General features: G+C 49.9%; 43 protein-coding genes, 2 tRNA genes and 1 pseudogene. 33 read left to right on the forward strand and 13 right to left on the reverse strand.

The genetic code is table 11. The features are described 5' to 3' along the window. The first annotated feature begins 78 nt into the window (after positions 1 to 78). Positions 79 to 155: transfer RNA gene (locus BN1044_RS03985), tRNA-Asp, on the forward strand. 254 nt (positions 156 to 409) lie between these two features. Then, positions 410 to 1,195, forward strand: coding sequence for an endonuclease/exonuclease/phosphatase family protein (locus BN1044_RS03990; protein WP_071889959.1), 786 nt, complete (start codon positions 410 to 412; stop codon positions 1,193 to 1,195). Between the two features lie 77 nt (positions 1,196 to 1,272). On the opposite strand, the gene mltD is transcribed toward BN1044_RS03990, so the two are convergent. Next, positions 1,273 to 2,676, reverse strand: a complete 1,404-nt coding sequence (mltD, locus tag BN1044_RS03995; RefSeq protein WP_072307650.1) for a murein transglycosylase D — start codon at positions 2,674 to 2,676, stop codon at positions 1,273 to 1,275. 70 nt (positions 2,677 to 2,746) lie between these two features. Then, positions 2,747 to 3,502 carry a hydroxyacylglutathione hydrolase gene (gloB, locus tag BN1044_RS04000; protein WP_072307651.1) on the reverse strand — a complete coding sequence of 252 codons (756 nt, stop codon included), beginning with the start codon at positions 3,500 to 3,502 and terminating at the stop codon, positions 2,747 to 2,749. A gap of 46 nt (positions 3,503 to 3,548) precedes the next feature. Between gloB and BN1044_RS04005 the strand changes: the two genes are divergently transcribed. Continuing rightward, positions 3,549 to 4,271, forward strand: a complete 723-nt coding sequence (locus BN1044_RS04005) for a class I SAM-dependent methyltransferase (protein WP_072307652.1) — start codon at positions 3,549 to 3,551, stop codon at positions 4,269 to 4,271. Between the two features lie 20 nt (positions 4,272 to 4,291). Here BN1044_RS04005 and rnhA read toward each other — a convergent pair whose 3' ends face one another. Next, a complete protein-coding gene (rnhA, locus tag BN1044_RS04010; protein WP_072307653.1) occupies positions 4,292 to 4,762 on the reverse strand; it encodes a ribonuclease HI in 471 nt (156 codons plus the stop codon). A gap of 53 nt (positions 4,763 to 4,815) precedes the next feature. On the opposite strand from rnhA, the gene dnaQ reads away from it, so the two are divergent. From dnaQ to BN1044_RS04070, 11 genes are all read left to right on the forward strand, one after another. Continuing rightward, positions 4,816 to 5,556, forward strand: coding sequence for a DNA polymerase III subunit epsilon (gene dnaQ / locus BN1044_RS04015; RefSeq protein ID WP_072307654.1), 741 nt, complete (start codon positions 4,816 to 4,818; stop codon positions 5,554 to 5,556). A 134-nt stretch (positions 5,557 to 5,690) separates the two neighbouring features. Continuing rightward, positions 5,691 to 5,767: transfer RNA gene (locus BN1044_RS04020), tRNA-Asp, on the forward strand. Between the two features lie 211 nt (positions 5,768 to 5,978). After that, entirely contained in the window at positions 5,979 to 6,884 is a 906-nt protein-coding gene (locus BN1044_RS04025) for a LysR substrate-binding domain-containing protein (RefSeq protein WP_063585805.1), read from the forward strand. 173 nt (positions 6,885 to 7,057) lie between these two features. Further along, a complete protein-coding gene (locus BN1044_RS04030; protein WP_072307655.1) occupies positions 7,058 to 8,515 on the forward strand; it encodes a gamma-aminobutyraldehyde dehydrogenase in 1,458 nt (485 codons plus the stop codon). Positions 8,516 to 8,597: 82 nt separating this feature from the next. Next, a complete protein-coding gene (ydcS, locus tag BN1044_RS04035) occupies positions 8,598 to 9,761 on the forward strand; it encodes a putative ABC transporter substrate-binding protein YdcS (RefSeq protein WP_040047060.1) in 1,164 nt (387 codons plus the stop codon). Positions 9,762 to 9,938: 177 nt separating this feature from the next. Further along, on the forward strand, positions 9,939 to 10,964 hold the full coding sequence (locus BN1044_RS04040) for an ABC transporter ATP-binding protein (RefSeq protein WP_072307656.1): 1,026 nt from the start codon (positions 9,939 to 9,941) through the stop codon (positions 10,962 to 10,964). A gap of 13 nt (positions 10,965 to 10,977) precedes the next feature. Then, positions 10,978 to 11,910, forward strand: coding sequence for an ABC transporter permease (locus tag BN1044_RS04045; protein WP_369828313.1), 933 nt, complete (start codon positions 10,978 to 10,980; stop codon positions 11,908 to 11,910). Continuing rightward, entirely contained in the window at positions 11,900 to 12,712 is an 813-nt protein-coding gene (locus tag BN1044_RS04050; protein ID WP_072307657.1) for an ABC transporter permease, read from the forward strand. The genes BN1044_RS04045 and BN1044_RS04050 overlap by 11 nt, the downstream gene beginning before the upstream one ends. A gap of 423 nt (positions 12,713 to 13,135) precedes the next feature. Next, entirely contained in the window at positions 13,136 to 14,563 is a 1,428-nt protein-coding gene (gene patD / locus BN1044_RS04060) for an aminobutyraldehyde dehydrogenase (RefSeq protein WP_072307658.1), read from the forward strand. A gap of 223 nt (positions 14,564 to 14,786) precedes the next feature. Beyond that, positions 14,787 to 16,697, forward strand: a complete 1,911-nt coding sequence (locus BN1044_RS04065; RefSeq protein ID WP_072307659.1) for an NAD(P)/FAD-dependent oxidoreductase — start codon at positions 14,787 to 14,789, stop codon at positions 16,695 to 16,697. Then, complete coding sequence (locus BN1044_RS04070; RefSeq protein WP_072307660.1) at positions 16,694 to 17,878, forward strand: cytochrome c; 1,185 nt, start codon at positions 16,694 to 16,696, stop codon at positions 17,876 to 17,878. The genes BN1044_RS04065 and BN1044_RS04070 overlap by 4 nt, the downstream gene beginning before the upstream one ends. Positions 17,879 to 17,958: 80 nt before the next feature. Here the strand turns inward: BN1044_RS04070 and BN1044_RS04075 are convergent, their stop codons facing one another. After that, the gene (locus BN1044_RS04075; RefSeq protein ID WP_072307661.1) at positions 17,959 to 19,158 is read right to left on the reverse strand and encodes an ROK family protein; all 1,200 of its coding nucleotides are present in this window, start codon (positions 19,156 to 19,158) and stop codon (positions 17,959 to 17,961) included. A 116-nt stretch (positions 19,159 to 19,274) separates the two neighbouring features. On the opposite strand from BN1044_RS04075, the gene BN1044_RS04080 reads away from it, so the two are divergent. From BN1044_RS04080 to BN1044_RS04090, 3 genes are all read left to right on the forward strand, one after another. Continuing rightward, the gene (locus tag BN1044_RS04080) at positions 19,275 to 22,544 is read left to right on the forward strand and encodes a DUF5107 domain-containing protein (protein ID WP_072307662.1); all 3,270 of its coding nucleotides are present in this window, start codon (positions 19,275 to 19,277) and stop codon (positions 22,542 to 22,544) included. 81 nt (positions 22,545 to 22,625) lie between these two features. Further along, positions 22,626 to 24,056: a sugar porter family MFS transporter gene (locus tag BN1044_RS04085; RefSeq protein WP_072307663.1), complete on the forward strand. Its 1,431-nt coding sequence runs from the start codon at positions 22,626 to 22,628 to the stop codon at positions 24,054 to 24,056. Beyond that, complete coding sequence (locus BN1044_RS04090; protein WP_247650293.1) at positions 24,053 to 24,910, forward strand: aldose 1-epimerase; 858 nt, start codon at positions 24,053 to 24,055, stop codon at positions 24,908 to 24,910. Before BN1044_RS04085 ends, BN1044_RS04090 begins: the two co-directional genes overlap by 4 nt. A 554-nt stretch (positions 24,911 to 25,464) precedes the next feature. On the opposite strand, the gene hmpA is transcribed toward BN1044_RS04090, so the two are convergent. After that, the gene (gene hmpA, locus BN1044_RS04095; RefSeq protein ID WP_072307664.1) at positions 25,465 to 26,655 is read right to left on the reverse strand and encodes an NO-inducible flavohemoprotein; all 1,191 of its coding nucleotides are present in this window, start codon (positions 26,653 to 26,655) and stop codon (positions 25,465 to 25,467) included. A 370-nt stretch (positions 26,656 to 27,025) separates the two neighbouring features. Between hmpA and glyA the strand changes: the two genes are divergently transcribed. Beyond that, positions 27,026 to 28,279 carry a serine hydroxymethyltransferase gene (glyA, locus tag BN1044_RS04100; protein WP_063585795.1) on the forward strand — a complete coding sequence of 418 codons (1,254 nt, stop codon included), beginning with the start codon at positions 27,026 to 27,028 and terminating at the stop codon, positions 28,277 to 28,279. A gap of 61 nt (positions 28,280 to 28,340) precedes the next feature. Here the strand turns inward: glyA and BN1044_RS04105 are convergent, their stop codons facing one another. Continuing rightward, positions 28,341 to 29,351 carry a PRD domain-containing protein gene (locus BN1044_RS04105; RefSeq protein WP_072307665.1) on the reverse strand — a complete coding sequence of 337 codons (1,011 nt, stop codon included), beginning with the start codon at positions 29,349 to 29,351 and terminating at the stop codon, positions 28,341 to 28,343. 178 nt (positions 29,352 to 29,529) lie between these two features. Between BN1044_RS04105 and BN1044_RS04110 the strand changes: the two genes are divergently transcribed. Together BN1044_RS04110 and BN1044_RS04115 are read left to right on the forward strand one after the other, a co-directional pair. After that, a complete protein-coding gene (locus tag BN1044_RS04110; RefSeq protein WP_072307666.1) occupies positions 29,530 to 30,195 on the forward strand; it encodes a DUF1007 family protein in 666 nt (221 codons plus the stop codon). After that, positions 30,186 to 31,208: a nickel/cobalt transporter gene (locus tag BN1044_RS04115; RefSeq protein ID WP_072307667.1), complete on the forward strand. Its 1,023-nt coding sequence runs from the start codon at positions 30,186 to 30,188 to the stop codon at positions 31,206 to 31,208. Before BN1044_RS04110 ends, BN1044_RS04115 begins: the two co-directional genes overlap by 10 nt. A 599-nt stretch (positions 31,209 to 31,807) precedes the next feature. Here BN1044_RS04115 and suhB read toward each other — a convergent pair. Further along, positions 31,808 to 32,611: an inositol-1-monophosphatase gene (gene suhB / locus BN1044_RS04120; protein WP_072307668.1), complete on the reverse strand. Its 804-nt coding sequence runs from the start codon at positions 32,609 to 32,611 to the stop codon at positions 31,808 to 31,810. 252 nt (positions 32,612 to 32,863) lie between these two features. Between suhB and trmJ the strand changes: the two genes are divergently transcribed. The 13 genes from trmJ to pbpC all read left to right on the forward strand — a co-directional run bounded on the left by trmJ (position 32,864) and on the right by pbpC (position 49,621). Next, complete coding sequence (gene trmJ / locus BN1044_RS04125; RefSeq protein ID WP_025800415.1) at positions 32,864 to 33,595, forward strand: tRNA (cytosine(32)/uridine(32)-2'-O)-methyltransferase TrmJ; 732 nt, start codon at positions 32,864 to 32,866, stop codon at positions 33,593 to 33,595. Between the two features lie 232 nt (positions 33,596 to 33,827). Then, on the forward strand, positions 33,828 to 34,325 hold the full coding sequence (iscR, locus tag BN1044_RS04130; protein ID WP_004847474.1) for a Fe-S cluster assembly transcriptional regulator IscR: 498 nt from the start codon (positions 33,828 to 33,830) through the stop codon (positions 34,323 to 34,325). A 71-nt stretch (positions 34,326 to 34,396) separates the two neighbouring features. After that, complete coding sequence (locus BN1044_RS04135) at positions 34,397 to 35,611, forward strand: IscS subfamily cysteine desulfurase (RefSeq protein ID WP_025800416.1); 1,215 nt, start codon at positions 34,397 to 34,399, stop codon at positions 35,609 to 35,611. A gap of 30 nt (positions 35,612 to 35,641) precedes the next feature. Continuing rightward, positions 35,642 to 36,028 (forward strand): Fe-S cluster assembly scaffold IscU, encoded by a 387-nt coding sequence (iscU, locus tag BN1044_RS04140; RefSeq protein ID WP_025800417.1) that lies wholly within the window; start codon positions 35,642 to 35,644, stop codon positions 36,026 to 36,028. Between the two features lie 100 nt (positions 36,029 to 36,128). Next, positions 36,129 to 36,452, forward strand: coding sequence for an iron-sulfur cluster assembly protein IscA (iscA, locus tag BN1044_RS04145; protein WP_025800418.1), 324 nt, complete (start codon positions 36,129 to 36,131; stop codon positions 36,450 to 36,452). A gap of 196 nt (positions 36,453 to 36,648) precedes the next feature. After that, positions 36,649 to 37,167 carry a co-chaperone HscB gene (gene hscB, locus BN1044_RS04150; RefSeq protein WP_072307669.1) on the forward strand — a complete coding sequence of 173 codons (519 nt, stop codon included), beginning with the start codon at positions 36,649 to 36,651 and terminating at the stop codon, positions 37,165 to 37,167. 80 nt (positions 37,168 to 37,247) lie between these two features. Next, positions 37,248 to 39,098, forward strand: a complete 1,851-nt coding sequence (hscA, locus tag BN1044_RS04155; RefSeq protein WP_072307670.1) for a Fe-S protein assembly chaperone HscA — start codon at positions 37,248 to 37,250, stop codon at positions 39,096 to 39,098. A gap of 2 nt (positions 39,099 to 39,100) precedes the next feature. Continuing rightward, positions 39,101 to 39,436, forward strand: coding sequence for an ISC system 2Fe-2S type ferredoxin (gene fdx, locus BN1044_RS04160; protein ID WP_025800421.1), 336 nt, complete (start codon positions 39,101 to 39,103; stop codon positions 39,434 to 39,436). Between the two features lie 33 nt (positions 39,437 to 39,469). Beyond that, the gene (gene iscX, locus BN1044_RS04165; protein WP_025800422.1) at positions 39,470 to 39,670 is read left to right on the forward strand and encodes a Fe-S cluster assembly protein IscX; all 201 of its coding nucleotides are present in this window, start codon (positions 39,470 to 39,472) and stop codon (positions 39,668 to 39,670) included. 196 nt (positions 39,671 to 39,866) lie between these two features. Beyond that, entirely contained in the window at positions 39,867 to 41,165 is a 1,299-nt protein-coding gene (gene pepB, locus BN1044_RS04170) for an aminopeptidase PepB (RefSeq protein WP_072307671.1), read from the forward strand. 149 nt (positions 41,166 to 41,314) lie between these two features. Beyond that, positions 41,315 to 42,151 (forward strand): enhanced serine sensitivity protein SseB, encoded by an 837-nt coding sequence (gene sseB / locus BN1044_RS04175; protein ID WP_072307672.1) that lies wholly within the window; start codon positions 41,315 to 41,317, stop codon positions 42,149 to 42,151. Positions 42,152 to 42,288: 137 nt separating this feature from the next. Continuing rightward, a complete protein-coding gene (locus BN1044_RS04180; RefSeq protein ID WP_168780248.1) occupies positions 42,289 to 47,286 on the forward strand; it encodes an alpha-2-macroglobulin family protein in 4,998 nt (1,665 codons plus the stop codon). Positions 47,287 to 47,299: 13 nt separating this feature from the next. After that, the gene (gene pbpC / locus BN1044_RS04185; RefSeq protein ID WP_072307674.1) at positions 47,300 to 49,621 is read left to right on the forward strand and encodes a peptidoglycan glycosyltransferase PbpC; all 2,322 of its coding nucleotides are present in this window, start codon (positions 47,300 to 47,302) and stop codon (positions 49,619 to 49,621) included. A gap of 437 nt (positions 49,622 to 50,058) precedes the next feature. Here the strand turns inward: pbpC and BN1044_RS04190 are convergent, their stop codons facing one another. The 6 genes and pseudogenes from BN1044_RS04190 to BN1044_RS23815 all read right to left on the reverse strand — a co-directional run. Further along, the gene (locus BN1044_RS04190; RefSeq protein ID WP_072307680.1) at positions 50,059 to 50,418 is read right to left on the reverse strand and encodes a hypothetical protein; all 360 of its coding nucleotides are present in this window, start codon (positions 50,416 to 50,418) and stop codon (positions 50,059 to 50,061) included. Positions 50,419 to 50,646: 228 nt separating this feature from the next. Further along, positions 50,647 to 50,997 carry a hypothetical protein gene (locus BN1044_RS04195; protein WP_072307675.1) on the reverse strand — a complete coding sequence of 117 codons (351 nt, stop codon included), beginning with the start codon at positions 50,995 to 50,997 and terminating at the stop codon, positions 50,647 to 50,649. Between the two features lie 35 nt (positions 50,998 to 51,032). After that, on the reverse strand, positions 51,033 to 51,272 hold the full coding sequence (locus BN1044_RS04200) for a hypothetical protein (RefSeq protein ID WP_072307676.1): 240 nt from the start codon (positions 51,270 to 51,272) through the stop codon (positions 51,033 to 51,035). Positions 51,273 to 51,291: 19 nt separating this feature from the next. Beyond that, positions 51,292 to 52,350, reverse strand: a complete 1,059-nt coding sequence (locus tag BN1044_RS24110; protein WP_072307677.1) for an RHS repeat-associated core domain-containing protein — start codon at positions 52,348 to 52,350, stop codon at positions 51,292 to 51,294. 90 nt (positions 52,351 to 52,440) lie between these two features. Then, positions 52,441 to 52,884, reverse strand: coding sequence for a hypothetical protein (locus BN1044_RS04210; RefSeq protein WP_072307678.1), 444 nt, complete (start codon positions 52,882 to 52,884; stop codon positions 52,441 to 52,443). Positions 52,885 to 53,385: 501 nt separating this feature from the next. Continuing rightward, positions 53,386 to 53,601 (reverse strand): annotated as a pseudogene (locus tag BN1044_RS23815) (RHS repeat-associated core domain-containing protein); the annotation flags it as partial.

Raw genomic sequence — 53,601 nt, forward strand, 5'->3', positions numbered from 1 at the left:
AATCGTCTTTCCCTGACACGGAAAATAACAGGAACAAACTGACATCAGACGAATGCTGATGTGAGAGAAAGAATCGGTGGAGCGGTAGTTCAGTTGGTTAGAATACCTGCCTGTCACGCAGGGGGTCGCGGGTTCGAGCCCCGTCCGTTCCGCCACCTATTTGCAAAAAGCCTGCTAGCAATAGCAGGCTTTTTTGTATTTGCTTTTTGGTAACGCCAAATCAGCGCTAATTCATGCCTAACTTACCTAGCTTTACTCGCCATTTCTTCTGCTACAGTTGTTTTTCCTAGTATTAGTCCCTATAACAAGTTAAGTGTTTTAGATTATTTTTGATGTCGTTGTGGAAGGCGTATAATTCTCGAACGATTGTTGAAATGATTGAATGAGTTTTAACTAACAGGCGGCGAAAGTGCGGAAAAAAAATTATGCCATGAGGTATGTGGCGGGTCTTCCTGCTGAGCGAGTATTCCCCGGCGCAATGAATGAGCTGGGGCAAACATTGCCCGTTACTCAATCTCTTCCAACAGATAATGTTCTACGCATTATGGTGTGGAATATCTTTAAGCAGCAGCGTTCAGACTGGCTGTCAGTATTAAAGGAATATGGTCGAAGCTCGCAGCTTGTTCTTTTGCAAGAGGCGCAGACTACGCCTGAATTAGTCAAATTTGCGACAAGCAATTATCTTACCGCCGATCAAGTTCCTGCGTTCTCGTTCCCGCAGCATCCTTCTGGCGTGATGACTTTGGCTGCCGCACACCCGGTTTATTGCTGCCCACTGCGGGAAAAAGAACCGTTAATTCGATTGTCGAAATCTGCGCTAGTCACTGTTTATCCGTTGTTTGACGGACGGTTATTAATGGTCGTGAACATCCATGCTGTAAATTTTAGCTTGGGTGTGGACGTATATAGCAAACAGCTCGATCCTATTGGCGAACAGATAGCTCTACACAAAGGTCCTGTGATCATGGCCGGTGATTTTAACGCTTGGAGCAAACAGCGCATCAACGCGCTACAGCGGTTTGCAAGTGGGATGGAGCTACAAGAGGTTAACTTTACCAACGATCGCCGTCGTACAGCCTTTGGACGGCCATTAGATTTTGTTTTCTACCGTGGACTTGGTGTTGTTGAGGCATCGGTGCTAGTTACACAGGCATCTGACCATAATCCATTATTGGTTGATTTCAAACCTGACTAAATCGTTGAGTTAAAATCCAGCTATAAAAAAAGCGCCTTTCGGCGCTTTTTGCGTTTAACTGATTCTACTTACTAACATTAGCTATTGGAGTTAGCTGAGTCTCTTACATACAGCGTTAGCATATCGCCCGGCTGAATTTGACTCGCTTTCGTAATGACGCTGTTCCAACGCATCACATCATTGATGTTTACACCATGACGTTTTGCAATGCTGGCCAGTGAATCGCCTTTACGTACCTTGTAAGTAATGCTGCTGTTATCAGCGATCGACGTGCTGGCGTTATCCGCAACCTGCAATGTCTGACCGGCTTTCAGTTTGCTGTTGCTGCGCAGATTATTCATGCTCAACAACTCTTTCTGACTGATATTTAAACGCTTAGCAATTGCAGATATCGTATCGCCCGAACGAACTTTATAGCCTGAAACTTTCGCTTTAGACGAGGTGCTCGTTGATGCTAACTGTGCACTGGGCTGGATTGCTGCAATCTCGCCTTCGGCCAGTGAATCTTTAAACTGCTCAACATGTGCTTTTGGCACCATGATGTAGTGCGGGCCATTTGGTGCGGTTACATTCTTTTTGTAACCAGGATTAAATGCCTTAATCTTCGTCAGAGACATGCCCGCCATTTCTGCGGCCTGAGTCAACTGAATCTGTTGCCCTACATCAACTTTTGCCAGCGCACGTTGGTCGTTAGACTGCGGCAGTTTAATGCCATAACGTTTATTATTTTTGATCAGATCGCTCAGTGCTAGCATCTTCGGAACATAGATAGATGTTTCGCGTGGCAATGACAAAGACCAAAAATCAGTCGGCAAACCTTTACGCTTATTCGCTTTGACTGCCTGCATTACACGGCCTTCACCGCTATTAAATGCAGCCACCGTCAATAACCAGTCACCGCCAAACATGCGGTTCATTCGCTGCATCATATCCAATGCGGCGGTGGTAGAGGCGGCAACATCACGTCGACCGTCATACCACTGGTTCTGTTTCAACCCGTAATTGCGCCCCGTCTGAGGAACTATCTGCCAAAGCCCTGCGGCGTTAGCGGATGACGTTGCGTGTGGGTTAAAAGCGCTCTCCACTATGGGTAGTAGTACCAGTTCCATCGGCATTTTACGTTGCTTAATCTGCTCGACTATCCAGTACATATACGGCTCTGCCCGTAATGTTACATCGTGGAGATAGCTCTTATTTCTTAAAAATTTATTTTTTTGTTCGCGGATCCGGCTATTGTCCGGAACCTTCATCTTCAGATCGTCACTAATGAAGCCCCACAAATCTTTCTGCGCAATGTCACTACTACTATCGTTGAGCCATCGCGCGGAGGTCGCTCGAGCGTCCTTTGAGGGCTGTCCTGCTTCACTTCGACTGACTGAAGACAAACTCTGTGCATACTGTTCGGGCTCATTAGCGTGATGGTTTACGCCTTGGCACCCGGCCAGCAACATAGAGGCAAAGATAATTGCTTTAGCCTTCATGTGTGTGTCTACTGGTGATTAAAAGACGAGCAATAATACTTTGCCTAGCCTCAAAACACAACAAAAAGCTTTAGAAGCTGTCTTTCATGTCGCGTAGGCGGGCAAAAACTTGCCAAGTCTTATTTGGTTGATTTTCGAATCCTAAATTTCGTTGTAAATCATTATCATAAAAACGTAAAAAAGGATTAATTTCCTTCTCTATTTTGAGTAAAGAAGGCACGCTAGGTTGATGTTTTAACCGTAACTCGTGAACTTGTTTCTGATATGTTTCAATCTCTTTGTTTTCTGGTAAAACGTATCTTGCAAACCTAAGATTTGACTCAGTATATTCATGAGCGCAACAAATTAAGGTGTTATCAGGAAGTTGCGCAATGAGCTGTAAAGAGGCATACATTTGCTCAGGCGTACCTTCAAAAATACGTCCGCAACCCGCTGAAAATAAGGTATCTCCACAAAACAGGTAGGGGGTAGCATAGTAAGCAATATGTCCGAGAGTATGCCCAGGAACATCCAACACGCTGAAAGTCATACCTAATACGGTAATTTCATCGTGTCCTCGAACTTGCTGCGTGCAGCCTTTATTGGCTGTTTCTTGCGGCCCATATACGGGAATATCCGGATAGTGCTGCAAAAGCTCGCCCACGCCGCCTACGTGGTCATTATGATGATGCGTGAGTAGGATGGCTTTAGGAGTAAGCTTATTTTCCGTCAGGTAGTGTAAAGCGGGAGCCGCAACACCGGGATCTACGATCAAACATTCTTGCTGATCGTTGGCGAGCAGCCAAATGTAGTTATCTTGCATTGCAGGGATACTGATAAGATTCATAATCGATAGCTCTCCATTGGGGTATTCCCCCTGTATAGGTGAACGGATGAAACCAGCACAGATAACACGAATGATTTCTCCTCCGTTGTCTTGGAGTGAGATCCCTTGGGGAGAGTATTACCGTGCCGCATTAGAGCAGCAGCTTGCGCCATGGTGGCCGAAGCTATTTGGTTATCATCTTCTTAAAATCGGCACGTTGAGTTCTCAGCTCTCTACCGAAAAATGCGGTATTTCCCATCAGGTTAGCGTGGGTGTGAAAGGCGATAATCTACAGGTGATTGCCGACCCATGCTGTTTACCCTTTGCCGCTAAATCCGTTGATGCATGCCTGCTTGCCCATACGCTAAGCTTCGCCAGCGATCCCCACCGAATCCTACGTGAGGTTGACCGCGTGCTCGTGGATGACGGTTGGCTCATCTTAACCGGGTTTAATCCAACCAGCTTGATTGGCTTAGGCAAACTGGTTCCCAAACTGCGTAATCGACTGCCTTACAGCAGCCGAATGTTTAGCATGATGAGAATGCAAGACTGGCTGCAACTCCTAAACTATGAAGTTTTGTATGAGAATCGCAGCCAAATTTTACCGTGGAATCGTCGCGGTGGTTTATTCCTTGGCAAACATTTACCCGTATTGGGCTGCCTAAGCATTATCGTGGCGCGCAAAAGAACCGTTCCTCTCACGCCGACCGCTCTTCGAGAGAGAAGCCAGCGCGCGAGATGGCGTGGAACGGTTGGTGCGACGAAGAGCTTTCGCAAACGATCTGACTAAAGACCGCCTGACATCTCGCTTTATTTGTTGTCAGGCTGGTAGCCGGTGTCATCTCTATCGGGGGAACCTGCGGCTGTACGCGCTAATTCATCGCAGCGCTCGTTCTCTACATGACCGGCATGGCCCTTGATCCACACCCATTCAATTTTATGTGATTGAATGGCGAGGTCTAGGCGTTGCCATAAATCGACATTTTTAACCGGTTTTTTATCCGTTGTTTTCCAGCCACGCTTTTTCCAATTATGTATCCACTGCGTGATACCTTGGCGAACGTATTGACTATCGCTGCACAATACCACTTCGCAGGGATCTTTTAGCGTTTCCAATGCAACAATGGCTGCCATCAACTCCATGCGGTTGTTGGTGGTTAGGTAGTATCCTGCGCTTAGGGTCTTTTCGTGTTGCTTGTAGCGCAATATGGCACCGTAGCCACCGGGACCGGGGTTACCTAGGCAAGAACCATCGGTGAAAATCTCAACCTGTTTTAGCATCTCTGGTAGACTACTCCGCAGTCAAAACCCTAAGTCTGACATAAAGTGACATTATGAGCACAGGAATAACTCGACAGATCGTCCTCGATACAGAAACCACCGGTATGAATAAGCTGGGGGTTCACTACGAAGGACATAGAATCATTGAAATTGGTGCGGTTGAGGTCATCAACCGTCGTTTAACGGGGCGTAACTTCCATGTTTACATCAAGCCCGATCGCTTAGTCGATCCAGAGGCTTATGGTGTTCACGGTATCAGCGACGATTTCCTGTTGGATAAACCAACTTTTGCTGATATCGCCGACGAGTTTCTGGAGTTCATCCGCGGTGCTGAGCTTGTTATTCATAATGCACCGTTTGATATCGGGTTTATGGACTATGAGTTCCGTAAGCTCAATCGCGATATTCCAAAGACGGAAACCTTCTGTAAGATCACCGACAGCTTGGTCATGGCGCGCCGCTTGTTCCCTGGCAAGCGCAACAGTTTGGATGCCTTATGCAATCGCTACGAAATAGATAACACCAAGCGAACACTGCACGGCGCATTACTTGACTCCCAAATACTGGCCGACGTCTATTTAACGATGACGGGCGGGCAAACGTCGCTCACATTCTCCATGGAGAGCGAAGGCGAGAAGGCGAGGCCAACGGGTGAAGTACAAAAGATAATCCGTAAAGCACACGCGCTAAAAGTGGTGAGAGCCAATGCGGATGAATTAGCTGAACATGAACGTCGGCTTGATTTGGTGCAAAAGAAAGGCGGCAGCTGTTTATGGCGTGCTGAAGCTGAGTAGTTTTTTGCGCGGAATTTGTTGAAAAATAGCCAAAAAGATGAAAAAGCGCTCAGTTGAAATTCTTTGTTAGAAAAACAGTTGACGACTCCGAGCGGTATCCGTATTATCCGCATCGTTCCCACAAGGAACAACGCGGAGCGGTAGTTCAGTTGGTTAGAATACCTGCCTGTCACGCAGGGGGTCGCGGGTTCGAGCCCCGTCCGTTCCGCCACATTCAGAAGCCCTGAGTCAGCAATGACTCAGGGCTTTCGTCTATTTAACACTCCGCAATTTTAATATTCCCCGACCACCGTAGTTTTCCCCAGTGAGTAGAGATATCAATTCGGAAAATCCGAACGCCGTCATACTTTTGACATAAAACCGAACGAGATGCTTTTCCTGTCTACACTTTGATCATCAGCACTTAAACGGATGATCTCCCCATGATGACCTTACGCCAGCTTCGCCATTTTATTGCCGTTGCAGAAACCGGATCGATTTCTGCCGCCGCGCAGACGGTTTTTGTTTCCCAGTCCTCATTAACGCAGGCTATCCAGTTGCTGGAGCAGGAGATTGGCGCCGTATTATTTAAGCGCCATGCGAAGGGAATGGAACTCACCCATCAAGGACATCAATTTCTACGCCAGTCATATTTGATTCTCGCCACGGTTGAAAATGCCAAGCGCAGCCTGGAGTTGGGTTGCGAGAACCTTAGCGGAACGCTAAAAATTGGCGTTACCAGCCTTGTCGCCGGCTACTTTCTGGTGGATATGCTGACTCGTTTTCGTGCGGCTTATCCCAATGTCACCACCCAACTGGTTGAAGATGAACGCCCTTACATTGAACACTTATTGGTCAACGGTGAGATTGATATTGGGGTGCTTATTCTATCGAATCTCGAAGACCGAGATGCGCTGCAAACTGAAGTGCTGATGCACTCGCCATATCGCTTATGGCTCCCTCCACTGCATCCGTTGCTGGAAAATGACAGCATTCGTCTGGCCGACGTGGTGAAAGAACCGCTTATCCAGCTAAACACCGACGAGATGGGCAGCCATCTACGCCGCATCTGGGAGAAAGCTAAACTTACGCCAACCATCGCCATGCGCACCGCATCCACCGAGGCGGTGCGCAGCTTGGTTGCCGCTGGCATTGGTGTCGCTTTGCTTCCTGATATGGCCTATCGCCCGTGGTCGCTTGAGGGAAATATGATTGAAGCCCGCACGCTAGTCGATACTCCAGAACCGCTGGATGTGGGATTAGCATGGCGGCGCGGCAGTGCAAGGCCAGAGCTTGTTACCCCGTTTCTGCAAATTGCCCGCGAGAATAGCGGGGCGCGTAAGCTATAACACCCCCTATATCCCTATAAAACATCAGGTATCTAAATAATCGAATGCAGCGTTCATAATTTCGTATTTGCCGCTAGCTAGCGGCTGCTCTAGGCTAAAATGAATTAATTTACATTTTAATTACAAATAAATGACATTTTAATAATGTCTCTTTTGCCCTAGAGGAACGCAGCATGAGCAGCGCGACGCAAGGACTTAACACACAGCAATTCATTGATGGTCTGCTGGTCACGGGAGAAGGCCCAGAAGAGCAATTGCTCAATCCGGCCAGCGGTGAAGTTTTGCTGTTGCTCGCCGAAGCTTCTGCTCAGCAGGTTTCAGACGCCGTGGAGTCTGCGCAACGCGCTTTTCCATCATGGTCTCGCACCATCCCAGCTCGACGCGCTGCCGTATTATTGGCGATTGCTGATGTGATTGAACGCCATGCAACAATGTTTGCCGAGCTTGAATCACTCAACTGCGGCAAACCCTACCATCAGGCTCTTTCAGACGATATTCCCGCTGCTATTGATACCTTTCGCTATTTCGCCGGAGCCGTACGCTGCCAGCATGGGCAGCTAGGAGGGGAATATCTGGAAGGTCATACTTCGATGATTCGCCGTGATGCTATCGGCGTGGTGGCGTCCATTGCACCATGGAATTACCCCTTGATGATGGCAGCATGGAAAATGGCTCCTGCGTTAGCCGCGGGCAATACCGTCGTCTTCAAACCCTCCGAACACACACCACTTTCCACACTGGCTCTGATCCCTTTATTACGCAACATCGTCCCTACGGGCGTGATTAACGTCGTTTATGGGCGCGGTGAAACCGTGGGGAATTATCTGGTGAATCACCCGCTGGTACGTATGGTTTCCCTTACCGGCGACATCGTCACCGGGCAGAAAATCATGCAGGCGGCGGTCAAGAACGTGAAACGCACGCATTTGGAACTGGGTGGCAAAGCGCCAGTGATCGTGTGCGATGACGCCGATTTAGATGACGTGGTCGCGGGAGTTCGCCGCTACGGTTTCTATAACGCCGGACAGGATTGTACCGCTGCTTGCCGTGTTTACGCCGACCGCAAAATTTATGACGCGCTGGTGGAATCTCTCGGCCACGCAGCCAGCTCTTTACGCTATGCGCGCAGCAACGATAGTGAAAATGAAATGGGCCCTCTTATCAGCGCCAGACAGCGCGATCGCGTGGCCAGCTTTGTCGAACGGGCGCTGGGTCACCCGCATATCGAACGGATCACCGGTGCGCAGATGCATTCCGGCCCCGGTTTTTTCTATCCACCTACGATCCTCGCAGGCTGTCAGCAGCAGGATGAAATTGTTCAGCGCGAGGTTTTTGGCCCTGTAGTGAGTATTACGCCGGTTGATTCCTTAGAGCAGGCGTTGCAGTGGGCGAATGAATCTGAATACGGCCTTGCGTCTTCCGTTTGGACCAAAAATATCGATCGGGCGTGGCAGCTAGCGGCGCAGCTTCAGTACGGGACAACGTGGATTAATACGCACTTCACGCTGGTTAGCGAAATGCCGCACGGCGGTCTTAAGCGCTCTGGTTATGGCAAGGATTTATCCGGTGATGCTTTGCAGGATTACAGCGTTGTGCGCCACATCATGGCGAAAGTAAAAGCGCAGTTTTAAGCACTAAGCAATTGATTACATAACAATGCAGGCAGTCCATCTGCCGCACTAAATAGCAGCACTACACAGACAGGGGATAGCAATGAAAAATACAGTTATCACGGCGCTTTCGGCGCTCTGTATCAGCGGACTGGGTGGGATTGCAACTGCTCAGGCCGATGGACTACCGCAAAAGCTCGGCCCGGCTGAAGGGCAGCTCGATATCATTACATGGCCAGGTTATATCGAACGTGGCCAAAGCGACAAAAACTACGACTGGGTGACCCAGTTTGAAAAAGACACCGGCTGCAAGGTCAATATCAAAACGGCAGCCACCTCCGATGAAATGGTTAGCCTGATGGCCAAAGGTGGCTACGATTTGGTCACCGCGTCCGGCGATGCCTCATTGCGCCTGATTTATGGCAAACGCGTTCAGCCGATCAATCCCGCTTTAATTCCGAACTGGAAAAACCTCGACCCTCGAATGGTCAATGGACCGTGGTACACCGTCAAAGGTGAAGTTTACGGCACCCCGTATCAGTGGGGGCCTAACCTGCTGATGTACAACACCAAAGTATTTCCAAAAGCGCCAGACACTTGGGGCGTGATCTTCGAACCACAAAACCTGCCGGATGGTAAAAGCAACAAAGGGCGCGTACAGGCCTATGACGGCCCAATCTATATCGCCGATGCCGCGCTCTACTTAAAAACCGCCAAGCCTGAGCTGGGGATCAAAGATCCGTATGAGCTGAACGAAACCCAATATCAGGCGGTGCTCGATTTACTTCGTACGCAACATCCGCTGATTCACCGCTATTGGCACGATGCTTCAGTGCAGATGAGTGACTTCAAAAACGAAGGCGTCGCTGCCGGTAGCTCATGGCCATTCCAAGCTAACGGCCTGAAAAACGAAGGCCAGCCAATCAATGCCGTATTCCCGAAAGAGGGCGCGACAGGCTGGGCAGACACCACCATGGTGCACGCACAGGCTAAGCATCTGACCTGCGCCTATAAATGGATGAACTGGCAGCTCACGCCAAAAGTTCAAGGTGACGTCGCCGCATGGTTTGGCTCTCTGCCAGCCGTGCCTGAGGGCTGTAAAGCCAGCACCTTATTAGGTGGCAACGGTTGCGAAGCGAACGGCTATAAATTCTTCGACAAAATTGCCTTCTGGAAAACACCGCAGGCCAAGTGTGAAAGCCAAGGCCAGTGTGTGCCGTATAGCCGTTGGACGCAGGACTATATCGCCATCATGGGTGGCAGATAGTGAATGTCTCATTAGGCTACTGCGCTTGATATTTTGAACTAGGGCAGTGCTCAGAATCCTCACGTACTACGTGTACGTTCCGGTTCTTGCGCGCTGTCCATGTTCAAACTCTCTGCGCTCGCTACGCCTACTGAGGCATCCACCAAAAATTTTACAGTTTTGTCGGAGAACATAAAAATGAGCGGCTCTGTTGAATTAATTGATGTATCCAAACTCTACGGCGACGTTCATGCGGTCGATCGCGTTTCGTTGACGATTAAAGAGGGAGAGTTTTTCTCTCTGCTAGGGCCTTCAGGTTCAGGAAAAACCACCTGTTTGCGTTTGATTGCGGGCTTTGAGCAGCCAACCAGCGGTTCTATTCGTATCCAAGGCCAAGAGGCTGCCGGACTGCCGCCTTACCAGCGTGATGTGAACACCGTGTTTCAGGATTACGCGCTATTTCCCCACATGAGCGTGCTGGAGAATATTGCCTACGGACTGATGGTGAAAGGCGTCGCTAAAAATGAGCGCATAAGCCGTGCCCGTGAAGCGCTTAACAGCGTTGCGCTGGCTGATTATGGCGAGCGTAAGCCTTCTCAACTCTCCGGTGGTCAGCGTCAGCGTGTGGCTTTGGCGCGTGCGCTGGTGAACCGTCCACGCGTTTTGCTGCTGGATGAACCGCTTGGCGCGCTCGATCTCAAACTGCGCGAGCAGATGCAAACCGAGCTGAAAAAGCTACAACGCCAGCTGGGCATCACCTTCATTTTTGTCACCCACGATCAAAGCGAGGCACTGTCGATGTCCGATCGCGTGGCGGTATTTAGCAAAGGGCGAATTGAGCAGGTCGATACGCCGCAAAAGCTTTATATGCAGCCGGAAACCGCCTTTGTGGCCGAATTCGTCGGTACTTCAAACGTTATTCGTGGCCCATCGGCAGAAACTCTGCTCGGACAGCCGGGGATCTTCTCGATCCGCCCAGAGCATATTCGTTTTGCACGTGATGTGGCGAAGCCAGAAGAGATCCACGTTCAGGGCGTTTTACGCGACGTCCATTACCAAGGTGCTGCAACGCGCTATGAAGTGATGATCGACAACGGCGTTCGTTTGTTCGTGAGTCAGGGCAATACGCAAGAGCAGCTTTTACAGCCGGTGCGGAATACCGGTGAACCGGTTCGCCTGTGCTGGGAAAGGAATGCGATGGTGGCGCTGGCGGGAGATCGCTGAGATGGAGATGGGCATGGACTACACCGAAGTTCGTAACCGTCCGGCGCGCCGGTTCTCCACGTTTTTATACCGCCGCCCGACGCTCTATTTACTGCTGTTACTCACGCCGCCGCTGCTATGGTTTGGGGTGATTTATCTAGGGTCATTATTCACCTTGCTGTGGCAGGGTGCATATACCTTTGATGATTTCACCATGACGGTAACGCCGGATTTCACGCTCGACAACCTCAAGGCGCTGTTCAATCCATCGAATTACGACATCATTGTGCGTACCTTAACGATGGCGATTTTGGTTTCTCTGGCCTGTGGACTGCTGGCGTTTCCCATCGCGTACTACATGGCGCGTTACACCAGCGGTCGTAGCAAAGCCTTCTTCTACATCGCGATTATGATGCCGATGTGGGCTAGCTATATCGTTAAAGTGTATGCGTGGACGCTGCTGTTAGCAAAAGACGGCGTGGCACAATGGTTCCTGCATTACATGGGATTAGAGCCGGTGCTGGCGTGGGTGCTGGGGATCCCTGATATTGGCGGCAGCACGCTGTCGACGTCGGGTCTTGGGCGCTTCATGGTGTTTGTGTACATCTGGCTGCCGTTCATGATTTTGCCGATTCAGGCCGCGCTGGAACGTTTGCCGCCAACCCTGTTACAAGCCTCTGCGGATCTCGGTGCGCGTCCGGTTCAAACCTTCCGTCATATCGTGCTGCCTTTGGCAATTCCAGGCATTGCCGCCGGATCGATTTTTACCTTCTCCCTCACGCTGGGTGACTTCATTGTGCCACAGCTGGTGGGGCCACCCGGTTACTTCATCGGCAGCATGGTATATGCCCAGCAAGGGGCGATTGGCAATATGCCGATGGCCGCAGCCTTCACGCTGGTGCCTATTGTGCTGATTGCTATCTATCTAACCATCGTGAAACGTTTGGGGGCTTTCGATGCGCTCTGATCTCAACGCTGCACCGTGGGGACTCAAAATCGCCGCGTGGGGTGGGCTGGTGTTTTTACACTTCCCGATTTTAATTATTGCCGCCTACGCCTTTAACACCGAGGACTCGGCGTTCAGCTTCCCGCCAAAAGGCTTCACTCTGCACTGGTTTGAGGTTGCAGCGGGAAGGCAGGATGTTTGGGATGCCCTATGGCTCTCGGTGCAAATTGCGGCAATGGCAACCACCATCGCGCTTATTCTTGGCACCTTGGCGGCGGCTGCGCTGTATCGTCGTGAGTTTTTTGGCAAGCAGACCATCAGTTTTTTGATCCTGTTACCGATTGCATTGCCCGGCATCGTTACGGGTATCGCGCTGCTCTCGGCGTTTAAAACGCTCAACATGGAACCAGGGATGATGACGATTGTGATTGGTCACGCCACTTTCTGCGTGGTGATTGTATTCAATAACGTCATTGCCCGTTTTCGCCGCACGTCGCACAGCTTGATTGAAGCCTCCATGGATCTGGGCGCCGATGGCTGGCAAACCTTTCGTCACGTGATGTTGCCGAGTTTGGCATCCGCCATGCTGGCGGGCGGAATGCTGGCCTTCGCCCTGTCATTTGATGAAATCATCGTCACCACCTTCACCGCAGGGCATGAGCGCACGTTACCGCTGTGGCTGCTAAATCAGCTTAACCGCCCGCGTGATGTACCGGTCACTAACGTGGTTGCGCTGTGCGTGATGTGCCTGACGGCGATCCCAATTTTAGGTGCGTATTACCTGACGAGAAGCTCGGAAGATATCGAAGGGGCGGGTAAATAAAAATAGGCTATCTTACTTGCCATTTTGTGGTTGGGCAGTGCTCGCTATCCTCGCGTACTTATGTACGCTCCGGTAGCTATGTACGCTCCGGTAGCTCCGCTCTGGCCGCCCACAAACTGTCTGCGCCGATAACGCCTATTTTGATGTGAGATGTTTTAGTTTGTAAGTATCTAAAGATACCCGAATTAGTTGGAGTTACAGCAAGGCGGCAAGAGAGAGACAAATTGGTCTGGAACCAATTTGAACAGCGCTTGCGCAAGCCCGTAGGGTGAGTCTCAGGGATGAGACTCATTAATCCCGATGAGCTTACATAAGTAAGTGATTCAGGTGAACGAGCGCAGCCAACGCAGCAGTAGCTCCAAATAAGAAGGGTATACAGCCGGCAGCGCTGCGCTGCCACCTCTCTTAATGAAGGATAAAACAATGCATACACAACTGCTGATTAACGGGCGTTTGGTCGAAGGTCAAGGTTCTGCGCTGCCTGTGTACAATCCCGCCACGGGGGAGGTTATTGCACATATTGCACAGGCAAGTGCCGCGCAGGTTGAGGAGGCGGTGAATGCGGCAGACAAAGCGTTCACCGAATGGGGGCAAACCACGCCGAAGGAGCGCGCTGCGCTGCTGTTGCAGGTCGCGGATGTTATTGAGCAGCAGGGCGAAGTGCTGGCGATGCTGGAATCGCAAAACTGCGGTAAGCCCTATCAGCGCGTGTTGGAAGATGAAATTCCTGCGATTGCCGACGTTTTCCGCTTCTTTGCTGGTGCGACCCGCTGCTTAAGCGGCCCGGTTGCCGGTGAGTATCTGCCGGATCACACCTCGATGATCCGCCGCGATCCGGTTGGCGTGATCGCCTCGATCGCACCGTGGAACTACCCGCTGATGATGGCCGCGTGGAAATTAGCGCCCGCGCTGGCGGCGGGTAATACCGTAGTGCTGAAGCCATCGGAACAAACGCCGTTGACCGCTTTCCATCTGTGCCAAACGCTGGCCGATCTGTTCCCTGCGGGCGTCGTTAACGTTCTGTTCGGTTTGGGTAAAGACGTGGGTGACGTACTGACAGGCCACCCAAAAGTGCGCATGGTCTCCCTTACCGGTTCTATCGGCACGGGCGCGCATATTATTGAACACACGGCGTCTACCATCAAACGCACACACATGGAGCTGGGCGGTAAAGCGCCGGTTATTGTGTTTGATGATGCCGACGTGGAAAAAGTGGTCGAAGGCATCCGCATATTTGGTTTCTATAACGCAGGGCAAGACTGTACAGCGGCCTGCCGCCTGTATGTGCAGAAATCAATCTATCAAAAAGTGGTGGATGCGCTAGCGCAAACGGTCTCCACGCTTGATATGGGGAATCCAGGCGATGAAAGCACTGAGCTTGGGCCGTTGATCACCGAGCAGCACCTACAGCGCGTAGAAGGCTTTGTTGAACGCGCCAAAGCGTTGCCGCATATCACGGTAGCTACCGGTGGTTCGCGCGTTAATGGTCCTGGTTTTTACTTCCAGCCAACCATTTTAGCGGGTGCTAAACAAGATGATGAAATCGTGCAAAAAGAGGTATTTGGGCCAGTCATCACCATCACGCCGTTTGATGATGAAGCGCAGGTCTTGGGCTGGGCGAACGATTCCAACTATGGCTTAGCTTCCTCCGTGTGGACGCGCGATGTGGGCCGCGCTCACCGCATGAGCGCACGTTTACAATACGGCTGCACATGGGTGAATACCCACTTCATGCTGGTGAGTGAAATGCCACACGGTGGGCAAAAACTCTCTGGGTACGGCAAAGATATGTCGATGTTTGGCCTAGAGGATTACACCGTGGTGCGCCATGTGATGATTAATCACGGGTAATCAATGTCCCCTCCATGTCTTCCGCTCTTGGGGAGATATCTTTGAAGAATTGAATCCATCCTAAAAAGCATTTTGCTCCCTCCTCTGCAAAGGGGAGGGCTGAGGTGGGTCATATCAACATTTAGCCTGAGAATATTTGATGGCTGACCTATACGTTGTCATCATGTAAAATAATTGTGATTTTCCTTCGATTTCAAATCTTAAAATAAAACTGGGAAGCATTATGAGCATCACAAGACGTGACTTTCTCAATGGGATGGCAATCACCATTGCAGCGGGATTAACACCGTGGCAGGCACTTCGAGCATCTCCTCAGGCTTTAACTCAAAGCCTTTACTATCCGCCAACCTTGACCGGTTTACGCGGCAACCATCCGGGATCGTTTGAAGCGGCTCATTTACTGGGGCGTGAAGGCAAACATTTCGATCCCAAAAGCACGCCGATTGAAGATCGGTTTGATCTGGTGGTCGTCGGTGCAGGGATCAGCGGATTGGCTGCGGCCTGCTTTTGGCAGCAGCTACATGGTAAAAATCAAAGCATTCTGTTGCTCGATAACCATGATGATTTTGGCGGGCATGCCAAGCGCAACGAATTCAACGTTGAAGGTAAAACGATACTCGGCTACGGCGGCAGTGAATCTTTCCAGTCGCCGCGTACTAACTTTAGCCCTGTCGCAATGGGGTTGCTGAAAACTCTCAACGTTGATATTGAACAGATGGCGAAAGATTTCGATCAGAATTTCTATCCTGATATGAAGCTAAGCCGTGGTGTTTATTTCGATCGCAAAAACTTTGGCGTTGATAAAATTGTTAACGGCGATCCGGGACGAGCGGTTGCCGATGACATTGCCCCCGAACGCTTAAACGGCCGCGATATCACCGCGTTCATCAGTGATTTCCCGCTGGCCGAATCCGATCGTCAGGCGCTGATCGCGCTGCACACGGAACAAAAAGATTATCTGCCTGAACTCAATACCGATGAAAAAGTGGCTTGGTTAGATAGCCATAGCTACAGCCAATTCCTGCGAGAAAAAGTGGGCCTAAGCGAAATGGCGATCCGCTATTTCCAGCAACGTACCAATGATTTCCAAGCGGTTGGTATTGACGCTACGTCGTGTAGCGATGCGCGTATTTGCGCATTACCAGGGCTCGATGGCATGAATTTGCCTCCGCTTGACGCCGAGTCGCTGGCCGATCTCGATGAGCCCTACATTTTCCACTTCCCAGATGGTAACGCAGGTTTGGCCCGCCTGATGGTACGTCATTTAATTCCGGCCGTTGCGCCGGGTGACACGATGGAAAGTATCGTATTGGCGAAGTTTGATTACAGCCAGTTAGATAAACCAGACTCTCCCGTTCGGCTGCGTTTAAACAGTACCGGTGTACATGTCGCGAACGTGAACGAGCAGGGTAAACCTTCCGTTGATGTGACGTATCTGACGGGCGACAAACTGCATCGTGTTCGTGCCGGGCAGGTGGTGATGGCGGGATACAACATGATGATCCCGTATCTGGTACCGGAAATGCCTGAAACACAGGCCGCTGCGCTGAAAGAGAACGTGAAATCGCCGCTGGTGTATTCAAAAGTGGTGATCCGCAACTGGCAGCCGTTTGTAAAACTTGGGGTGCATGAAATCTATTCTCCCGCCGCGCCTTATAGCCGCGTGAAGCTAGATTATCCGGTCAACATGGGCGGCTACCAGCATCCACGCGATCCTAACCAACCGATTGGGCTGCATATGGTGTATGTCCCCACGCTGCCGGGCAGCGGTCTAAGCCCGCGTGAACAGTCGCGCAAGGGACGTGCATTGCTCTTAGGCACACCGTTTGAAGTGCATGAAAAAATGATCCGCGAGCAGCTGCAGGGCATGTTTGGTGAGGCAGGCTTCGATCATCAGCGTGATATTCAAGCCATTACGGTTAACCGCTGGTCGCACGGCTACTCTTATTTCCTCAACGGGCTGTTCGATGATGAAAAAGAAGCCGAGCAAATTATTCATACTGCACGCCAGCCGATAGGGCGCATCACCATCGCCAACTCGGATTCAGATTGGAGCCCTTACGCGAACTCTGCGGTTGATCAGGCGTGGAGAGCGGTGAACGAGCTAACCGCGATGAACAAGGAGAGCGTATGAAACCGTTACTGATTTTAACGTTGTTAGCCACCAGCGCGGGCGCAAGTGCAATGTCGGCCGGTGAATATGTGGCAAAAGCGGGCGACTGCTCGGCCTGTCATACCTCTCCTCAAGGACAAGCGCTGGCGGGGGGAATGCGCTTCGCAACGCCGTTGGGCGATATTTACGCTACCAATATTACGCCAGATAAAACATACGGCATTGGTAGCTACAGCTTTGATGATTTTGATAAGGCGATGCGCAAAGGGGTGGCGAAAGATGGGCATCACCTCTACCCCGCGATGCCGTACACCTCTTATACCAAAATGACGCCTGAGGATATGCGGGCGCTGTATGACTACCTGATGACCGAAGTGAAACCGCAGGCGGTTGAAAATCAAAAGAGCGATATTCCATGGCCGCTCTCTATGCGTTGGCCTTTAGGTATCTGGAATTCATTGTTCTTACAAGACGGCATTTACCAACCACAGCCGGAAAAAGGCGATGAATGGAATCGCGGCGCCTATCTGGTTCAAGGGGCTGGGCATTGCGGTGCCTGCCATACGCCGCGCGGTTGGGCGATGCAGGAACAAGGTATGGATCAGGCTGAGCTACGTTTCTTGAACGGCGCAGAGCTGGATGGTTGGTATGCGCCTTCTTTACGTGGTCTAAACGTCAGCAAAGATGATTTAGTGCCACTGCTCAAGACAGGCCGCAGCCGCCATGCCGCGCTCAGTGGTCCGATGGGAGAAGTGGTTACACACAGTTCACAATACCTGACAGATAGCGATCTAAAAGGAATCGCCACTTACCTGCTCAGCTTGGAAGCCTTACCGAATGACGCTAAGCCGACCAAACCGGCGGCGGGTGCGATGTTGTCTGGGGCTCAAACCTATGCGCGTTATTGTTCTACTTGCCATACCCCGAAAGGTGAGGGCGTTGATTTCACCATTCCGCGTCTGGCAGGGAACCTCACGGTGAATGCCGATAATCCGCAAACGCTTATCCGCGTGGTGCTCGACGGCGCGCAAACGCCGGTCACGCAGCAGCATATGTCTTATGCGATGCCGGGCTATGGTTGGGCGCTGAATGACCAAGAGGCCGCTGATTTGATGAGTTATCTGCGCGGCAGCTGGGGAAATAAAGCAGAACCCGTTACGGCTGAGCAGGTAGGGAAAGTGCGGGCTGAAATTAAGAAGTAGTGTTGGTCTAATACGCTATAACCCTCCCCTTCGACGGGGAGGGAATCGATTTGGTAAGAAAAATTAAACTAGCCGAATGTTCAAACCCCTTCCAACGCCTTCTCTGCGTACAAATACCCAATCCCCATAATTTGCTGTGGCCGGGTCAGTTGGCCAAAGCCGATGCGGGTGGCGTTTGTCATATTCGGATCGGCGGGATCAAAAGGATTAAACCCCGTTTGACGCATAATGGCACTGAGCCAACGATCGCCAAAGCCGCAGCTGCGACCGTAGAAATAGATCCGGTTGATATTCAAAATATTCAGAAAGTTATACAGGCTGAGGCCAATGGCGCTTGCCGCGCTATCCACCCATGATTGCACCTGCAGATCGCCTTGTTGGTAACGCTCAATGAGGTGTTTGCTGCTGAGTGAATCCCAATCGGTTTGAATGCTGCTGTGTGGCTGAGATTTCAGCCAAATGCGCGCGCGTTTTTTTAGCGCAGAAAGCGAGGCGACGGTCTCCAAGCAGCCGTAGCGGCCACAGTCACAGGCCACGCCGTCGGGATTTACGATGGTATGCCCGATTTGTCCGCTGCCGTATAAGCTACCGCGATAAATCTGCTGGTTAATCACAAATGACGAACCAATCCCATAATCCACATTGATAACGCAAAAATCCTGCTGATTATCCGTATTTTGCCATTTCTCCGCCAACGCGAGCATCACGCAGTCATTGTCGAGCAAAACGCGAGTTTTCAGCTTTTCCTCTAGTAGATATTTCATTTCAATGTGCTCTTTCCATGGTGCCTGCGGCATATTTTGTGAAACGCCGGTGACAGGATCGACCTGACCGTGAACGGCCAGTGCCAACTGGATGGTGCGCTGTGGGTAAAGCTTTCTCTGCTGGTAATAGACCTGTTCAATGGCCGTCAGTAGATCTTGAGGGTGGGGCGCTGAAACGGCGGTAAATTGATATTCACCCAAGGGCAAAATCTGGCTGTTGACGAGCTGACTCTCAATACAGTTTGGCGTTATGTTCATACATAAAATAAGGGCATTACCCGCGGGGATCTGATAGCACCCACCGCTTAATCCGCGGTTGCTGAGCATGCGATCTGAGTGCTCTATTTTCCCTTCATCCAGCAGCTCTTCCAGTATTTTTCCAATCGCCGGAATGGATAACCCCGTTTGCTGCGCCAGCATCGATTTGCTGGCGTGCTTATAGCGGTAGATCAACGCCATCAATATCCGCTTATTGAGATGACGCACCCGCTGATTATTCAATCCCAGATCAAACATTTCACTTAACTCCGTTAACTGTATTGCGTGAGCGTTGCTCACAACGGAAAAGAATCGCTCACATACACTGCAAACATACATCAGTTCACTGTCATTTTTTTACTGGAGATGCGGAAATGTACGGCGACGTCAAAGTTTGGCAAGAAAGTGTGACCTTACCGACCTATCGCACCGGAGCGGAAGATCCCAACCCGATGTTTTTAGAAAAGCGGGTTTATCAAGGATCGTCTGGCGCGGTCTATCCCTATGGCGTGATCGATACGTTAACCGGTGAATGTGAAGATCGTCAGTATCAGGCCGTATGGCTGGAAAATGATTTCATTCGCGTTATGTTGCTGCCTGAACTCGGGGGACGAATTCATCGAGCCTACGACAAAGTGATGCAGCGTGATTTTGTGTATTACAACGAAGTCATTAAACCTGCGCTGGTGGGATTGGTTGGGCCATGGATCTCTGGCGGAATTGAATTTAACTGGCCGCAGCATCATCGTCCAACCACGTTTATGCCGGTGGATGTGACGATTAGCCAACAGGACGACGGCAGTAAAACGGTTTGGCTGGGAGAGGTTGAGCCGATGCGCGGTTTACAGGTCATGACCGGTTTTACGCTGTATCCACAAAAAGCGTTGATCGAAATTAAGGGCAAAGTTTTCAACGGTAACGCCACGCCGCGTCATTTCCTGTGGTGGGCAAACCCTGCGGTGAAAGGCGGCGACGATCACCAAAGCGTGTTCCCGCCCGATGTCACGGCGGTGTATGACCACGGCAAGCGTGATGTTTCGGCTTTCCCTATTGCAACCGGCACCTACTATAAAGTGGATTACTCCGCTGGCGTTGATATTTCCCGCTACAAGAATATTCCCGTGCCGACGTCATATATGGCTGATAAGTCAGATTACGATTTTGTGGGTGCTTATCATCACGGTGAGCAAGGCGGTCTGCTGCATATCGCCGATCACCACGTTTCCCCAGGTAAAAAGCAGTGGACGTGGGGCAACTGCGATTTTGGCCTTGCGTGGGATCGCAACTTAACCGATCACAACGGTCCTTACATTGAGCTGATGACGGGCGTATTCACCGATAACCAGCCGGACTTTACCTGGCTTGCGCCTTACGAAGAAAAGGTGTTTGTGCAGAACTTTCTGCCATACAGCAAGCTAGGAACCTTGCAGAATGCCAATACGCAGGCAGCGATTAAGCTGGAACGTACTAACGGAGAATTGCAGCTTGGGCTATACGCTATTGCTCCGTTGAACGATGTATCGCTAGTGGTGAAAGGCGAAGGCGAGGAAATTTTCCGTCAGCCGCTTTCCCTTCAACCGGCTCAAGCATGGCTGCACGCGTTGCCTGTTAGTTCACCGCAGCGCTTAACGCTGTTGTTGCTGGATCGCGATGGCTGCGAAATTATCAGCTACCTTGAACATATTCCTGAAGAAACCCCACTGCCTCAGGCGGCGACTGCGCCACAAAAACCAGAGCAAATCACCAATACCGACGAGCTCTATTTTATCGGCCAACATCTTGAGCAATATCTCCACGCCAGCCGTTCAGCCTTTGATTATTACCGCCGTGCATTGGATATCGATCCTCTCGATTATCGCTGTAACGTTGCGCTGGCAACGCTTGAGTTTAACCGCGCTGATTTTGAGCTGGCGGCAAGTCATGCCAATACCGCTCTGCAACGTGCGCAGCGCTGGAATAAAAATCCGCAGTGCGGTCAGGCAAGCATGCTGCTGGGTTCTGCCCGCGAAAAGCTAGGGCAAGAAACACAGGCCTATGATGACTATTTCAAAGCCACGTGGAGTGGAAATTGCCGCGATGCGGCGTTTTATGCTTTGGCACGCTTAGCGTTGCGAAAAGGCGATGCGGAACAAGCCCTGACGTTTATCAATCAGAGCCTGAATTTCAACGGCGCAAACAATTTAGCCATGGGGTTAAAGGCACTGGTTTTACAGCAGTTGGGAGAGACCAAACAGGCGCTTGAATATGTCACTTCTCAGTTGACCCACTATCCGTTGAGCTATGTCTTGCTGTATGCGCAGTCGGTTTTGAACGGCGACGCGAGCGCATTGACTCAGGTTGCGGGAGCTCGAGGAGTCAACGCCTGCGTGTTAGCAGGATGGCTGGTGGGATTAGGCCGAGAAAAAGAAGCTTTGGCGCTGCTGAAACTTTTGAACAGCCAAGAGTCGCTCCCGCTGCTGTATCGTGCGGCATTAACTCAGGACGCAAGCGAGCGAAGCCACTGTTTACAGCTGGCGCGTGAGAACTTTGCGCTTAAAGTCCGCTTCCCTAACACCTTGGATGATATTGCTGTTTTACAACGCCTTCCTCAAGACGGTTTTGCTCAATATCTCCTGGGCTGTTTCTTCTACAGCAAGCGTAGTTATGCCCGCGCCGAATCCTGTTGGCTGTTTGCATTAAGGCAGATGCCAGATTTTGCCGCGCTGCACCGCGTGCTTGGGATTTATGCATTTAACAAGCAGGGCAATTTGGGTCAAGCCGCGGAGTATTTCCAGCGTGCGCTTGACCTTGAGCCTGAAAATCCACGCCTGTTGTTTGAGTTCAGCTATCTGCAAAAACTAACGGCGGTTCCAACCGTACAGCGCCTGCAACTGCTGGACGATCGCCGCGATGTGGCGCTTAAACGTGACGATCTCACCGCTGAGCTGCTCAGTCTTTATCACATTCACCATAAGGTGGATGCGGCCGCTGAAATTCTGTGGCGCCGCCAATTCCATCCATGGGAAGGCGGCGAAGGCAAAGTCACAGGGCAGTTTTTAATTAACCATCAGCGCCGTGCGTTGGCGTTGATGCAGGAGCGCCATTACGCCGAAGCCTACGACGTGCTACGTCAGTCGCTTAGCTATCCCTCCAACCTCGGCGAAGGGCGTTTGGTGGGACAAAGCGACAACGACATCTGGTTCTTAATGGCTATTTGCGCCGAGAAAATGGGTGAAAAAGAGCAGTCTCAATCTGCGTTACAGCACGCACTGCAGGGCGGTTCTGCGCTGAGTGCGGGACGTTACTACAACGATCAGCCTGTTGATTATCTGTTTTACCAAGCGATGGCGGCTGCGCGTTTGGGTGAGCGAGAGCAGGCTCAGCAGCAGTTCCAATCCATGATCGATTGGGCTAAACAGCATAGAAATGATTTATCAGAACCTGATTTCTTCGCCGTTTCTCTGCCTGATCTGATTGTTCTAGATGCATCGGCGCAGGAACAGCATAGCCAACACTGCTTGTGGGTTGAGGCATTAGGGCATTTAGGGTTGAGCGATGAAGCGAGCTTTATACGCCTCACCGATGAGCTGTTAAAACGCAATCCGGCTCATGATAAAGCGCATTTGTTATGCCTAGCAGTACAACACGGCATCTTTAATCACTAAGCCACAACGGGCCACGGTTGTGGCCCACATTTCTATGACTGCGTAAACCTCTGTCCTACAAGGTTAAAATAAGGTGAAAAAATGAAAACCACGCAGAACCATCTCAATATGTCTTACGTCTGGATGATATGTCTGGTCGCGGCCTGTGGCGGGTTACTTTTTGGCTATGACTGGGTGGTTATTGGCGGTGCCAAACCCTTTTATGAAGCCTATTTTGGGATCACCGATCCGGCTCAGTCAGGATGGGCGATGAGCTCCGCATTGGCGGGCTGTGTTTTTGGTGCTTTGATTTCTGGCTGGTGCGCCGATCGCTTTGGTCGCAAGCTGCCGCTGATAATTTCAGCCATTCTATTCTCTGCGTCTGCGTGGGGAACGGCGGTGGCAACGCACTTTGATTGGTTCGTGTTTTACCGCATCGTTGGCGGCGTAGGCATTGGTCTTGCTTCCGCGCTGAGCCCAATGTATATCGCTGAAGTGAGTCCGGCCGAAAAACGGGGCAAATTTGTAGCCATCAACCAGCTGACGATCGTTATTGGCGTTTTGGCCGCTCAGTTGGTTAACCTGATGATCGCTGAACCGGTTGCCAGCTCGGCAACCATGCAGGACATTCTGCAAAGCTGGAATGGACAAGTTGGCTGGCGCTGGATGTTTGGCGCAGAGCTGATTCCGGCGGTGCTGTTTTTATTCCTGATGTTCTTGGTTCCAGATTCTCCGCGCTGGTTGGCGAAGGCCGGTAAACAGGACAAAGCGGAACGCATGCTGCGGCGTATCGGTAGTGCAGAATATGCGCGAGAAACGATGGCTGATATTCGTGAAACGCTTGGCGAAAATACGCAGAAAGTGGCGGCAAGTGAGCTCCTGAATCCACGTGTTAGGCCGATTATCGTGATTGGGATCGTGCTGGCGGTTTTCCAACAGTGGTGCGGGATCAACGTAATCTTTAACTATGCGCAGGAGATCTTTGCTTCAGCCGGTTTTGATATTAACAGCACGCTTAAATCGATAGTGGCTACCGGGTTGATTAATCTGATCTTTACCATTATCGCCTTACCGCTGGTGGATAAGCTGGGGCGTCGCAAATTAATGCTGCTGGGAGCCGCAGGCCTGACCATCATCTATGTGCTGATTGCCGGTGCTTATGCGCTGGGCATTATGGGATTGCCTGTTTTGCTGCTGGTGCTTGCTGCGATTGCGATTTATGCCCTGACGCTTGCGCCTGTGACGTGGGTGTTGCTGTCTGAAATCTTCCCTAACCGCGTGCGCGGTATGGCGATGTCGGTTGGGACTTTAGCGTTGTGGATTGCCTGTTTCTTACTGACTTACACTTTCCCGCTGTTGAATGCGAATTTGGGGGCATCGGGGAGTTTCTTACTTTATGGCATCATCTGTGCGCTCGGGTTTGTGTTTGTATTACGCAGCGTGCCTGAAACCAAAGGTGTTACGCTGGAAGCGCTAGAACATCAGTTGGCGGGGAGTACCAAACCCGTTGAATCAAGCGTGAAACAAGCATGATGGATATCTATACTCTCTCTACCTCGCGGTTTCGGCTGCGGGTGACAGCGCAGTCCGCGGCGATCTTAAGCTTTGATGACGTGCGTAGTGGCACGGAAATTCTTCGGCCTTATCAACAGGCGACTGGGTGGCATCCGGGCGAAAGCGCGTTGTTTCCTATGTTACCTTTGGCGAACCGAGTGCGAGATAATCGCTTTTACTTAGCCGGACGTGAAATTTGTCTGCCGGACAGTGCCTTGGATAACCAATTTTTTTTACACGGCGATGGCTGGCTACAGCGCTGGCAACTGCAAGATTTGAGCTGCACACACATTTCCCTTGGTCTACGAGTGCAACACAGCTGTGGTTTTGATTATTCGGCGAATTTGGTTTATCGGCTCACGGACGAAGGACTCAGCGCGCATCTTACATTACGCCACTGTGGCGTGGAGCCGATGCTTTATGGGCTAGGCTTTCATCCTTTCTTTGTGAAAACACCGCAGACACAAATTCAGTTTTCCTCTTCAGGCTATTGGCCAGAGGGCGAACTGCATTTGCCTTTAGCATGGCAGGGTAACACGCCAGCAGCGCTGGATTTCACCCGCACGAAAGTGCCGGATAATGCGTGGATGAATCAGGGCTATTCGGGGTGGAGTGGCATTGCTCATCTTGTGACGCCGAATCAGCCGACGATTTCGTTACGCAGTTCCGTACCTTATCTGATGCTGTTTCAAATGCCTGATGAACCGTTTATTTGCCTTGAACCGCAAAGCCATCCTGTTGATGCCCATAATATGGATGGACAACCGGGGCTGGTGTTGTTGGGGAAAGGGGAGGTGACGGAGATGGGGATGAGGGTGGAGGTGGGAGGATAGTTGGCAAGAAAGGCTGCTTATCTGCCGTCTTCTGTTTTCTGTGAGAGCTGTGAAGGTTTTCGTCCGCCCATGAGCAAATAGCGCTCTATGAAACCACTGGCGTAGGCGTCCGACGAGAGGTTGCCAGCGCGCAACCTCTCGACTCTCGCGCTTTTTTACCGCGTCGTTTGGCCGACCGGTCTCGGAGCGTACATCCTGTACGCCCTCAACCTGCCACCAGCGTCCCTGCTGGCGGCTCTAAAATGCATTCTTTCAACTTGAAAAGACAAAAGACAAAAGACTATTTTTATTTTTTTAATTGTTTAAGTCTTGGTAGTTAGAGCAGTGGAAACAGGAGGTTTCCACTAGGGGAGGAGGCGCCATGGATGGCGCATGCCGACCCGGCGCGGAGATGGCATTGCGGATAAAAGAGCGCGGGTTAAGGGTGGGCGCTCTGGCCCACCCTTATCGAACGCCTTCGACTTAGTTTGTATGTGAATGCCGTTACTGATAGGCGGTCGAAACCTTACACGGTGATCACATAATCACATCATCAATCGATGATGCAAAAACCCTCACACCACCTTATGTGGCCCAAAACACTCATAGTGCATACGGTCGGCATCGACGCCTAGTGCTTGTAGTTGCTTGGCGACATGCTGCATAAATCCAACTGGACCACAGAAATAGTAGTGCATTTCTGGGTTATTCAATTTCTCAGCGAGTGGGGTGATATCCATCAATCCCTGATAGTTGAAATCGATATCAATACGATCGTCTGCGCTGGTTTCTTGCAGCCAGACGTGGCTTTGAGCCTGAGGCATTGCGGAGATAATCGTATTAACTTCATCGGCAAAGGCGCGAACCCTGCTGTTTTCTGCTGCGTGTAGCCACTGGATTTCGCCCTGATGACCACGAGCCTGTAACGTGCGTAGCATGCCAAGCATTGGGGTTTGGCCGACGCCGCCAGAAATTAATGCAACAGGCGTGTTTTCTTTTACTTCTAAGAAGAAATCACCGTGCGGAGGCGCGATGTGGATCACGTCGCCTTCTTGCGCGATATCATGCATAAAATTCGATACTTGTCCCTGACCTTCACGTTTTACAGCAATACGATAGTATTCGCCGTTTGGCTCATTGGTCAGAGAATATTGGCGAATTTCCTGATGCGGCAGGCTTGGGTGGCGGATATAAACAGCCAAATATTGCCCCGGCTGGAAATCGGCTACGCGACTTCCATCTTCAGGAACCAAAATAAAACTGGTGATTAAGTCGCTTTGCTTTTCTTTCTTAAGGATTTTGAACGGGCGAAGTTCGCGCCAGCCACCCTCAGTGGTTTCACTTTGCTGGTAAATCTGAGATTCACGCTGGATAAAGACATCGGCCAAAACGCCATAGGCTTTGCCCCAAGCTTCCAGAACTTCGTCACCCGGATTAAACATTTCTTCTAAGGTTTTCAGCAGGTGATGACCGACGATTTGATACTGTTCTGGCTTAATATTAAAGCTGGCGTGTTTCTGGGCAATGCGTTCAACGGCGGGCAGTAGCGCTGCTAGATTTTCAATATTAGTGGCGTAAGCACAAATGGCGTTAAACAGCGCTTCTCGCTGATCGCCATTGCGCTGATTACTCATATTAAAAATCTCTTTTAGCTCGGGATTGTGTTCAAACATCCGGTCGTAAAAGTGTGCAGTGAGCTTCGGCCCCGTAGCCGCTAATAATGGAATAGTGGATTTAACGGTGGCGATGGTTTGGCTATCCAACATAAAAAAGTCCTCGTCATTGCAGGTGTTTTAATTGATGTATTTAAAATGCAACTTACAGATTTTTCTTTGAGCTGTAAATCCCTATTTTTGTTGTGCTGATGTTATTTACTTAGCGCTTTTATCGCTTTTGTTTCGCCAAGGTGAAATTGTTGCATATCACATTTGAAGAAAACTCCTGCAGGCATGCGTCTTCATGTGCAGTATTAAAGCCTTATGTAGCGCCAAGCCAAACGTTTGCGTAAAAACATGGCCTAGGGTCTATCGTAACAAGGTGAAAACATATTACACTGTGGGCAGTCGCCTTACGGGGTGTATTTTTATTGAACACTAGCGAATAGACAATTCAGGTTAGCTGAGTCAGGAGAAGCGGATGTTAAAGCGTGAAATGAACATTGCCGATTACGATGCCGAGCTGTGGCAGGCAATGGAGCAGGAAGTCGTGCGTCAGGAAGAGCACATTGAGCTTATCGCATCAGAAAACTATACCAGCCCGCGTGTTATGCAGGCTCAGGGCTCTCAGCTGACCAACAAATATGCTGAAGGTTACCCAGGCAAGCGCTATTACGGCGGTTGCGAATACGTTGATATCGTTGAACAACTGGCTATCGATCGTGCGAAAGAGCTGTTTGGCGCAGATTATGCCAACGTGCAGCCGCACTCCGGTTCTCAGGCCAACTTTGCCGTATACACTGCGCTGTTACAGCCAGGCGATACCGTGCTGGGCATGAACTTGGCACACGGCGGCCATTTAACTCACGGTTCTCCGGTTAACTTCTCCGGCAAACTGTACAACATCGTTCCTTACGGCATCGATGAAAGCGGCCATATCGACTATGACGACTTGGCAGCTCAGGCTGAAAAACACCAGCCGAAAATGATCATCGGTGGCTTCTCTGCTTACTCTGGCGTGGTTGACTGGGCGAAAATGCGCGAAATTGCTGACCGCATCGGTGCTTATCTGTTTGTCGATATGGCCCACGTTGCTGGTTTAGTCGCTGCGGGTGTTTATCCAAACCCTGTCCCACATGCGCATGTTGTGACTACCACGACCCATAAAACGCTGGCTGGTCCGCGTGGCGGCCTGATTTTGGCGAACGGTGGCAGCGAAGAGATGTATAAAAAGCTGAACTCGGCGGTATTCCCTGGTGCACAGGGTGGCCCTCTGATGCACGTGATTGCCGGTAAAGCCGTTGCTTTGAAAGAAGCGATGGAGCCAGAGTTTAAAGCTTATCAGCAACTGGTCGCTAAAAACGCCAAAGCGATGGTTGAAGTATTCCTGAACCGTGGTTACAAAGTGGTTTCTGGCGGTACTGAAAACCACCTGTTCCTGCTGGATCTGGTTGATAAAAATATCACCGGTAAAGATGCTGACGCCGCGCTGGGGCGCGCCAATATCACCGTGAACAAAAACAGCGTGCCTAACGATCCGAAGAGCCCGTTTGTGACTTCAGGTGTTCGCGTGGGGACTCCGGCTATTACTCGCCGCGGCTTTAAAGAAGCTGACGCGCGTGAACTGGCAGGTTGGATGTGTGACGTATTGGATAACATCAACGACGAAGCCACCATCGAACGTACTAAACAGAAAGTATTAGATATTTGCGCACGCCTGCCGGTTTACGCATAATCTTTTGGCTTGATGTGAAAAGCCCGCTTTAAAGCGGGCTTTTTTGTCGCTGAAAACCCGCCTATTTATCTGCCAGAACGCCTTCCTGCATCAGCCATGCGCCAAAACTCACGGCGATTAGACACAGTTCTTCGGGTGGAAAATGAATATGGTAATCGAGTTCGATATGACGAACGGCCTGTTGAGTCATATTCATCAGCCCGGGATAAAGCCGTTCGATTTCATCCAATAATAGATTACTGATTTTTAAGCCAAATAAGCAACGTTCAATCGCGGGGCCCATATGGGCAAATAGCTGAGTACAAAGCTGTTCCCGATGGCTAAATGTCACGTGAGTAGCATGTTCTATTTGCCGAATGGCAACCTCGATCTCATCCATCAAACGCCGATCTTCTGGGTAAGCGTGGGGCAAATAGCGGTAGGTTTTAATGAGCGTTAGTAACAGCGTGGTAAATTCTGATTCTAGATCGAGCGCCTGAGCGGGTAGCTGCCCAAAAGCGGCATGGCACAGATTTCGCGCCACGCTGTATTCTTCTTTGGCTTGTAGCCAGCGCTTTAAATGTGCCGGAAAGACCGGGAGCTGTGCGGTTTGCCTTTGATAATGGCTGTAGTGTAAAAAAGACCGAATGAGATCGCGATGCTGGTCGCTAAAATTACGCTGCAAGGTGGCTTCAGCCTGAAAGAGCACATCGATGATTTGTTGTGAAAAATGAGCTGTAGTGATACCTGTTGGGCTCTCATTGATGCGGGGCACAAAAATAGTTTCAATGCTGTTAGGAACAAGCCGTTGAGAGCGCCTTAGCCAGTGCAGCAGACAAAGCCGCTGATCGTAAGCTGAACCTTGTAGCCGATAACCTTGTTTAGGATGGAAGATCACACGCAGCGCATGAAAACGCATGATCTCTTGTGCAACGCTGTGGATATCTAATTCGGCTTGTTCGGGCAATACACGATTAATCCGGCCAATGGTTGCCAGATGTAGCGGGGTTGTCGGTGTGAACAGCAATAGCACAAGATTACAGTGCCTTTGCTGTGCTGAGAGCTCAGGCACCAGAGGTGTGTCTAAACTCATATTCATATCTCTTTAGTTTCGAGCAGTGAATGAACATGTTTGTTGGCTAAGAATAGCAAAGTTGTGCAAAGGCGCGGTGCTGATGTGCCAAGTTTTTGTATTTTTGTGATACAGAAATGAATGAGTTTGATTACCTGCCGCGCTTTGCGGCTGTTGCTAAGGATTAAATAGGGCGTTTATGTTGTATTTTGGGATCAAAAAACAGCGATTTCTGTGCTGCTTTGGCTGGTTAATCATGATCGGCGGGCTCATTTTTTCTCGCGCAGGGTTAGCGCACCCGCATAGTTTTATTGAAATGAAAAATGCGTTTGTGATGAACGATAACCAACTGATCGGAATGAACATGACGTGGACGATGGATCCGCTCACATCAGCCGATCTGCTCTACGATGCAGGCAATGCGGCGAACGGGTCGGAAATCTGGAAACAGCTAGCCGCAGAAGTGATGGCAAACGTGATTGGCCAGCACTATTTCACTGAATTTTATCACGATGGTAAAAAGGTCAAATTCCTCGATCGCCCACGCCAATATCATCTCAGCCGCGATGGCAATAACGCTATTTTGTCATTTGAAATGCTGCTGGCAAAGCCGCAGCCTCTGAACGCCCATTTTTCCGTCCTGACCTACGATCCCACTTATTACGTGGATATGACCTACGCTGATGCGACCTCTATCAGCCTGTCTGTCGATGTTCAGGCGAGGTGTAAATTAGAATTGATAACGCCTAAGCCTGATACGTCACTACAAGCCTATGCGCAAAATCTTGATAAAGCGGATGCTCCTGATGAAGACATGGAGTTAGGGAAACAGTTTGCGCAGCGCGTGGAGATCACATGTCATTGATCGTTCCGACTATCCCAAAAAAGTCGACGCTATGGCGCTATATGCCTTTGGCGATAGCGGCATTGCTGCTGATTTCAGCGTTGGTGTATGGCGCTGTTCACTGGAACGATTGGCTTTTTGTGGCGATTGAATGGCAAAAATCATTGCATCAATCGATGTCTCAGCTTTTACAGCAGGTTGGTGATAATTCAAAACAGGCTGGTTTAACACTGGTTGCACTGAGTTTTGCCTATGGCGTTCTTCATGCTTTGGGGCCAGGGCATGGCAAAGTGGTGATCACGACTTATCTGGCGACCAATCCATCTCGATTGCGCAGCAGCGTACGCCTAACATTAGCCGCTTCGTTGCTACAAGGTCTGGTCGCTATAGCTCTTGTTTCAGGGGTATTAGGCGTTTTGCAGCTTTCAACGCGCTATCTGCATCAAAGTAGTTTCTGGCTGGAGAAAACCAGCTATCTGCTGGTTGTGGTCTTAGGTGCGGCTCTCTGTTGGCGCGCTCTGAGGAAGGTCTTCGTGCTTAAGCGACGGACGTCTTCTACTCCCTTGCAGATTTCAGCCATTAAACCGTTGAATCAGAGTGCTCATCAGGAGCATCGTCACTCGGCTAACTGCGGTTGTGGACATAAACATGTGGCGAGCGATAGTGAAATTGCGGCGGCGACTACGTGGAAAACGCAGTTTGCGGTTGTTGCAGCGATGGGAATGCGACCGTGCTCAGGGGCCATCTTGGTGCTGTTATTTTCCAAAGTCATCGGAGTTTATGGCTGGGGTATTTTAGCTGCAATGGCGATGGCGGCGGGGACGGCGTTAACGATCAGCGGAATTGCGCTTTTGGTTCATATGGCGCGGCAGATAGTTGTTCGCTGGGCGATTGAACGAGGCCGCAGCTTTAGCCCATATTGGGGATTATTGTTGATGTTTATCGGCGGTGTATTGATGATCTTCGTGGGTTTGCTGATGTATCAAAGCGCAATCCCTGCGGGGATGGGAAGTGGTAGGATTTTTGGGCGTTAACGTATTGTGATAGAAACAAAAAAACCGTCTTAAAGACGGTTTTTTTGTGCCAGTTAGGTTAGCGGCCTTTCTGGCGAAGTCTCATTATCAAAGCAATGTTGCAGTAATAAAATTGCCTAGATAAACAAGCGCATCACAGTGGGTTATTTTTAACCTATCCTGCCGTGGAAGTCAAAGAATCTATGGCACCTAGTGGGTGTTTTTAATACAAATATTTTTTGTGGTTTTGATAAAAACGCCATGTTTAATAAACGATTAATTGCAGAGTATGATTTCTGACGGCCCTTTTCGCTGCCTTGCAAGCAGGCGCCGGATCGAAGGAAAGGAAATCCGCAGATCGTTAATGCAAGCGCATCACAGTGCTTGTTTTCACGGTAGGATCTCCGGTGGTGTTGCTGTGAAGCGGTCTTTGTATGGATCGCACAATGAAACGGTACGTTTGTATCCTGCTTATTGTTTCTGGCTCGTTACTATCGCTGGGAAAGGGGAATTGGAGTATTGCCAATAATTCCGTCTCGGTGACGGTTAACTGTCTGGCAAGTCGCTAAAATGAAAAAACCGCCCGAAAGGGCGGTTTTTTTACTCAACGAGCGGAAGTATTAGCGCTTCAACGCTTCGCTCAGTTCGTCACGGACATTGGCCAGAATCGCTTTCACCACGCGAGGGTTACCCGCGATGATGTTGCCGGAGCTCAGGTAGTTGTGACCGCCAACAAAGTCGGTAACCAGACCGCCTGCTTCACGAACCAGTAATTCGCCACCGGCAAAATCCCAAGGCTTCAGACCGATCTCAAAGAAACCGTCAACGCGACCTGCGGCAACATAGGCCAGATCAAGCGCTGCAGAGCCAGTGCGACGGAAGTCTGCACACTGAGTAAACAGTTTACCAAGGATAGCAATATAAGCAGGTGCGTGCTGTTTGACTTTGAACGGGAACCCGGTCGCCAGAATGGTGCCGTCTAAATCTTTAGCGGTGGTGCCGCGCAGACGATAGCCGTTCAGCTGTGTACCCTGACCGCGGGTTGCAGTGAACAGTTCATTACGCATTGGATCATAGACCACAGCAACTTCTGTACGGCCTTTGATGCGTACAGCGATAGATACCGCGAAGTGTGGAAGACGTTTGATGAAGTTTGCAGTGCCATCCAGTGGATCAACTACCCATTGAATGTCGTGATCTTCACCGACCAGTTCACCGCGCTCTTCGCTGATAATCGTGTGCTTAGGGTAAGACTTACGGATAGTCTCAATGATCAGGTGTTCAGCGTCACGGTCAACGTTGGTCACGAAATCGTTGCTGCCTTTCTGTGTAGTTTCAACAGCGTCAGGAGTTTCGTAATTTTTGGCAATCAGGTTACCAGCCTTACGCGCAGCGCGTATGGCGATATTCAGCATCGGATGCATGGGTATCTTCCACGGGATGTTAAAGAACAGGAAACGGCGCGCAGTATAGCAGGCTGCGAATTAAACAGCCACGTCTGATTTCAATTCGTTTCTTCTTTATAATTTGGCAGAACTATCGCGATGGGGCGTTTTGCTAGGCCAACGAAAAGCCAATAATGAGAATTCTATCAGAAACGGATTAAATCAATAGAAACGATCAATAGACGCTTTATGTTAAGATATCGCGATTATTCAAACCAAATCAGAGTTAGCATGCTGGACAACATTCGTATTGTGCTGGTGGAGACTTCCCATACCGGAAACATGGGATCGACTGCACGAGCTATGAAAACCATGGGGTTAACCAACCTCTACCTCGTCAATCCATTGGTAAAGCCAGATTCTCAGGCTATCGCCTTATCTGCGGGTGCCAGCGATGTGATTGGTAATGCCACTATCGTGGACACTTTTGATGAAGCTATTGCCGGTTGTAGCCTGGTTGTCGGAACGAGCGCCCGTTCGCGTTCACTGCCGTGGCCAATGCTAGAACCACGTGAATGTGGCCAGCGCAGCGCGATGGAATCTGAACATGCGCCAGTGGCGATTGTGTTTGGCCGTGAGCGCGTGGGCTTGACCAATGATGAGCTGCAAAAGTGTCATTATCATGTCGCCATCCCTGCTAACCCAGAGTACAGCTCTCTGAATTTAGCCATGGCGGTACAGATTATTGCGTACGAAATTCGCGTTGCGCATCTTGATCGTATTGCCGCTCACCAGCCGGTAGCAGAAGAAGAGCCGTATCCGTTGGTAGACGATCTCGAACGCTTCTATGCTCATCTGGAAGAAACGCTGCATGCGACAGGTTTTATTCGCCCAACGCATCCAGGAAATATCATGAGCCGCCTGCGTCGATTGTTTACGCGTGCGCGCCCTGAAGCGCAAGAATTGAACATTTTGCGCGGTATTTTGGCTTCAATTGAGAAGCAAGAGCACGGAAAGCACTAATTCATGACTGCTTTCATCGGAATATCATAGTAAAATACACAGGTATTCCGATGAGTAAGATGCTGATAGTAAACAGGGATTGTTGTTCCAGTGGTAACGTTTTTTTAACAAGATGTAATAGTTGAGTGAATTACTAGGTTAAATAGTTGACTGTTTTACTCAGGAATGAGAAAATTAACGCGTTCGATAAGTAAGCGTGTTTCATCTTTTTTCTTAAAGGTTACTATTTGCCATGAGACTGACATCCAAAGGCCGTTACGCTGTTACAGCCATGCTTGATGTGGCATTGCACTCCCAGGAAGGGCCAGTTCCACTGGCAGATATTTCCGAACGTCAGGGCATCTCGCTCTCTTATTTGGAACAATTATTTTCACGCCTGCGCAAAAATGGATTAGTTTCCAGCGTGCGTGGGCCAGGCGGTGGTTATTTGCTGGGTAAAGACGCAGCCGAAATCGCCGTAGGTACCGTGATCACTGCCGTTGATGAATCTGTTGATGCAACGCGCTGTCAGGGTAAAGAAGGTTGTCAGGGTGGAACCCGTTGTCTGACGCACACGCTATGGCGTGACCTGAGTGAGCGTATCAGCGGTTTTCTGAATAACATCACTCTGGCTGAATTGGTGAATAACCAAGAAGTGCTGGATGTTGCCGATCGCCAGAATTCCGATACGCGTCGTGGTGCCAATACTAACGGTCGTCAGGACACGATTAACGTGAATCTGCGCGCATAAGCAGCTGCGACGACGAGCCATAACACTTTCTTTAAATGTACTAATTTGGAAGTGATGTACGGAGCAAGAGAATGAAATTACCGATTTATCTAGACTATTCAGCCACTACGCCAGCCGATCCGCGCGTAGCTGAAAAGATGATGCAGTTTTTAACCTTGGACGGTACTTTCGGTAACCCGGCTTCGCGTTCCCACCGTTTCGGGTGGCAGGCGGAAGAAGCGGTCGATATCGCACGTAACAACATTGCTGAACTGGTCGGTGCCGATCCGCGTGAGATCGTCTTTACCTCCGGTGCAACCGAATCTGACAACCTGGCGATTAAAGGCGCTGCCAATTTCTATCAGAAAAAAGGCAAGCACATCATCACCAGCAAAACCGAACACAAAGCTGTGCTGGACACCTGCCGTCAGTTAGAACGTGAAGGCTTCGAAGTGACCTATCTGGCACCGCAGCGCAACGGCATTATCGATCTTAAAGAGCTGGAAGCAGCCATGCGTGAAGACACCATCGTGGTTTCTATCATGCACGTAAACAATGAAATCGGCGTGATTCAGGACATCGAAGCTATCGGTGAACTGTGCCGCAGCCGTGGCATCATCTTCCACGTTGATGCGACGCAAAGCGTTGGCAAACTGCCGATCGATTTGAGCAAATTGAAAGTCGATTTGATGTCCTTCTCCGCCCACAAAATTTATGGTCCGAAAGGGATTGGTGCGCTGTACGTTCGCCGTAAACCGCGCATTCGTATTGAAGCACAGATGCACGGCGGTGGTCATGAACGTGGTATGCGTTCAGGCACGTTGCCTGTTCATCAGATCGTCGGTATGGGTGAAGCTTACCGTATCGCTAAAGAAGAAATGGCTACCGAAGTTCCACGTCTGCGCGCGCTGCGTGACCGCTTGTGGGATGGCCTGAAAGATCTTGAAGAAGTGTACCTGAATGGCTCTTTAGAGCACGGTGCACCGAATATCCTGAACGTAAGCTTTAATTACGTCGAAGGCGAATCGCTGATTATGGCTCTGAAAGATCTGGCCGTGTCTTCTGGTTCTGCCTGTACTTCTGCGAGTTTGGAGCCGTCATACGTGCTGCGTGCTTTGGGAATGAACGATGAGTTAGCACACAGCTCAATTCGTTTCTCATTGGGTCGCTTTACCACGGAAGAAGAGATCGACTACGCCATTGCTCTGGTTCGTAAGTCTATTGGCCGTCTGCGTGACCTGTCTCCGCTGTGGGATATGTTCAAGCAGGGCGTAGACATCAGCACCATTGAGTGGGCTGCTCATTAATCTCAGGATTCAAATTTAAGGAGTAACGTTATGGCTTACAGCGACAAAGTTATTGATCATTATGAAAACCCGCGCAACGTCGGTTCCTTCGACAACGAAGATCCGAGCATTGGTAGCGGCATGGTCGGCGCACCAGCGTGTGGCGACGTGATGAAGTTGCAGATTAAAGTCAACAATGAGGGTATCATTGAAGACGCCCGCTTTAAGACTTATGGCTGTGGTTCAGCAATCGCATCAAGTTCACTGGTTACCGAATGGGTAAAAGGCAAATCTTTGGATCAGGCTCAGGCTATCAAAAACACTGATATCGCTGAAGAACTGGCTCTGCCTCCGGTGAAGATTCACTGTTCGATTCTGGCTGAAGATGCCATTAAAGCGGCGATTGCTGATTATAAAACCAAGCATTCCGCTAAGTAATCTGTAGACGTTTTTCAGTGGGTTTCAGGACTGGCGATTTAAGATCGAATCGCCAGTAGCCGTTATCAGAGAAACGCTTAATAAGAATTGAGGTTGTTGTATGTCTATTAGCATGAGCGACGCTGCCGCACAGCGCGTACAGACATTTTTGGCTAACCGCGGTAAAGGGTATGGCTTACGTCTGGGAGTGAGAACTTCTGGCTGTTCGGGAATGGCGTATGTACTGGAATTTGTTGATGCACCTAACGAAGATGATGTGGTGTTTGAAGACAAAGGTGTAAGAGTGATCGTTGATGGTAAAAGCTTGGCGTATCTTGATGGTACTCAGCTGGACTTCGTGAAAGAAGGCCTGAACGAAGGCTTCAAATTCAACAACCCAAATATGACTAGCGAGTGCGGCTGCGGCGAAAGCTTTAACGTCTGATTGGCCGGACTACTGACGTATCGCAACGTTTTGTATACCCGTCATACTTCGAGCCGCATGTGCGTTGGCTACGTTTGTTGACCCTAGCCATATTTCTAGGGACCCACAAACTTGCCGCCTTCCTGTAACTCGAATTATTTAGGGTATATGAGGTATTCTGGGATACCTCATCCACAGACCAACATCAGAGCACGGCATGGATTACTTCACATTATTCGGGCTGCCGGTTCGCTACCCAGTGGACGGCAGCCTTCTTGCTTCACGCTATCAGGAATTGCAGCGCCAATTCCATCCCGATCGCTATGCGTCTAAACCGGAACGCGAGCGTATGCAGGCTATTCAACAAGCTGCCACCATCAATGATGCCTACCAAACGTTAAAACACCCCCTTAAACGCGCAGAGTATATGCTGCTATTACAAGGGTTTGACTTAGGCAATGAACAGCACACCATGCGCGATACGTCGTTCCTGATGGAACAACTTGAACTGCGTGAAGAGCTGGATGGTATTGCGCGGCATGCCGATCCTGAAGAGGCGCTCATGGCCTTTTCTGCGCGGATCGCTAAAATGACCAAAACGCGCAGTGCGCAAATGCTTTCCGAGCTGGATCAACAGCAGTGGGAATCAGTCGCAGACACCGTGCGTAAGCTACGTTTTCTCGACAAGCTACAGCAGCAAGTGGAACAACTCGAAGAAAAACTGCTGGGCCTATAACCGATTTTTGATTGCGTTGATTCAATGGATGTTTTCAAACAGAAATTGTTCTGACAAATCTTGTTTAACGGAAGCTCAAGATGGCTTTATTGCAAATTAGTGAGCCGGGGCTGAGTGCTGCTCCGCATCAACGCCGTTTAGCGGCGGGTATCGATTTAGGTACGACCAATTCATTGGTGGCGACCGTGCGCAGCGGCCAAGCAGAAACTCTGGCCGATGCGCAGGGCCATCATTTGCTGCCTTCTGTCGTTCATTATCTGAAAGATGACATTGTAGTTGGCTACGATGCTCGCCAACAGGCAGCGCAAGATCCGGTTAATACCATCAGCTCCGCTAAGCGACTCATGGGACGCTCTTTGGCTGATGTTCAGGCGCGTTATCCGCATATGCCGTATCAGTTTGAGGCGAGCGAAAATGGTTTGCCGATGATGATCACGGAAGGGGGCTCGGTTAACCCTATTCAGGTGTCTGCCGAAATCTTAAAAGCGTTGGCTGAACGCGCCAAAGTGACCTTAGAAGGTGAGCTGGATGGCGTGGTCATTACCGTTCCTGCCTATTTTGATGACGCACAGCGTCAGGGAACCAAAGATGCTGCGCGTTTAGCCGGTCTGCACGTGTTGCGTTTGCTCAATGAGCCCACGGCGGCAGCGATTGCTTATGGTCTAGACTCCGGCCAAGAGGGCGTTATTGCGGTCTACGATTTGGGCGGCGGCACCTTCGATATTTCTATCTTGCGCCTAAGTCGTGGCGTATTTGAAGTGCTGGCAACCGGCGGCGATTCCGCGCTGGGTGGCGATGATTTCGATCACCTATTAGCCGATTTCCTGCGTGAACAATCTGGCTATGCCGATCGCAGCGATGCGCGTATTCAGCGCCAGTTCCTTGACGTGGCGGTTGAGGCCAAGATCGCACTCAGCGATGCTGAAAAAGTCGACGTTGAAGTTGCGGGTTGGAAAGGCAGCGTGACTCGTGAACAGTTTGATGAACTGATTGGCACGTTGGTAAAACGTACTTTACTGTCATGCCGCCGTGCGCTGAAAGATGCAGGCGTGACCGCTGATGAAGTGATTGAAGTGGTTATGGTTGGCGGTTCAACGCGCGTTCCGTTGGTTCGTGAGCTGGTCGGTGAGTTCTTTGGCCGTACGCCGTTGACCTCTATCGACCCTGACCGCGTGGTGGCGATTGGCGCAGCTATTCAGGCCGACATTCTGGTGGGTAATAAGCCCGACTCAGAAATGTTGCTGCTAGATGTTATTCCACTATCGCTTGGTCTAGAAACCATGGGTGGTTTGGTTGAGAAGGTGATCCCGCGTAATACCACTATACCAGTGGCACGCGCGCAAGAATTTACCACCTTCAAAGATGGCCAAAATGCCATGATGATCCACGTGGTACAGGGCGAGCGCGAGCTGGTACAAGACAACCGTTCTCTGGCGCGTTTCACACTGCGTGGTATTCCGGCAATGCCTGCGGGTGGCGCACATATCCGTGTGACATTCCAAGTTGACGCCGATGGTCTGCTGAGCGTTACCGCGATGGAGAAATCCACCGGCGTTCAGTCGTCGATTCAGGTCAAGCCTTCATATGGTTTGAGCGATGACGAAATCATCACCATGATTAAAGACTCCATGGCTAATGCCAGTGGAGATATCAGCGCGCGTATGCTGGCAGAACAAAAAGTTGAAGCTGCACGCGTGCTTGAGAGTCTGACCGGTGCCTTGGCAGAGGATTCTGCGCTGTTAAGTGAGTCAGAGCTGAGCAACATTAAACAGGCTGTAACTGCATTAGAGCAGGCCGCTGCGGGTGATGTTGCCGGAGATATTGAAGCTGCGATTAAAGTGCTTGATGCACAAACGCAAGAATTTGCTGCGCGCCGGATGGATGCATCTGTTCGCCGAGCGCTGGCTGGTCATTCTGTGGATGAGGTTTAAAAATGCCAAAAATCGTATTTCTTCCTAATCAGGAACACTGCCCTGAAGGCGCAGTTCTTGAAGCTCAGGAAGGCGAAACGATTCTCGACGTTGCTCTACGTAACGGAATCGAAATTGAACATGCCTGCGAAAAGTCTTGCGCATGTACAACCTGCCACTGCATCGTCCGCGAAGGTTTTGACTCGCTGGATGAAAGCAGTGAGCTGGAAGACGACATGCTAGATAAAGCTTGGGGTTTAGAGCCGGAAAGCCGTCTGAGCTGCCAGGCAAAAGTGGCCGATCAGGATCTGGTTGTTGAGATCCCACGTTATACCGTTAACCACGCTCGCGAGCATTAAAAATAAGCGGTTACGCTTGTTTGGGAGAATATTATGGGTCTGAAGTGGCAAGACAGCCGCGAGATTGGCGAAGCGCTGTATGATGCGTTTCCGGATATCGATCCTAAAACCGTTCGCTTCACCGATATGCACCAATGGATTTGCGATTTAGAAGATTTCGACGATGACCCTACAAAATCGAACGAAAAAATTCTGGAAGCTATCCTGCTAGTCTGGTTAGATGAAGCAGAGTAAAAAGTTAAAGGGCTACCTGTGAAGGTGGCCCTTTTACTACAATCCAAATTACTCCAATCCAGATATTGATAGAACACGCTAATCGCAAATCAATTTCACTGAAAAACTAACGATTAATAATGATACCCGCGTTTATTCGAGCACCCACTCATCTACGTGTCGCTGCAAATTCGCTGGGTATATCAGGAGAAGATTTATGTCGACCGAATTTATGCCCGTAAGCCTATCCCATCAGCCAGCCGATGCACGCTGGGGCGAAAAAGCGTTGCTGAGTTCCGGCAGCGAAGGGATGGTTATTCATCTAAACGGTACTGGTGAGCTTGTTGCTGTACAGCGCGCTGCGCGCAAGCTTGATGGACAAGGCATCAAACAGGTTCATCTAGCCGGTGAAGGTTGGGATTTGGAAAAATGCTGGGCTTTTTGGCAGGGTTATCGTGGGCCAAAAGGATCGCGTCAAGTGCAGTGGCCCGATCTGAGCGAATCCGATCGCGCTGAATTAGATCGTCGTTTGAAGATCGTCGACTGGGTGCGTGACACGATCAATGCGCCAGCCGAAGAGGTGGGGCCATCTCAGCTGGCACAGCGCGCGGTTGATCTGATGTGCAGCGTTGCCTGTGACAATGTCAGCTACCGCATCACCAAAGGTGAAGATCTGCGCGAGCAAGGGTATATGGGGTTGCACACTGTCGGTCGCGGCTCGGAGCGTTCTCCTGTGCTGTTAGCTCTGGATTACAACCCAACTGGAAACCCTGATGCGCCTGTTCTGGCCTGCTTGGTGGGTAAAGGCATCACCTTTGACTCCGGCGGTTACAGCATGAAGCAAAGCGCCTTCATGGACTCCATGAAATCAGACATGGGTGGCGCAGCTACGGTCACCGGAGCGCTGGCGCTGGCGGTTTCTCGTGGTTTGAATCAGCGTGTAAAACTTTATCTTTGCTGCGCGGATAATCTGGTTAGCGGCAATGCGTTCAAGCTGGGCGACATTATTACCTATCGCAACGGTAAAACCGTTGAGATTATGAATACCGATGCGGAAGGGCGTTTGGTCTTGGCTGATGGCCTGATTGATGCTTCTGAGCAGAATGCGGCGATGATCATTGACTGTGCAACCTTGACCGGCGCGGCTAAAACGGCGCTAGGCAACGATTACCATGCCCTGTTTAGCTTTGATGACGCCTTGGCAGCCGACATGCTGCAAAGCGCTGAGCAAGAGAATGAAGCTTTCTGGCGCTTGCCGCTGGCAGAATTCCACCGCAGCCAGTTGCCATCCAACTTTGCCGAGCTCAATAATATTGCCGGTGCGGCATACGGCGCCGGCGCAAGTACCGCAGCGGCGTTCCTGTCTTATTTCGTTAAAGAATACCGTCAAGGCTGGCTGCATATTGACTGCTCTGCAACCTACCGTAAAAGCGCCGTCGATCAGTGGGCTGCGGGCGCAACAGGTTTAGGCGTGCGCGCGCTGGCTAATTTACTGCTGGAAAAAGCGAAAGCGTAATTACGGACTACTGACCCCCACCCAGCCTCTCCCTTCTCAGGGGGAGGGGCCGTCCGAGCACAAATTTATATTGTGCATCCATTCTGTTCCCTCCCCCGCGAAGGGGAGGGTTAGGGTGGGGTCATTACATATCGATTTTGGAGCACCCGATGAGTTCTCATCATCACGATCACCACCACGACACCCCAGAAGAGCAGCTCGAAAAAAGCTTGGAAAAGGCGGTAAAAGACCCCGCCTATCGCACACTGTTTTATCGCACGCTGCTGGATTCTACGGTTTATATTCTGGCCGAAAGCGGCGTTCAGGATAAAGGCGAGCTTATTATTGCCCCTAACGGTGAGCTGAATGTACAGCATTGGGAAATGCAAGATGGGCTCTCGACGATCCCGTTTTTCTCTTCGTTGAAGATGTTACAGCAGGCAGTGGAAGACGAAGAACAACCGTTTATGGCGTTACCGGTTCGCGATCTGTTCGCGATAACCAAAGGCGCTCAGCTGTTTTTGAATCCAAAATGTGAATATGGCAAAGCTTTCTACGCGCAGGAAGTTGCAATGCTGCTGCAAACGGGCGGTATGGCACAGCCGATGGAGCAGGTGGTTGATGGCGGAAGTAAAATTTTGCTTGGGCAGCCTGAAGCGTATCCGTCTGCCATGGTGGATGCGTTAACCACGCTGTTTACTCAACGCAAAATTGTACGCAATGCCTATTTAGCGATATTTCAGGATCAGGCGGTCGATGAAAAACCTAATTTACTGATTGGGTTAGAAATTGATGGCACTGATGAAGAGATCGATTTGCTCATTCAGGAAACAGGCAGCTTGGCAAGCGAAACCGCGCCAGAAGATGAGCCGGTAGACCTTTGCCTTGTCACCGATGAAAAAGGGGATGCCGTGAGTCATTATCTGAAAACGCATACCCAGCCGTTTTATCAGCGGCGCTGGGGCAGCTGGCTACGCAATAGCATCCCTTCCAGCGGAACTGCCTAATATTTCAATAACGTTGAGAGCCGCAAGGCTCTCTTTGCCATTTTAGGCCTAGCATAATCTGAATTAAGGTTTCGCCATTTCACTTTCATTGTTTGTCACGGATAATAGTGCTATTCGGATTAAAAATGGAAAATGTTATGCGCCAAGGATCACCTCAGTCAAAAAACTGCCGCTCTGTCCGCATGTTGCGTCGTAGTGTACTCGTGGCAGCACTTATTACTGCGCTTTCTGCCTGTGATAACAACGATGTGAAAACCACAACCACATCGGATCCCGCCGCTGTCGCCACGCAAAAGAAAGCGCTGAGTGACACAGATTTGGCGCAAATGGCGAAACAATCGCAGGGTAAAACGCTAACTTTACTCGATGCCTCTGAGCTACAGCTAGATGGTGCAGCCGCGCTTGTGCTCACCTTTTCCATTCCCTTAGATCCTAAACAAAAATTTGCCGATAGCGTCCACTTAGTGGACACCGAAAAAGGCAAAATCGACGGTGCATGGGAGCTTTCAGATAACCTGCGTGAACTGCGGTTGCGTCATCTAGAGCCCAAACGTAAATTGCTCCTCACGATTGATCCCACCTTGGTGGCGCTTAATGGCGCAACGCTAGGTAAAGAAACACAGCAAAAAATTGCTACCAAAGATATTCAGCCAAGCGTTGGATTTGCCAGCCGTGGTTCGTTATTGCCCGGTAAAGTTGCCGCCGGTTTACCGGTGATGGCGCTTAACGTAAACAGCGTAGACGTCAATTTTTACCGCATTAAGCCTGCGTCTTTACCTGCGTTTTTATCCGAGTGGGGCTACGGCCAATCGGTAGAATCATGGCGGTCTGATGAACTGCTAAAAATGGCTGATTTGGTCTACAGCGGACGCTTTGATCTCAATCCTCAGCGCAATACACGTGAAAAGCTTCAGCTTCCGCTTAGCGACATAAAGCCTCTGCAAGAGAGCGGTGTTTATCTAGCCGTGATGCAGCAAGCGGGGCGTTACAGCTACAGTAATCCAGCCACTTTGTTAACGTTGAGCGACATCGGTGTTTCACTGCACAGCTATCATGAACGCATGGATGTTTTTACTCAGGCCTTAGCGGGCGGTGGCGCGATGTCTGATGTGGCATTGCAGGTGTTAGATGAAAAAGGGCGTGTGCTAACAGAAGGTAAAACCGACGCGCAGGGGCACGCGCAGCTAAGCAAGTCGCCAAAAGCGAAACTGTTACTGGCTAACCAAAATGGGCAGACCAGTATTATCGACCTGACGCAGCCTGCGCTCGATCTCAGTGAGTTTGATATTGGTGGCCCTGAAGGCTTCAGCAAGCAGCTGTTTGCTTTTGGCCCACGCGATCTTTATCGCCCGGGTGAAACGGTGATTGTGAATGCTCTGCTGCGCGATGCCGATGGACAGCCTTTGCCTGAACAGCCGATAAAAGTTGATGTGCTGCGTCCAGACGATAGCGTAGCGTCGAGCTTCGTTTGGAAGCCGGAGAATGGGTTATACCAATATCGCTATGCACTGCCTGAAAGTGCAGCGACGGGGAAATGGTCGCTGCGTTTCAATCTGGGCGACAACCAGCCGCGCTACTATGCGATTAACGTTGAAGACTTCATGCCTGAACGCATGGCTCTGGAAATAAAACCGGAAAGCGCATCTCCCATTGAGATGCAGCAGAGCGCCAGTTTCAATGTGTCAGGACGCTATTTATATGGGGCTCCGGCGGCGATGAACCGCCTTCAAGGGCAGCTTTATTTGCGTCCGTTGCGTGAAGCGGTTACCGAATTGCCGGGTTACAGCTTTGGTTCGGCCACGGAAGAAAATCTAAAGCGCTCCTTAGATGAAGTTGATACCACGCTCGATGAGCAGGGCATGGCAAGCATTGAAACGGAAAGTCAGTGGGCCGATGTTAAATCTCCTGTGCGTCTGATTTTCCAAGCGAGTCTATTAGAGTCTGGTGGTCGCCCGGTGACTCGACGTAGCGAACAGGATATTTGGCCAGCCAAACAGCTGTCAGCGATCCGTCCGCTTTTCGGCCAGCAAGATATTTATGATTACCAGACCAATAGCTATCGTAAGCAGCCGATGGTTGATGAAAATAGCGACGCTGCCTTTGATGTGATCTATGCCGATCCACATGGGAAACGTCTCGCCAAACAGGGTCTGAAAGCCACGCTGATTCAAGAGCGTCGCGATTATTACTGGCAATGGTCTGAAGGGGCTGGCTGGCAGTCTCAATACGATCAAAAAGATCTGCCCGTCGGTGAGCAAACGCTAAATATCGCCGCTGACGGCAGTGCTAAAGTGAGTTTCCCCGTCGAATGGGGTTCTTACCGCCTTGAAGTGAAAGATCCAGCCAACGGCCTGATCAACAGCGTTCGATTCTGGGCTGGATATCGCTGGCAGGATAATACTGACGGTACGGGCGCAGTGCGCCCCGATCAAGTGAAGCTGAAGCTGGATAAACCTAATTACCAGCCGGGTGAAAAGGTGAAAGTGACCATCAACGCGCCAACCGCCGGCAAGGGATACCTGATGCTGGAATCTGGCGAAGGGCCTTTATGGTGGCAGGAAATTGATGTACCAGAAGCCGGTACCACGGTAGAGGTTCCGCTCAATCAAGAATGGCGTCGTCACGATCTCTATTTCAATGCGCTAGTGGTTCGCCCAGGAGAGAAAGATAAGCAGGTAACGCCAAAACGTGCGGTAGGCTTATTACATATTCCTCTCAATGAAGAAGCGCGTAAGCTGAATGTGACGCTGACAGCGCAAGACAAAATCAGACCAAACCAGACGGTGCCGGTTCAGGTCAACGTTGCTGGGGCCGGTGGCGAGAAACAAAAAGAAGTGACCGTTTTACTTTCCGCCGTGGACACCGGTGTTTTGAGTATTACTGATTTCAAAACGCCCGACCCGTACGACGCTTTCTTAGGTCGTAAACGCTACGGTGCGGATCAGTATGACGTTTATGGACAGCTCATCGAAGGCTCTGGACGTTTAGCAACGCTGCGCTTTGGTGGCGATGGCGAAGATGAAGATGCGCTGTCACGCGGCGGCAAGAAACCACCAACCGAAGTGAATATCGTCGCGCAGCAGCTGCAACGTATCACGCTGGATGAAAATGGCAACGGGACGATCCAGCTTCCAGTTCCAGATTTTAACGGTGAGCTAAGGCTTATGGCTCAAGCGTGGAATGGGCAAAACTTTGGTAGCGCCGAACGTAAAATGACGGTCGCTGCGCCGATTATCGCAGAGCTACAAACACCACGCTTCCTCGCGGGTGGCGATAGCAGCCAGCTGGCGCTGGATGTCACAAATCTGTCTGGGCATCCGCAAACGTTGGGAGTAGCACTGACCGCGTCTGGTCTTATCAGCCTGAGTGGCGACAATACTCAAACGGTTGAGCTCGAAAATGGGCAACGTAAGACTCTCACCATCCCAGTTAGTGCGAATAATGGATTTGGGGATGGCAACGTAGCCATTCGCATCGTCGGAATGCAGCTACCGGGCGAACAAGTCAGTGATTATGAACATAGCTGGAAAATAGGCGTGCGTCCGGCATACCCTGCTCAAACTCGCCATTTGGCGAGCATTATTAAACCTGGTGACAGCTGGCACGTAGATACTGAGCAACTTTCAGGTCTCGTTGCGCCAGAAGCATCACTACTACTGACTAGCCGACCGCCGCTGAATATAGCGCGTTACGTACGTGCGCTGTACGCCTATCCGTACGGCTGTCTGGAACAAACCACCAGTGGCCTGTTCCCATCGCTGTATACCAATCAACAACAGTTGGTACAGCTAGGTATCAAAACCTCTACGGATGATGTTCGCCGACAGAATATTGAAACGGGAATTACCCGTTTGCTGGGTATGCAGCGCTATAACGGCAGTTTTGCGTTGTGGAGCAGTGATGGACCAGAAGAGTATTGGTTAACCGCATATGTTACCGATTTCTTGCATCGTGCGCGTGAACGCGGTTTTGCCGTACAGGATGACGGGTTGAAACAGGCAGATGCCGCGCTGTTGCGCTATCTCCAAGATCGCAATCAAATAGACGTAAACAGCAGCGCACGTCCAGATGCGACGCGTTTTGCCGTGCAGGCCTATGCAGGACTCGTTTTGGCACAGCAGAAACAGGCACCGCTAGGTGCTTTGCGCCAGCTGTATGAGCGTCGTGCTCAGGCCGAGTCCGGTTTACCTCTGATCCAGCTAGGCATTGCGCTTAAGCTCATGGGTGATACACCGCGCAGCGAAGAAGTGCTCAAGCAAGGTCTGGCACTGCAGCGTTCGGCAACGAACTATTGGCTGGAAGACTACGGCAGCCCAGTGCGGGACGATGCGATGATTCTGGCGCTGATGGAAGAGTTTAACCTCGAGCCAACAACGCAGGAGCAACGCTTACTTTCGTTGTCGGATCGATTAACGACCACAGAATATCTTTCGACCCAAGAACAGAACGCGGTATTTATGGCAGGCAAAGGTTTTATTGGCCAGCCGGAAAGTGAATGGAAAGGAGTTATTTTATCGGCGAAGGGCGTTGATTTAGCCTATGGCGAACAGGCTCAGGTTAAAAACTATGATGAATCTTGGCTTACTAACGGCTTGGTGATTAATAACCAAGGTGAGTCAACGCTTTATCCTCGTTTTGACGTTGTAGGCTATCCAAGTAGCGCTCCGCAGCCAATGAGCAATATTCTCAATATCAAACGTGATTTCTTAGGATTAGATGGCAAACCGCTTGATTTGACGCAGCTGAAAAGTGGGCAGCTCATCTTGGTTCATCTGGATGTGTGGTCGTCAGAACACGTGCCGGATGCGCTGGTGGTTGATCTGCTGCCCGCAGGCGTTGAGCTTGAAAATCAAAACCTGAATGATGCCAGCGCAAGCTTGGATGATGCGGCAACCGAGGTGACTTCGCTGCTCGATGCATCACGCCAGACTACGCTCAAACATCAAGAGTTCCGTGACGATCGCTATGTGGCGGCGGTGGATATTCAGTCTGGCCAGCATACGACTCTGTTGTATCTGGCAAGAGCGGTAACGCCGGGTAAATATCAACTGCCTGCGCCGCAGGTTGAATCAATGTATATCCCGCAGTGGCGTGCCGTTGGGGAAACGCCTTCAACTGTGATTATCGGCCAGTGATAGCTGATTGAGGATGTCACTGAAACGTTTACGCAAGCGGTGCGTGATAATCGCACTGCTTGCGCTGTTGATTGGTAGTGGGTTGTGGCTGGCTGATAAGGTCTGGCCGCTTCCACTTAGCGATGTGCAAGTCGCACGGGTTGTAGTGGCTGAGGACGGCTCGCCGCTGTGGCGCTTTGCTGATGGGCAAGGCGTATGGCGCTATCCTGTTACGATCAAGCAAGTGTCACCGTATTATCTTCAGGCTCTGTTAACTTACGAAGATCGCTGGTTCTATAAGCACCCGGGTATTAACCCTTTTGCTATTGCGCGGGCGGCTTGGCAAGACCTCAGTCACGGTGAGATTATTTCCGGAGGAAGCACCCTGTCTATGCAGGTTGCGCGTTTACTCGATCCTCATCCCCGCACCTTCGGTGGCAAAGTGCGTCAAATCTGGCGTACGGCACAGTTAGAATGGCATCTTTCTAAGACTCAAATTCTCGAACTCTATCTTAATCGTGCCCCCTTTGGCGGCACGCTACAAGGCATCGGTGCGGCAAGTTGGGCCTATTTAGGTAAGCCGCCTGATGAGCTCACGCGCGGAGAAGCTGCTTTACTCGCCGTATTACCTCAGGCGCCAAGTCGTTTACGTCCAGATCGCTACCCAGAGCGTGCGCAGGCGGCGCGCAACAAGGTGCTCGATCGCTTGGTGCAGTATCAAGTATGGACAAAACAGCAGGCGGATGATGTGAAGCAGGAGCCTGTTTGGTTGGCTTCACGACAAATGCCGCAGACAGCGCCACTGTTAGCACGGCGCATGGTGCAAACCTATCCACATCAGGATGTCATTCAGACAACAATTGATGCCGCTCTACAGCGGCAGCTTGAAACGTTAGCGAAGGGATGGCTTTCGCGTCTGCCGGCGAAAACATCAGTAGGCGTGCTGATTGTCGATCATACGGATATGCAGGTGAAGGCTTATTTGGGATCGCTGAACTTTGCTGACCGCTCGCGTTTTGGCTATGTGGATATGGTAAGCGCGTGGCGTTCTCCCGGTTCCACTCTTAAGCCGTTTTTGTATGGGCTTGCGCTAGATGATGGGATCATCCACAACGAATCTTTGCTGCAGGACGTGCCGCGCCGTTTTGGCGATTATCGACCGGGAAATTTTGATACGGGATTTCATGGCGCCGTAGCTGCGAGTGAAGCACTCACGCGTTCGTTGAATCTCCCCGCGGTACAGCTGATGGAGGCCTATGGCCCGAAACGTTTTACCGCCGAACTGCGCAATGCAGGGCTAACGTTACGTTTTCCCGCTTATGCTGAGCCTAACTTATCACTCATTCTAGGTGGCGCAGGCATTAGGCTAGATCAGCTGGTTTCTGCTTACAGCTCGTTAGCGCGGCAGGGACAAAGTGCTGATTTACGTTTTGTACCGACAGAAAAAATTCATAATCGACCGCTGATGTCGCCGGGGGCTGCATGGATCATCCGCCGCACGCTGGCAGGGCAGGCAAGGCCTGAACCGGATGATTCCCTATCTGCGGTAGTTCCGCTGGCATGGAAGACGGGAACCAGTTTTGGCTATCGTGATGCATGGGCCGTAGGCGTGAACGCTCGCTACACTATTGGCGTGTGGGTTGGGCGTCCAGACGGTACTCCGGTTGCTGGACAATTTGGCTACGCCACGGCGATACCGTTGCTGTTTCAACTTAATAATTTACTGCTGAATAATCCACGTTTACGCGGCAATGGATGGCCGACAGACCCTCGGCCGCGCTCGGTCTCCAGTGCGGTGATCTGCTGGCCCGGCGGCCAGCCGCTGAACGCGCAGGATACCAACTGTCGCCAACGCCGCTCGGCATGGATACTGGATGGCACCATTCCACCTACGCTCGTTGCTCCAGGGCAGGAAAGCAGTCAGGGAATTTGGCTGCGTCAATGGTTAAACGATAAAGGCGAGCGTGTCGCCCCTGAATGCGCGGGAGCGGTTGAGAAAAAGCTGGCGCTATGGCCGTTGCCATTAGAACCGTGGCTCCCTGAGGCCGAAAAAAGATCCCATCGTTTGCCTATGGCAAGCCAAACCTGCCCACCGCCGGTTGAGACAACTTCTGCACCACTCATTTTGATTGGGCTCAATAATGGTTCAATTCTGCGCCGTCCGCCGGGTAAGACTCGTATCGATTTGCGCTTAACGACGCAAGGTGGGATAGGGGAACGCTGGTGGTTTTTAAATGGAGAACTGGTTTCTCAGGAACCACAGTTTGCCTATAGTTTCACGCGTGCAGGACGATATCAGCTAACGGTAATGGACGACGGCGGCCAACTGACTAGCGCTGATTTTCAGGTGGAATAATTTTACAGGTGCTTGATTAAGGAACTGCACCATGCGTCGAGCTCGATTGTTCAGTTCAGGCGGCTGTTCCGACCTCTTATTGCGCCAGCGAACTATTTGGACTCTGAGTAATATACCGACCTATCGTCGGGTTGCAGCATCGATAGTGGTTATAGTGTAGGCTTGATTCCTCATCATATTGCTGCCTTGTATTCTTATTGGCTGGTGCAGTTGATGGGAGGCACTCTGCCTATTGCTCCATCCAATATTCTAATCCCTAGTTAGTGATGTACATTTCTACGGCGAAATTATCGGTATTGAATGACTACGGATCTACCTAAGAAAGAAGATCCGACCAGTACTTAGATGAGGTTTATTAACCATTGCACTAGTCGGAAATCTAGTAATATTCCATTACAATGTTTGAGTGCAATTTCTTTAGATTTATCGTTATCAATTTATGATTTTTCGCGTGCATTTGCGATGAATTTTAGGTTCTGTATATACATTTCTTTCATCATTCCCTCAACCTTTTCGTCATAGTTTATTTGTTTTATTATATATGATCTTATATCCTCTGCCATCAATTGGTCAGGGTCTAGGAAACTTAGTTTAACTAGGTTTAATAAAAATAAATTGCTTGGATTTATTTTTATCCACCAATGAAATGCACCATTTCTATAATGTTCAGAACCGTCACTGTCATTATCTGATTTATATAATTTTAACTGTCCAGTAAATAACTCATCGGGATACATATCTAGCTCTGTCCATTCATCTGGGAACTTCATTAGACTAAGGAATTCTTTTTTTTCCATATTAACGCCATCTTTAGGTCTCGTTAGCATTCTGAATTTCTCCACCGAGGCTTTTGAATATAAAACACATGCTTGAATAGCCTTACAAATATCCGGCAAGAGTCTCTCATGTGTATATGAGTTCTATCAATTAATGATAATAATTCCTACGATTGTATTTTTTTAGAGTATGTATTTTTATACTAAAATAATTGCTGTTTCTTTTTTATATTAAATCAATAGTATGAATTATACTTTTTTCTTTTCATGTTCCAATTTAAGTGAATTGCATGTGTATTCTAGATCCTCATTAAGATCAGTTCGCATGCAGACACTTTCAATAGCTCCTTGATCGCCGAATAAGATGATTTTTTTTAGCAAAGCCATTGGAGTCTGTTTTTTTTCTGCTATTTCACTAAGTATCACTGTGGTGAAATTTTCATTAGGAAAGGCAAACGCTAGGCTTACATATTTCACAATGTCATCTGAGTGAGTTAACTCAGAGGAGTCTACCCAAATATCATCATTTTCATCCCAAGTTTTGCAAAAAAATAAATAATTTTGTTCATCGATGATAGGGGGTGTTTTTATTGTTTTCATTTTCTTTTCCTTCTTGACTGACTTTAAGTGAAGTATTATATTTCATTTGGATTGCTCTGTTTGTTATCTAAAATTTTTAAAACACCACACATACCAAAATCTCCATTTTCACATCTCTCTTTAGCTTCATTAGTAAGAAGATTATGGAATATCACAATATCACCGATAAATGAAAGTTTACCAATTTTCCCAAGAAATTCTGTCCATTTGGCCAATGATTTTTTTGATAAAGAACATATTTCTTTACCTGTCGACTTATCGAATATTTTTCCCATTCTTATCAATTACTTGATTTTAATCGTAAATATGTCCATGCGGCTTGCTTGGCCAAGGATCAACATCATTGTTATGTACCTGGATTTTTTTTCCATCCAGTTTAGTTGATGCTAAACCCAATGGATCTATAAATTGAAGAGAACTTAAAGGGTAAACATAAAAGTTTAACCCACCCCTCAACCCAATCGGATCCTGAGTAATATACCGCCCTATCGTCGGATCGTAATAGCGATGGCGGTTGTAGTGCAGGCCGGATTCTTCATCGTATTGCTGCCCCTGCATTCTGATTGGCTGGTGCAGCTGATGCGGGTTTTCTTCACTGAGCGCATTGCCCCAAGCGTCCAGCGTGATGGACCAGTCGATATCGCCGTTGAGGTTGATGAGCTGTTGCGGCGTGCCGAGGTGGTTGCAGTCGTACAGCTGGGCGGCGTGGGGCGTATCCGGCAACGGGTCGAGCAGGGTGGCCAGATATTCCGGGCTGAGCTGAACCTGATTGAGCCACGCATGCTGTTCTTCGCTGAGGCGGTTGTCGCGTAGCGCCTGCTCGATGTGGTGCAGGGTTTGCTTGAAATCGGGCGGCAGGGTGATACCCACTTCCTGCTCAAGTTTGTCGGCCAGCGGGGTGATTGTGGGCGGCCTATCGCCTTCAAAACGCAGCAGGGGCACAAAGCTGTGGGGCAAATAGACCGTGTGAATGCGGGTGCCATCACGTTCGGTGAGCACCAGTTTGTCGCCGTCCCAGCCGAACCAGCTGATGTGTTTAGGCTGGTTGCGCTGCATGAGCTGTTTACCGATGCGTCGGCCCAGCGGGTCGTAGCAGTAGCGGCCGCCGCGCAGGGGTTCACCGTCTTGGGCGTAGAGGTAGCTGACGAGCCGATGGCTGCGGTCGTAGCGGTAGTGATGCACTTCGCCCGCGTCGCGTTTGCTGATTTTTTGGCTGAGGTTGCCGTACTGGTCATACTGATAATAAAAATGCGCATCTTCGCTCAGGCGATTACCCGGATGGCGCATGTCGGCCATATTGTGTTTGATGAGCTGGTTACCTTCGAAGTAATAGCGCCAGTAGGCGGATATCATTAAACTTTACCTATTTTATCGTTATACTATTTTAGTCAATTCACTTTGAAATTAAATTGTTTCTATGAATTAAAATAAATTATCAGTTTATTATTTGCATGGGTATTTTTTATATAATTCTTTAATTATTTCAACGGAGGCTGTATTAGGGCCATTATAAGGTTTCCTAAAGTTATTGTCAGTAGGTGAGACATCGAAAATATATTTGGTGTCTTGTAATATTTGCCAAGGGGATATATTTTTAGGTAAACATACTCGTTGGTTTTTAGGTATGAATTTACTAACGGAAAGGTAAGTGTCTAGCATGCCATAAAGATAAGATTGACAATCAAAATAAGGGATTATACCTCCTCGAAGAACAGGGTCACCCATATCAGTAGAGCATGCCTCGCCCCAATAGTCTAGTGTCACTTTTGCCCGAGGGTGATCTCGCCCCCAGTCATTTAATTTAGCTGTTTTGCATGGGAAAGAAAATAAAGCTGTAATGATAAATAATATATAACTAAGTTTTATAGTTTCTTTAAATTTAGCCATGGTGGTTTTTATATCCTGTTTTGTAAGAATTTATAATAATATTACTTTTCATTATTTCGCTTAATTAGGAATGCAGATTTGTAGATAAATTGTGTTTCCGCTTCTATTTAATGGATTAGACCAGTACCCTGGCAAATTCACAAATGCTGGACCTTAACTTGTTTGGCTACCAATAAATTGTGATACCTGATCGTTTTCATTTACCCCAGTTACCACTACAATATGCCCTGGTGTTGTCATAAGGGCTAAATCGCCAGGTTTTGGCGTATTTGTTCTTGAAAATGGCCCAATGCCGGCACGCATTTGATGAGTATTTGGCTCGCCCTGTACAGTATTTGGAAATGCTTGATTAATAGAGCGGTCAACTAATTGGTTACATACTAATTGATTAGCTCCTGTGCCGTATACGATTCCTTTATTCAGATAGCTTTGAAGTGCATCTTGCAGTTTTTTTGTATCGGCAGGATTTGAAGAAATTGCATGTGTTCCAGCGGAGCATGCTAACCCGAGTGGATCAATATAAATAACTGGATCTAACGGATAACCATAAAAGTTTAACCCGCCCCTCAACCCAATCGGATCCTGAGTAATATACCGGCCTATTGTCGGGTCGTAATACCGGTGGCGGTTGTAGTGCAGGCCGGATTCTTCATCGTATTGTTGCCCTTGCATTCGTATTGGTTGGTGCAGCTGATGCGGATTTTCTTCACTGAGCGC

The organism is Hafnia alvei (assembly GCF_900095695.1).
Lineage (GTDB): Bacteria > Pseudomonadota > Gammaproteobacteria > Enterobacterales > Enterobacteriaceae > Hafnia > Hafnia alvei_B.

Bases quoted from the DNA above. Each gene is read 5' to 3' on its own strand.
- mltD (WP_072307650.1), bottom strand. From the start codon at position 2,676: ATGAAGGCTAAAGCAATTATCTTTGCCTCTATGTTGCTGGCCGGGTGC.
- gloB (WP_072307651.1), bottom strand. From the start codon at position 3,502: ATGAATCTTATCAGTATCCCTGCAATGCAAGATAACTACATTTGGCTG.
- BN1044_RS04005 (WP_072307652.1), top strand. From the start codon at position 3,549: ATGAAACCAGCACAGATAACACGAATGATTTCTCCTCCGTTGTCTTGG.
- rnhA (WP_072307653.1), bottom strand. From the start codon at position 4,762: ATGCTAAAACAGGTTGAGATTTTCACCGATGGTTCTTGCCTAGGTAAC.
- dnaQ (WP_072307654.1), top strand. From the start codon at position 4,816: ATGAGCACAGGAATAACTCGACAGATCGTCCTCGATACAGAAACCACC.
- BN1044_RS04025 (WP_063585805.1), top strand. From the start codon at position 5,979: ATGATGACCTTACGCCAGCTTCGCCATTTTATTGCCGTTGCAGAAACC.
- BN1044_RS04030 (WP_072307655.1), top strand. From the start codon at position 7,058: ATGAGCAGCGCGACGCAAGGACTTAACACACAGCAATTCATTGATGGT.
- ydcS (WP_040047060.1), top strand. From the start codon at position 8,598: ATGAAAAATACAGTTATCACGGCGCTTTCGGCGCTCTGTATCAGCGGA.
- BN1044_RS04040 (WP_072307656.1), top strand. From the start codon at position 9,939: ATGAGCGGCTCTGTTGAATTAATTGATGTATCCAAACTCTACGGCGAC.
- BN1044_RS04045 (WP_369828313.1), top strand. From the start codon at position 10,978: ATGGACTACACCGAAGTTCGTAACCGTCCGGCGCGCCGGTTCTCCACG.
- BN1044_RS04050 (WP_072307657.1), top strand. From the start codon at position 11,900: ATGCGCTCTGATCTCAACGCTGCACCGTGGGGACTCAAAATCGCCGCG.
- patD (WP_072307658.1), top strand. From the start codon at position 13,136: ATGCATACACAACTGCTGATTAACGGGCGTTTGGTCGAAGGTCAAGGT.
- BN1044_RS04065 (WP_072307659.1), top strand. From the start codon at position 14,787: ATGAGCATCACAAGACGTGACTTTCTCAATGGGATGGCAATCACCATT.
- BN1044_RS04070 (WP_072307660.1), top strand. From the start codon at position 16,694: ATGAAACCGTTACTGATTTTAACGTTGTTAGCCACCAGCGCGGGCGCA.
- BN1044_RS04075 (WP_072307661.1), bottom strand. From the start codon at position 19,158: ATGTTTGATCTGGGATTGAATAATCAGCGGGTGCGTCATCTCAATAAG.
- BN1044_RS04080 (WP_072307662.1), top strand. From the start codon at position 19,275: ATGTACGGCGACGTCAAAGTTTGGCAAGAAAGTGTGACCTTACCGACC.
- BN1044_RS04085 (WP_072307663.1), top strand. From the start codon at position 22,626: ATGAAAACCACGCAGAACCATCTCAATATGTCTTACGTCTGGATGATA.
- BN1044_RS04090 (WP_247650293.1), top strand. From the start codon at position 24,053: ATGATGGATATCTATACTCTCTCTACCTCGCGGTTTCGGCTGCGGGTG.
- hmpA (WP_072307664.1), bottom strand. From the start codon at position 26,655: ATGTTGGATAGCCAAACCATCGCCACCGTTAAATCCACTATTCCATTA.
- glyA (WP_063585795.1), top strand. From the start codon at position 27,026: ATGTTAAAGCGTGAAATGAACATTGCCGATTACGATGCCGAGCTGTGG.
- BN1044_RS04105 (WP_072307665.1), bottom strand. From the start codon at position 29,351: ATGAGTTTAGACACACCTCTGGTGCCTGAGCTCTCAGCACAGCAAAGG.
- BN1044_RS04110 (WP_072307666.1), top strand. From the start codon at position 29,530: ATGTTGTATTTTGGGATCAAAAAACAGCGATTTCTGTGCTGCTTTGGC.
- BN1044_RS04115 (WP_072307667.1), top strand. From the start codon at position 30,186: ATGTCATTGATCGTTCCGACTATCCCAAAAAAGTCGACGCTATGGCGC.
- suhB (WP_072307668.1), bottom strand. From the start codon at position 32,611: ATGCATCCGATGCTGAATATCGCCATACGCGCTGCGCGTAAGGCTGGT.
- trmJ (WP_025800415.1), top strand. From the start codon at position 32,864: ATGCTGGACAACATTCGTATTGTGCTGGTGGAGACTTCCCATACCGGA.
- iscR (WP_004847474.1), top strand. From the start codon at position 33,828: ATGAGACTGACATCCAAAGGCCGTTACGCTGTTACAGCCATGCTTGAT.
- BN1044_RS04135 (WP_025800416.1), top strand. From the start codon at position 34,397: ATGAAATTACCGATTTATCTAGACTATTCAGCCACTACGCCAGCCGAT.
- iscU (WP_025800417.1), top strand. From the start codon at position 35,642: ATGGCTTACAGCGACAAAGTTATTGATCATTATGAAAACCCGCGCAAC.
- iscA (WP_025800418.1), top strand. From the start codon at position 36,129: ATGTCTATTAGCATGAGCGACGCTGCCGCACAGCGCGTACAGACATTT.
- hscB (WP_072307669.1), top strand. From the start codon at position 36,649: ATGGATTACTTCACATTATTCGGGCTGCCGGTTCGCTACCCAGTGGAC.
- hscA (WP_072307670.1), top strand. From the start codon at position 37,248: ATGGCTTTATTGCAAATTAGTGAGCCGGGGCTGAGTGCTGCTCCGCAT.
- fdx (WP_025800421.1), top strand. From the start codon at position 39,101: ATGCCAAAAATCGTATTTCTTCCTAATCAGGAACACTGCCCTGAAGGC.
- iscX (WP_025800422.1), top strand. From the start codon at position 39,470: ATGGGTCTGAAGTGGCAAGACAGCCGCGAGATTGGCGAAGCGCTGTAT.
- pepB (WP_072307671.1), top strand. From the start codon at position 39,867: ATGTCGACCGAATTTATGCCCGTAAGCCTATCCCATCAGCCAGCCGAT.
- sseB (WP_072307672.1), top strand. From the start codon at position 41,315: ATGAGTTCTCATCATCACGATCACCACCACGACACCCCAGAAGAGCAG.
- BN1044_RS04180 (WP_168780248.1), top strand. From the start codon at position 42,289: ATGCGCCAAGGATCACCTCAGTCAAAAAACTGCCGCTCTGTCCGCATG.
- pbpC (WP_072307674.1), top strand. From the start codon at position 47,300: ATGTCACTGAAACGTTTACGCAAGCGGTGCGTGATAATCGCACTGCTT.
- BN1044_RS04190 (WP_072307680.1), bottom strand. From the start codon at position 50,418: ATGGAAAAAAAAGAATTCCTTAGTCTAATGAAGTTCCCAGATGAATGG.
- BN1044_RS04195 (WP_072307675.1), bottom strand. From the start codon at position 50,997: ATGAAAACAATAAAAACACCCCCTATCATCGATGAACAAAATTATTTA.
- BN1044_RS04200 (WP_072307676.1), bottom strand. From the start codon at position 51,272: ATGGGAAAAATATTCGATAAGTCGACAGGTAAAGAAATATGTTCTTTA.
- BN1044_RS24110 (WP_072307677.1), bottom strand. From the start codon at position 52,350: ATGATATCCGCCTACTGGCGCTATTACTTCGAAGGTAACCAGCTCATC.
- BN1044_RS04210 (WP_072307678.1), bottom strand. From the start codon at position 52,884: ATGGCTAAATTTAAAGAAACTATAAAACTTAGTTATATATTATTTATC.